Source organism: Parabacteroides sp. PH5-46, assembly GCF_029892785.1.
Lineage (GTDB): Bacteria > Bacteroidota > Bacteroidia > Bacteroidales > Tannerellaceae > DFXE01.
The window spans coordinates 230,087-287,757 of sequence record NZ_JARXXA010000005.1; the positions used below are offsets into that span (position 1 = coordinate 230,087).

General features: G+C 43.1%; 44 protein-coding genes (2 of these 44 running past the window's edge). 22 read left to right on the plus strand and 22 right to left on the minus strand.

Features of this window, described 5'->3' with window-relative positions; genetic code table 11:
• Window positions 1–810 carry the 3' portion of a SpoIIE family protein phosphatase gene (locus M2470_RS07365; RefSeq protein WP_280744394.1) on the plus strand. Its footprint begins 351 nt before the window's first position, so 810 of the gene's 1,161 nt are visible here — the last part of the coding sequence; its start codon lies off the left edge, out of view; its stop codon occupies window positions 808–810.
• Window positions 811–919: 109 nt separating this feature from the next.
• On the opposite strand, the gene M2470_RS07370 is transcribed toward M2470_RS07365, so the two are convergent.
• Both M2470_RS07370 and M2470_RS07375 read right to left on the minus strand, forming a co-directional pair.
• Window positions 920–1,747, minus strand: a complete 828-nt coding sequence (locus M2470_RS07370) for a hypothetical protein (protein WP_280744395.1) — start codon at window positions 1,745–1,747, stop codon at window positions 920–922.
• 26 nt (window positions 1,748–1,773) lie between these two features.
• Window positions 1,774–4,686 (minus strand): ATP-binding cassette domain-containing protein, encoded by a 2,913-nt coding sequence (locus M2470_RS07375; RefSeq protein WP_280744396.1) that lies wholly within the window; start codon window positions 4,684–4,686, stop codon window positions 1,774–1,776.
• A 129-nt stretch (window positions 4,687–4,815) separates the two neighbouring features.
• Between M2470_RS07375 and M2470_RS07380 the strand changes: the two genes are divergently transcribed.
• The 7 genes from M2470_RS07380 to M2470_RS07410 all read left to right on the plus strand — a co-directional run bounded on the left by M2470_RS07380 (window position 4,816) and on the right by M2470_RS07410 (window position 11,653).
• Window positions 4,816–5,892, plus strand: coding sequence for a site-2 protease family protein (locus M2470_RS07380; RefSeq protein ID WP_280744397.1), 1,077 nt, complete (start codon window positions 4,816–4,818; stop codon window positions 5,890–5,892).
• A 271-nt stretch (window positions 5,893–6,163) separates the two neighbouring features.
• Window positions 6,164–7,465: a phenylacetate--CoA ligase gene (locus tag M2470_RS07385; protein WP_280744458.1), complete on the plus strand. Its 1,302-nt coding sequence runs from the start codon at window positions 6,164–6,166 to the stop codon at window positions 7,463–7,465.
• Between the two features lie 18 nt (window positions 7,466–7,483).
• On the plus strand, window positions 7,484–7,909 hold the full coding sequence (locus M2470_RS07390; protein ID WP_280744398.1) for an ACT domain-containing protein: 426 nt from the start codon (window positions 7,484–7,486) through the stop codon (window positions 7,907–7,909).
• A 2-nt stretch (window positions 7,910–7,911) separates the two neighbouring features.
• Window positions 7,912–8,055: a symporter small accessory protein gene (locus M2470_RS07395; RefSeq protein ID WP_280744399.1), complete on the plus strand. Its 144-nt coding sequence runs from the start codon at window positions 7,912–7,914 to the stop codon at window positions 8,053–8,055.
• A complete protein-coding gene (locus tag M2470_RS07400) occupies window positions 8,052–9,611 on the plus strand; it encodes a sodium:solute symporter family protein (RefSeq protein WP_280744400.1) in 1,560 nt (519 codons plus the stop codon). The genes M2470_RS07395 and M2470_RS07400 overlap by 4 nt, the downstream gene beginning before the upstream one ends.
• A gap of 512 nt (window positions 9,612–10,123) precedes the next feature.
• A complete protein-coding gene (locus M2470_RS07405) occupies window positions 10,124–10,681 on the plus strand; it encodes a LemA family protein (RefSeq protein ID WP_280744401.1) in 558 nt (185 codons plus the stop codon).
• Window positions 10,682–10,684: 3 nt separating this feature from the next.
• Window positions 10,685–11,653: a M48 family metallopeptidase gene (locus tag M2470_RS07410; RefSeq protein WP_280744402.1), complete on the plus strand. Its 969-nt coding sequence runs from the start codon at window positions 10,685–10,687 to the stop codon at window positions 11,651–11,653.
• 3 nt (window positions 11,654–11,656) lie between these two features.
• Here the strand turns inward: M2470_RS07410 and M2470_RS07415 are convergent, their stop codons facing one another.
• On the minus strand, window positions 11,657–12,442 hold the full coding sequence (locus M2470_RS07415) for a DUF6599 family protein (RefSeq protein ID WP_280744403.1): 786 nt from the start codon (window positions 12,440–12,442) through the stop codon (window positions 11,657–11,659).
• 17 nt (window positions 12,443–12,459) lie between these two features.
• Complete coding sequence (locus M2470_RS07420) at window positions 12,460–13,614, minus strand: DUF362 domain-containing protein (protein ID WP_280744404.1); 1,155 nt, start codon at window positions 13,612–13,614, stop codon at window positions 12,460–12,462.
• A gap of 204 nt (window positions 13,615–13,818) precedes the next feature.
• Here M2470_RS07420 and M2470_RS07425 point away from each other — a divergent pair, with 204 nt between their 5' ends.
• A complete protein-coding gene (locus M2470_RS07425; RefSeq protein WP_280744405.1) occupies window positions 13,819–15,879 on the plus strand; it encodes a DNA topoisomerase 3 in 2,061 nt (686 codons plus the stop codon).
• Between the two features lie 81 nt (window positions 15,880–15,960).
• Window positions 15,961–16,515 carry a hypothetical protein gene (locus M2470_RS07430; protein WP_280744406.1) on the plus strand — a complete coding sequence of 185 codons (555 nt, stop codon included), beginning with the start codon at window positions 15,961–15,963 and terminating at the stop codon, window positions 16,513–16,515.
• Window positions 16,516–16,703: 188 nt separating this feature from the next.
• On the opposite strand, the gene M2470_RS07435 is transcribed toward M2470_RS07430, so the two are convergent.
• From M2470_RS07435 to M2470_RS07480, 10 genes are all read right to left on the minus strand, one after another.
• The gene (locus M2470_RS07435) at window positions 16,704–17,555 is read right to left on the minus strand and encodes an SDR family NAD(P)-dependent oxidoreductase (protein ID WP_280744407.1); all 852 of its coding nucleotides are present in this window, start codon (window positions 17,553–17,555) and stop codon (window positions 16,704–16,706) included.
• Window positions 17,555–18,778, minus strand: a complete 1,224-nt coding sequence (locus M2470_RS07440; protein WP_280744408.1) for an NADH:flavin oxidoreductase — start codon at window positions 18,776–18,778, stop codon at window positions 17,555–17,557. The genes M2470_RS07435 and M2470_RS07440 overlap by 1 nt, the downstream gene beginning before the upstream one ends.
• A 10-nt stretch (window positions 18,779–18,788) precedes the next feature.
• On the minus strand, window positions 18,789–19,550 hold the full coding sequence (locus M2470_RS07445; RefSeq protein ID WP_280744409.1) for a DUF1295 domain-containing protein: 762 nt from the start codon (window positions 19,548–19,550) through the stop codon (window positions 18,789–18,791).
• Entirely contained in the window at window positions 19,547–20,239 is a 693-nt protein-coding gene (locus tag M2470_RS07450) for a response regulator transcription factor (protein ID WP_280744410.1), read from the minus strand. Before M2470_RS07450 ends, M2470_RS07445 begins: the two co-directional genes overlap by 4 nt.
• Window positions 20,240–20,261: 22 nt before the next feature.
• The gene (locus M2470_RS07455) at window positions 20,262–20,837 is read right to left on the minus strand and encodes an STM3941 family protein (protein ID WP_280744411.1); all 576 of its coding nucleotides are present in this window, start codon (window positions 20,835–20,837) and stop codon (window positions 20,262–20,264) included.
• Window positions 20,818–21,111 (minus strand): PG0541 family transporter-associated protein, encoded by a 294-nt coding sequence (locus tag M2470_RS07460; RefSeq protein ID WP_280744412.1) that lies wholly within the window; start codon window positions 21,109–21,111, stop codon window positions 20,818–20,820. The genes M2470_RS07455 and M2470_RS07460 overlap by 20 nt, the downstream gene beginning before the upstream one ends.
• 121 nt (window positions 21,112–21,232) lie before the next feature.
• The gene (locus tag M2470_RS07465; RefSeq protein ID WP_280744413.1) at window positions 21,233–24,373 is read right to left on the minus strand and encodes an efflux RND transporter permease subunit; all 3,141 of its coding nucleotides are present in this window, start codon (window positions 24,371–24,373) and stop codon (window positions 21,233–21,235) included.
• A gap of 15 nt (window positions 24,374–24,388) precedes the next feature.
• Window positions 24,389–25,405, minus strand: a complete 1,017-nt coding sequence (locus M2470_RS07470) for an efflux RND transporter periplasmic adaptor subunit (protein WP_280744414.1) — start codon at window positions 25,403–25,405, stop codon at window positions 24,389–24,391.
• Window positions 25,406–25,437: 32 nt separating this feature from the next.
• Complete coding sequence (locus M2470_RS07475) at window positions 25,438–26,937, minus strand: TolC family protein (protein ID WP_280744415.1); 1,500 nt, start codon at window positions 26,935–26,937, stop codon at window positions 25,438–25,440.
• 42 nt (window positions 26,938–26,979) lie between these two features.
• Window positions 26,980–27,588: a TetR/AcrR family transcriptional regulator gene (locus M2470_RS07480; protein ID WP_280744416.1), complete on the minus strand. Its 609-nt coding sequence runs from the start codon at window positions 27,586–27,588 to the stop codon at window positions 26,980–26,982.
• Between the two features lie 466 nt (window positions 27,589–28,054).
• On the opposite strand from M2470_RS07480, the gene M2470_RS07485 reads away from it, so the two are divergent.
• Entirely contained in the window at window positions 28,055–28,957 is a 903-nt protein-coding gene (locus M2470_RS07485) for a helix-turn-helix domain-containing protein (protein ID WP_280744417.1), read from the plus strand.
• On the opposite strand, the gene M2470_RS07490 is transcribed toward M2470_RS07485, so the two are convergent.
• The 6 genes from M2470_RS07490 to M2470_RS07515 form a co-directional block, all read right to left on the minus strand.
• Window positions 28,954–30,552, minus strand: a complete 1,599-nt coding sequence (locus M2470_RS07490; protein ID WP_280744418.1) for a SusD/RagB family nutrient-binding outer membrane lipoprotein — start codon at window positions 30,550–30,552, stop codon at window positions 28,954–28,956. The genes M2470_RS07485 and M2470_RS07490 overlap by 4 nt on opposite strands.
• A 14-nt stretch (window positions 30,553–30,566) precedes the next feature.
• The gene (locus M2470_RS07495) at window positions 30,567–33,866 is read right to left on the minus strand and encodes a SusC/RagA family TonB-linked outer membrane protein (RefSeq protein ID WP_280746495.1); all 3,300 of its coding nucleotides are present in this window, start codon (window positions 33,864–33,866) and stop codon (window positions 30,567–30,569) included.
• Between the two features lie 163 nt (window positions 33,867–34,029).
• A complete protein-coding gene (locus M2470_RS07500; RefSeq protein ID WP_280744420.1) occupies window positions 34,030–35,691 on the minus strand; it encodes a SusD/RagB family nutrient-binding outer membrane lipoprotein in 1,662 nt (553 codons plus the stop codon).
• 21 nt (window positions 35,692–35,712) lie between these two features.
• Window positions 35,713–38,910: a TonB-dependent receptor gene (locus M2470_RS07505; RefSeq protein WP_280744421.1), complete on the minus strand. Its 3,198-nt coding sequence runs from the start codon at window positions 38,908–38,910 to the stop codon at window positions 35,713–35,715.
• Window positions 38,911–39,062: 152 nt separating this feature from the next.
• Entirely contained in the window at window positions 39,063–40,091 is a 1,029-nt protein-coding gene (locus tag M2470_RS07510) for a FecR domain-containing protein (protein WP_280744422.1), read from the minus strand.
• 134 nt (window positions 40,092–40,225) lie between these two features.
• On the minus strand, window positions 40,226–41,536 hold the full coding sequence (locus M2470_RS07515; RefSeq protein ID WP_280744423.1) for an alpha-L-fucosidase: 1,311 nt from the start codon (window positions 41,534–41,536) through the stop codon (window positions 40,226–40,228).
• Between the two features lie 134 nt (window positions 41,537–41,670).
• Between M2470_RS07515 and M2470_RS07520 the strand changes: the two genes are divergently transcribed.
• Complete coding sequence (locus M2470_RS07520) at window positions 41,671–42,234, plus strand: RNA polymerase sigma-70 factor (protein ID WP_280744424.1); 564 nt, start codon at window positions 41,671–41,673, stop codon at window positions 42,232–42,234.
• A gap of 6 nt (window positions 42,235–42,240) precedes the next feature.
• On the opposite strand, the gene M2470_RS07525 is transcribed toward M2470_RS07520, so the two are convergent.
• Window positions 42,241–43,200 carry a sugar phosphate isomerase/epimerase gene (locus tag M2470_RS07525; protein ID WP_280746467.1) on the minus strand — a complete coding sequence of 320 codons (960 nt, stop codon included), beginning with the start codon at window positions 43,198–43,200 and terminating at the stop codon, window positions 42,241–42,243.
• 92 nt (window positions 43,201–43,292) lie between these two features.
• Here M2470_RS07525 and M2470_RS07530 point away from each other — a divergent pair, with 92 nt between their 5' ends.
• Complete coding sequence (locus M2470_RS07530) at window positions 43,293–44,321, plus strand: low specificity L-threonine aldolase (protein WP_280744426.1); 1,029 nt, start codon at window positions 43,293–43,295, stop codon at window positions 44,319–44,321.
• Here the strand turns inward: M2470_RS07530 and M2470_RS07535 are convergent.
• Window positions 44,315–45,079 carry a DUF6261 family protein gene (locus M2470_RS07535; protein ID WP_280744427.1) on the minus strand — a complete coding sequence of 255 codons (765 nt, stop codon included), beginning with the start codon at window positions 45,077–45,079 and terminating at the stop codon, window positions 44,315–44,317. The genes M2470_RS07530 and M2470_RS07535 overlap by 7 nt on opposite strands.
• Before the next feature lie 504 nt (window positions 45,080–45,583).
• Here M2470_RS07535 and M2470_RS07540 point away from each other — a divergent pair.
• From M2470_RS07540 to M2470_RS07580, 9 genes are all read left to right on the plus strand, one after another.
• Window positions 45,584–46,129 carry an RNA polymerase sigma-70 factor gene (locus M2470_RS07540; protein WP_280744428.1) on the plus strand — a complete coding sequence of 182 codons (546 nt, stop codon included), beginning with the start codon at window positions 45,584–45,586 and terminating at the stop codon, window positions 46,127–46,129.
• Between the two features lie 117 nt (window positions 46,130–46,246).
• Complete coding sequence (locus tag M2470_RS07545) at window positions 46,247–47,215, plus strand: FecR family protein (protein WP_280744429.1); 969 nt, start codon at window positions 46,247–46,249, stop codon at window positions 47,213–47,215.
• 250 nt (window positions 47,216–47,465) lie between these two features.
• A complete protein-coding gene (locus tag M2470_RS07550) occupies window positions 47,466–50,969 on the plus strand; it encodes a SusC/RagA family TonB-linked outer membrane protein (RefSeq protein ID WP_280744430.1) in 3,504 nt (1,167 codons plus the stop codon).
• A 12-nt stretch (window positions 50,970–50,981) separates the two neighbouring features.
• Window positions 50,982–52,619 (plus strand): SusD/RagB family nutrient-binding outer membrane lipoprotein, encoded by a 1,638-nt coding sequence (locus M2470_RS07555; protein WP_280744431.1) that lies wholly within the window; start codon window positions 50,982–50,984, stop codon window positions 52,617–52,619.
• 55 nt (window positions 52,620–52,674) lie between these two features.
• Complete coding sequence (locus tag M2470_RS07560; protein ID WP_280744432.1) at window positions 52,675–53,607, plus strand: hypothetical protein; 933 nt, start codon at window positions 52,675–52,677, stop codon at window positions 53,605–53,607.
• A 54-nt stretch (window positions 53,608–53,661) separates the two neighbouring features.
• Window positions 53,662–55,149 carry a mandelate racemase/muconate lactonizing enzyme family protein gene (locus tag M2470_RS07565; protein ID WP_280744433.1) on the plus strand — a complete coding sequence of 496 codons (1,488 nt, stop codon included), beginning with the start codon at window positions 53,662–53,664 and terminating at the stop codon, window positions 55,147–55,149.
• Window positions 55,150–55,171: 22 nt separating this feature from the next.
• Window positions 55,172–56,497, plus strand: a complete 1,326-nt coding sequence (locus tag M2470_RS07570) for a bile acid:sodium symporter family protein (protein WP_280744434.1) — start codon at window positions 55,172–55,174, stop codon at window positions 56,495–56,497.
• 10 nt (window positions 56,498–56,507) lie between these two features.
• A complete protein-coding gene (locus M2470_RS07575) occupies window positions 56,508–56,936 on the plus strand; it encodes a nuclear transport factor 2 family protein (protein ID WP_280744435.1) in 429 nt (142 codons plus the stop codon).
• Window positions 56,937–57,102: 166 nt separating this feature from the next.
• Window positions 57,103–57,671: the beginning of a DUF6261 family protein gene (locus M2470_RS07580; RefSeq protein ID WP_280744436.1), read on the plus strand. 619 nt of this gene lie beyond the right edge of the window; 569 of the gene's 1,188 nt are visible here — the first part of the coding sequence; its start codon is at window positions 57,103–57,105; its stop codon lies off the right edge, out of view.

The window sequence follows — 57,671 nt, forward strand, 5'->3', positions numbered from 1 at the left end:
ACCATCGAAAAGGCTATAGAGCAGATCCGGTTTGTAAAGAATGCCCAGCACGAACATACGCAGCTTAAGTCTATCCAGTCCGACCTGAAAGTAGCGAAAGAAATACAGGAGACTATTCTTCCCAAGACGTTTCCTCCTTTCCCCGAATGGAAATCCTTCGACATTTATGCTTCCATGCAAGCTGCAGCCTATGTAGGAGGGGATTTTTATGATTTCTTCAAAATAGACAATGACCGACTGGGATTTGTAGTTGCCGACGTATCCGGAAAGGGTATCCCGGCTGCTATCTTCATGGCCATAAGCCGTACGGTTATACGTGCCATCGCTGTTACAGAAAACTCTGCAGCTCAATGCATGAAGCGCTCCAACAGCATCCTTTGTCAGGAGAGTGTAAATGACATGTTTGTTACCGTATTTTATGGTATTCTGAACATAAACAGTGGCTTGGTTACGTATTGCAATGCCGGGCATAACCCTCCTATTCTGATCAAACAAAACGGAGATACATCCTATATCCCCCTGACAAATGATATGATTCTCGGCGCCATTCCGGAAGCCGAATATCATGAAAAAGAACTAAAACTGGAACCCGGAGACAATCTATTCCTGTATACCGACGGCATTACAGAAGCCATGAACAGAGAACATGAGCTATACGGAGAAGAACGTTTGTTGGAAAATTGTAAACACCTGGCAGGAAGTTCAGCCATGGAAGCAATCAACAAAATAACAGAAACCGTAGGCGACTTCACTATAGGAGCCGTACAATCCGACGACATTACGCTTTTATCATTAGTCTTTAATGGCTAATGTAAAAGAATTGAAAATGGAAAGTTGAAAATTGAAAACGGGTTTGCAACAACTCTTTTTCAATTTTCAACTTTCCATTTTTAATTCTTTTATTAAAGTAAGTCGAGGCTTACTTTAATAAATTATCGCGTACGCTTATGATTTCTGCGTTTGCAGTTCTTGCTGTTTGGATAGAGGTTACTTTTTCTTTCAATGGGTTGATTGTTGCGCCCAGTTCTTTCAGGTCTGGATAATAGGCAGCTAAGTCTGCTGTTACTTCGCTCAGGGTGTCTAAGCGTTTCATCATATTATCGGAAAGACCAGCTGATGTAGCATCTCCTTTAACCACTAATGAGGGGTTGGCATATACACAAGCTGATTCTGCAGCGATACCGCTTAACATTTCAATCTGCACATCAATCTTGTCGTTATTGATCATTTCCTGCAATACTTTGTCTTCCTGAGATTGGATGAATTTGGCAAAGTCTTCTTTGGAAGCATTCTGTGGAGCCGATTCTTTCAGGATATTCATAACGAAAGTAATATTCAGGTCTGAAGTCAGTTTCGCCAATACTCCTTCCAACTCAGCTGTTGGCTGACCCATGGCTTTCTTCACGTTGTAATCGGTAAAATACATACCGCAGGCACGTGCTTTCTGAGAAGCAGAATTCAATTCGGAAGCTTTGGCAACCGGAAGCATATAACCCAGATCACCTACGCTGATTGTTACCTCGCTGGTAGCAACACGATAAGGTATTTCGGAAGATGGCATATCCTTCAACAGGAGAACCGTTTCCGTTTTAACTTCTTCTGTCAATAAGCTCTTAGGCATATTCCCTGCTATAACAGCAGCCTCTTCAGTTTTAGCTTCATCTTCTTTGGCTTTCTTGCCTCCGCAAGAGACCAGACAGAACACAAATGCAGTCAGGGTCATCAGACTGATAATACTTTTTTTCATAATGATCAATTTAATAATGTATGTTTTTAATATTCATTTCTTTGCTTGAAATACCTTCCCGGAAACTCTGCGAATATAGCTATTATAGCCAAAACAGCAAAGAAACCAAGCATCAATATATTAAAATTATAGGTGGAAATCGTGTAGTTACCTATCCTTTTTTTATGACTGTAGAAAGGTGTCCGCCCATATGGATTTTCCGGTTCCAGATAGACAAATCCTACTTTCGGGTAGATGCGATTATTCACTTCCTTGTAGAAACGGTTTGTCTTAGCTCCGAGCACCAAATCTTCTATAGCCTGATTGTGATGGACTTTTTTCTGCTCGTTCAACCATTCGGCTCCTTTTTCTTTGATCACTCCCTGCATCGTCTGCTCCAGGTAAGCCGTAAAATTATGTGCCCTGCGGTTCAGGGCAGAGTCTATCTTTTCCAGACAGCTGCTGTAATGCTCATCCTCCCAGGATAGATTCAGGCGAGCCGCCTTACTCAATACCGGCAGCTCATTCTCTATGGTTTGCTGCAAAGAATTGTCGCCGTCTTCATACCGCTCTACCAGGCTACGAACCCGTTCCAGATGGATATCTTTGTAGTATTGGGCCAGGAACTTCTCCTTTTCCAGAGGAAAAAATGTTTCGTTATACGTATTGTCCCGATATTGCTCTACCATTAAGGCTTCAAATGCCCAACGCGAAGGGATCATCTCCCCAATCAGCGGAACTACATTCCGGTCGGAAGCTCCGGTATTCAAGTCGTCAAACTGGATTACAACTCCACAAAGCAGTATCTGAGGAATAAGCAACAAAGGAATCGTTATATAAATGGAAACAATAGAGTTGAGCGTTTGAGACAGCCATAAGCCTGTAAGATTGGCCAGAAAAGCAGTAGCCCACAAAATGCTCCACCAAATAAAGAACATACCAAATCCCACACCGATTATAGCATTGCCAACCAAGATAAACAAAGCGGTTTGTATGCCCGACAAGACGAATAAATAAAACATCTTTGAGGTTAGATAGCTACTACGATGTAGCCTCAAAAAACGTTCTCGCTTCAGGATGGTCCGGTCTTTTATAATCTCTTCGGCACTGATGCTCAATCCTATGAATATAACAACAATAACAGACATAAATATGTAGGAAACAAAGTTCTTATTCCCCAGCAAAGTATATCCGCCTTCGTCAGCAAATTTTGTCAGTAAGGCAACGATCAACGCCAGCAAAGGAGCTTCCAGTAAGGCTATCGTAAGGTATTGGCGGTTTATTATTTTCGTACGCATATTCCGTTCGAGAAATATAAGGAATTGCTTAAACCAGGAGGGCTTCTGCTGCTTACTTTTAGGCAGGTTGCTCCTCTTTACCTCGCCAAATGCCGGACGCATATCCAGGTATTTCTTATGCCATTCGCGCGGAGTAAATTTGCGGTAGCTGGTTTGATTTCCCGAATCGTCTATCTTCTTGGAATCAATGATATTAAGTATCAGTTCCGGATTTACGTTTCCGCAGGTACTACATACGCTGATATCCTGGTCGGTATATTTTGCGGCATGCTTAAAGTAGGTAATGGCTTCAATCGGGTTGCCGTCGTAGATGGGATAGCCCCCTTTGTCCAGTAGCCAAAGCCTGTCAAACAGTTTGTATATCTCAGAAGAAGGCTGATGGATATTAACAACAATAAGCCGTCCCCGGTGCGTTTGCTCTTTCAGCAACATCATTACCTTTTCCGAATCGGAAGAAGACAGACCCGAAGTAGGTTCGTCCAGATATAGGATTGCCGGTTCACGAAGCAGTTCCAATGCGATGTTCAGACGTTTTCGTTGTCCTCCACTGATTGTTTTCCGGAGAGGTGAACCCACCTGCAAATCACGGATTTCCGTCAGATCCAGATCCATCAACACATCATTGACACGATCTTCCAGCTCTTTTTCCGAGAGTTTATCGAAGCAAAAACGGGCTGTAAAAAGAAGATTCTGATAAACCGTCAGTTCCTCTATAAGTAAGTCGTCCTGAGGCACAAAACCTATTAATTGACGGGCTTGTGGCGAATCTACTTCATATCCGTTTATAGTGATACTCCCTGTGTCGGGATGGATATTTCCGTTCATCAGTCCCAGCAAGGTAGACTTCCCTACCCCACTGCCTCCCATGATGGCAACCAGCTGTCCCGATTCAAGATCGAAGGATAAATTGTGTAAGCCACTCCGGCTGTTTTTGAAGGAAAAATCAATATCCCTTCCGGCAAGACGAACGATTTCCTTTCGCTTATTCTTGTTGAATACCGCCTGCAGGTCGCTGTAATAAACCGGCAGGAAAAGCGGGCCCCGCACAACACTGCTATGCTGCCAGGTATAAAAAATATCGGAAGAGACCGGAATATCGTTCATAAACACCAGTCCAATCCCGTGATAGCTATATATATACCGGTCGAACCGATTGATAAACCATACGCGTATAGAGCCTTCCATTCCCTCGCGGACAATGTGGTTTTCATCTTCTTTTTTCCGGTTGCTGATAGTCAGAACAGCCGGCGAAGGCGCACCGATAATGAAGGCCAGTATATTGTCGAACTCATCCTGGGATACACTGAATATATCAGCCACGATGTGAAACATCTTCAGATGCTTATCCAGCTCATCACTATTGTTGTAGGCAAACTCTACAAAGCGCACCAGGAGCAAGAGTTGTTCCTCTGTTGTCAGCTGAATCTTCATCTGCGTACAGATCGTACGAATCACATTCTCCTTATCAATAAGGAAATCAGGATCATCGTACATGCCCCGCAGTTCGTTGTAAAGCTCTATGTATTCTTCATGCGAACGAACGCCAAAATGACTGGAAAGATAGGAATGAACGGCTCTGACAGCCTGTCTGTTCTCGATCTTCACAATAGATGCAAATACCGCAAACAAGTTCAATAGGCCATTTAAAATACTTTCGTTCATTATCAATTATTGGTAAGATCGTTGCACGTGTATGCAAAAGTAAACCGAAATCAAAAACAAAATACTTTTTGGAGGCATTATTTATGCAATAAGTGATATTTTTGCATCACATCTGTAATCTCAAACCTAATGAAACAAAAAATCTACTCTGCTATTGTATTTCTTTTTTTGTTCGTATTTGCCTTTTGCATAGGGCTTCAGATAGGCCCCAGACTATCCGGTACAGCCTTTATCATATTGCTGCTTGGCATACCTGTATGGCTCATCCTAATTGTAAACCTGCATGAAATCGGACACTTGCTATTCGGGCGCATCAGCGGATATGGCTTTATGGCTTACAAAGTAGGGCCCGTTACCCTTAAACGGGAAAATGACAAATATGTAATACGTAAGGAGAAAATGAGTGGATTTGCCGGATATTGCATGATGACACCCCCAAAAACAGAAGTGGCGCAATGGAAGAACCTATTATACTACGGAGGAGGCATCATCATCAATTTGCTGACCGGAGGTATCGCTATACTGATGGCTCTGTTTATCCCCGGCATGCATGATAATATCTTACTGTTACTCTGGCTCTTTGCCTTTTTATCTCTTGGGCTTGGCCTTATCAACCTGTTACCTGCCGTGTCAGGCAACAACCCCAACGATGGCATGATCATTTTCAGCATCCTGCAAAAGAACAAATTAGCAACTGACTTTATCCGGATAAACCAGCTATCATCCAAACTTTTAGCAGGCATTCGTCCACGCGACATAACAGAATTAGGAGATATGCCCAAGACCTCAGAAGAAATGGAAGGCCTTAGTGTCTACCTCTTACTCTACCATCTATTCAACGCCTACGACTCTGACAATCAAGAGAAAATAGACACTTGCGCACAACTTTTTGAAAACAACCTGCACAAGATACCAACAGCCATCGAACCACCTGTCTTCTACGAACTTTGCTTCATATACAGCCTGAAAGGAAACCCGGAAAAAGCAACCGAATACTACAATCGCGCAAAAAACATATTAGAGAAAGACAACGATCTGAACGGCAACAGAGTAAAAGCCTACTACGCCTGGTACATAAAGAACGACCCCGAAACAGCCCGAATGTACTGTGAGCGCGCCCTCTCAGTAGTAGACAAATACCCCCTCCCCGGCCAGCGCCCCATGGAACTCGACTTCCTGCATAAGCTACAAGCGCAATTACAATAAGAATTGACAGACAGATCATTAGGAGTTCCACTTATTTTTATTGGATGGAACTTAAAGTTTCACTTAGGCTGATCTTCAAGGATCAGCCCAATGATCTTTAAGTGTTACCGCAGTGATCTTTTAAGATCACTCGGGTGAAACTTTTAGTTTCATTACTAAATAAAGAGTGAAACTTGCAATAAATTTGTCAGCAAATAAGGGTGAAATACAAAATAAAAGATACCTTTGTAGCCTAATTCATAGATGTAAACATGCAATAATTCAAAAAATGATGACGTATTGGCAAGAAGAGATTGAGACTTTAAATCGAAAAAAGCTGGAAGAACTACAAGTTGAACGATTGAGAAGTACAGTAAAGCAAGCAGCAAACTCTCCTTTTTACAAAACAGTTTTCAAGGAAAATGGCATTACTCCCGAGGGTATTCAATCGCTGGAAGACCTGCGGAAGATACCTTTTACTACCAAAAATGATCTTCGCAATAATTACCCTTACGGTATGATATCCATACCTTTGAAAGAATGCGTAAGACTTCATTCATCCAGCGGAACGACGGGTAACCCTACTGTTGTATTACATTCGAAGAAAGACCTCGACGAATGGGCCAATCAAGTGGCACGTTGCATGTATATGGTAGGTTTGCGGGATACCGATATATTCCAGAACACCTCCGGGTACGGCATGTTTACCGGGGGACTGGGCTTTCAATATGGGGCCGAAAGACTGGGCGCTCTAACCGTTCCGGCAGCGGCTGGGAATACCAAACGGCAGATCAAATTTATTTGTGATTTCGGCACTACCTGCCTCCACATCATCCCCAGCTATGCTACCCGCCTGGCAGAGGTTATGTATGAAATAGGCACCGACCCACGCAAAGATACCAAATTACACACCATATGTATAGGAGCCGAGCCTCACTCTGAAGAGCAACGTAAGCGTATCGAGCAGTTGCTGGGAGTTAAGGCATACAACTGCTTCGGTATGTCGGAAATGAATGGTCCCGGCGTAGCCTTTGAATGTACGGAGCAGAACGGTCTGCATATATGGGAAGATTACGTAATTGTAGAAATAATTGATCCGGAGACTTTACAGCCTGTTCCGGAGGGCGAAGTAGGCGAATTGGTGCTGACAACAATCAACCGCGAAGCTATGCCTCTACTCCGCTATCGCACGCGCGACCTGACACGGATTATTCCAGGGGACTGTCCTTGCGGACGGACGCACAAACGCATTGCCCGCTTCCAGGGACGTAGCGATGATATGATTATCCTTAAGGGGGTTAACCTCTTCCCGATACAGATAGAAACCATCCTTATGCAGTTTAATGAGCTGGGTAGCAACTATCTGATCACCTTGGAAACCGTAGGAAACAGCGACGAAATGCTTATTGAAGTAGAACTAAGCGACCTCTTTACCGATGATTACGGGGTTCTGCAACGGCTGGCAAAAGACATCACCCGCCAGTTAAGAGACGAGTTACTGCTCACCCCGCGTATCAAACTGGTAGCCAAAGGCTCCCTCCCCGTCCAGGAAGGCAAAGCCGTACGCGTAAAAGACTTGAGAAAACTAATATAATAATTAACCATCCAGCATATGACAGTTCATCAGATTTCTATTTTCCTGGAAAATAAATATGGGAAATTGAGCCAGATATTGGCAGCACTGGCAGAAGAGAATATACGTATCATTGCTGCTACCATCGCTGATACATCAGAGTTTGGTATTATGCGTATGATCGTAAGCGATCCGCAAAAAGCCCACCAGATACTGAAAGAGAACAATGTGAGTGTAAACCTGACTGACGTACTGGCTATTGTAGCCAAGTCTACAGCCGGAAATTTTGCCGAAACATTAGCTCATTTCACCAATGCCGGGATTAGTATAGAATACATGTACTGCTTCTCTATCAACGGAAAAGCAATACTGATCCTCAGAACAAACAACAGGGAAGCCGCGCGCGAAGTAATCCGCCGCCAAAACCTGGAATATTTATGTGAAAGTGACCTTGTAAAAATTTAAGTATGTTTGGAATAGACGACCCGGGTATCTGGATGGCATATTTGCTGTCTTTTTGCTGTGTAGCCTTTGCTATTTGGTTTGGAATCACGCGTTGGAACAAGGAAGACAACGATAGTACTAACAACAATAAAGAGCCGGAAGCATGAGTACTCTTTCACTAGGGGTTATTGTTATAATCTACATGTTTGCCATTGCCTGGCTAGGCTACCTGGGGTATAAACGTACAAAAGATGCCAGCGATTATCTGTTGGGAGGCAGCAAGGCAAACCCCATTATTATGGCACTTTCGTATGGAGCCACGTTTATATCAGCTTCGGCAATCGTTGGTTTCGGAGGATTCTCTGCCACCTTTGGTATGGGTATCCAATGGCTATGTATGCTTAATATGCTGATGGGGGTAATTGTAGCGTTTATCTTCTTTGGGCGCAGAACCCGTAAGTTGGGAGCCGAACACGGAGCGCGTACTTTCGCCCAACTATTAGGACTGCATTATAAATCACGTGCTATTCAGGTATTTATAGCCGCAATTATCTTTATAGGGATGCCGCTATACGCCGCCGTCGTGATGAAAGGGGGAGCTGTATTTATCGAGCAGATATTCCGCATAAACCTTGATTTGGCCTTACTTATATTCACGCTTATTGTAGCTGCCTATGTGATAACGGGAGGTATAAAAGGGGTTATGTATACCGATGCCATGCAGGCTGTAATCATGTTTGTATGTATGCTTTTCCTTTTGTTCTGGTTCTACCACAGCATGGGAATGGGCTTTACGGAAGCCAACCGCGAACTGAGCAACATAGCACACCTCGTCCCCGAACGCTTTAAAGAACTGGGACATCAGGGATGGACAGCTATGCCCGTTACAGGCTCTCCTCAATGGTATACACTGGTTACTTCTCTTGTACTGGGAGTAGGTATCGGATGCTTGGCTCAGCCTCAGCTGGTGGTTCGCTTTATGACAGTTGAAAGCACCAAACAGCTCAATCGTGGAGTGATGATCGGATGTTTATTTATCTTTGTAACAGTAGGCTCTATCTATCATATAGGTCCCTTATCCAACTTATTCTTCCTGAAAACAGAAGGGATTGTAGCCTCCGAAGCTATCAAGGATATGGACAAGATTATCCCGCTATTTATAGACAAGGCAATGCCCGACTGGTTTGGAGCTGTGTTTATGCTCTGTATCCTTTCGGCCAGTATGTCTACACTTAGCGCTCAGTTCCACACGATGGGTGGCGCTTTCGGATCAGACGTATTCCCCAAGTTGGGAAGAAAAAAGAACCCCAATTCTACAATCGGTGTGCGCTTTGGCGTATTATGCTCCATACTGCTCAGCTACATAATATGCTATACCCTTAGTGATAGCATTATAGCAAGGGGAACAGCTTTGTTTATGGGTGTATGTGCCGCTACTTTCCTGCCGGCTTATTTTTCGGTACTCTACTGGAAAAAGGCTACTCGCCAGGGAGCATTAGCCAGTCTGTGGGTAGGAGCGCTGGCGAGCTTGTTTGCCATGACATTCCTACACAAAGCTGAGGCTGCCCCTATCGGGGTATGCAAAGCCCTGTTCGGGAAAGACGTCTTGATCGATGTATACCCCTGGTTTGCTATAGATCCGATCCTTTTTGCGCTTCCGCTATCGATTCTTGCAATTATAATCGTAAGCTTAAGCACTCAGAAGACATTGATAGACAGATAGTTTGAACTTTATTAGCTTTTGTTATGTGTTTTACAACATTCTTTAGCATTTAAATTATTGACAGGTATAAAAAAAGCCATATATTTGCATTGTGGTTTTTTCATAATAGTATTAGATTTAAGGTTAACAAAGTTGGTTAGGGGATGTCGCGATGACATCCTTTAATTTTTTATATCACCCCTGCTCTATAAAAAAGAAACAATATTCCATAATAAGGCATTTATTTTGCACATTAATTGCAAGAATTATCCAAATAGACAATAAATACAACAATATTGTCAACAATATATTAAATATAATGTTATATATTTGCAACACTAGTCATACTAGTTTTAAAAGGAAATATAAAGAGTAAGTAAACAAAAAGAAAATTTTAGTTAGGGTTTTTCACATGAAGGCTGTTCCATAGACTACGGAGCAGCCTTCCTTTGTTTTTTAATACTTTACAAATTTGTCAATAAAACAAAGAAACTTATCTTTGAGGAAAATATTCATTTAAAACCAAGAAAACAATGACATTACTTATCGTCTTAGGAGTAATAGTACTAATCGTTATTCTATTCGCCTCTGTATACAATTCGCTTGTAAAATTAAGAAACAACCGTGAAAATGCTTTTGCGGATATTGACGTACAACTTAAACAACGTCATGACCTGATCCCTCAGTTAGTAGAAACGGTAAAAGGATATGCTGCACACGAAAAAGACACATTGGAAAGACTCGTCAATGCACGTAGCGGAGCCGTCAATGCCAGAACCATCGATGAGAAAATAATGGCTGAAAACGCACTTTCCTCAGCACTTTCAGGACTTAAGGTTACTGTTGAAGCCTACCCTGACCTGAAAGCAAACCAAAACTTCCTGCAACTACAAGAAGAGATCTCCGATCTGGAAAACAAACTATCAGCTGCCAGACGCTACTTCAACTCGGCAACAAAAGAGCTTAATAATGCCGTTCAGACATTCCCATCCAATATCATCGCCGGAATGTTCGGTTTTCATAAAGAAATGATGTTTGATCTGGGAGAACAAAGAGCCAAACTGGAAGAAGCGCCTAAAATACAGTTTTAATACATGAAATACATTGGAATTGAAACGCAAAAGAGCAGGAATAATTTCCGTTCCCTGCTCTTATTATTTCTATTTCCCTGTCTGGTAGTAGGACTGGTATTTCTTTTTTGTTTCCTGTTAGTCAGGTTCGTCGGTCATAACCATCCCGATGTCAACATTATAGACATGACGATAGAGATGTTTATACAACTCGCCCCTTTTGCTTTGGGAGGAGTACTCATCTGGTTTCTGATTGCTTACTTTGCCAACACAAGTATCATCAAGACTGCCACCAGTGCACGTACGTTGGAGCGAAAAAAAAATAAACGCATCTACAATCTAGTAGAGAACCTGTGCATCAGCCAAGGTATGAAAATGCCGAAAATCAATATAATAAATGATAATTCTTTAAACGCTTTTGCCAGTGGGATCAACGATAAGACCTACACTGTCACACTAACCAAAGGCATCATAGAGAAGCTGGATGATGAAGAGCTGGAAGGAGTAATTGCTCATGAACTATCTCATATACAGAATCGCGACGTCAGAGTGTTAATCGTATCAATCGTTTTTGTGGGTATTTTTTCTATGCTCACCCAGTTCTGCCTACGCTTACTGCGTACTATGTCTTATTCTTCACGAAGCAAAAACGATAAAAAAGGAGGTATTCTCATCATTCTGTTTATAACAATAGTTACAGCTGCTATCGGCTATCTATTTTCAACCTTAATGCGTTTTGCCATTTCTCGTAACAGGGAATACCTGGCGGATGCAGGAGCTGCCCAGATGACAAGAAAACCCGACGCATTGGCAAGCGCCCTACGTAAAATTTCCGGAGATCCGAATGTAGAAGCCATTACACGTGAAGATGTAGCCCAACTGTTCATTGAGCATCCCGGCAAACAAGCCAAAGGTTTTTTAAGCAGTCTAAGCGGACTTTTCGCTACTCATCCGCCTATTGAAAAACGTATCCAGGTGTTGGAACAATTCTGAAACTTAAAAGCCGAATCCCCCAAAGTCTTCTTCCGAATCGTCTCCCTCACCGCCTGACAGATAGATATAATCGTTTCCAACCTCCAATACCGATGATGCAGGTATTCGCTCTTTTATCCGTTCGACATCCTGCCGATCCGAGAAATAAACCAAGGCTCGATAGTCTTTCGACGGCTTTTGAGATACAAACCAGACTCCGGTATAAGATAGACCTTCCACTAACTTGGAAAATGAAAAGCTAGCGGCAGAGACAGACAAAGGCCCTTTCAGGTATTTCAGCCTGCCTGAATAGGGAGACTCCAGCTTCAGTAAAGAGGGAATCTGCGGATTATATTCATTACCTAATGGAACATACATCCTAATAAGCTCGTCAACCCGCTCCATAGCTGCCCGGGAGCCGGATGGAAAAACAACAGAAATGTATTTATTAGCGGAAACAGCCTGAAGCTGATAGGGCGATAAGCAGTCGATACAATCTAGCGTATCTGCTCGCTGACACCTGAATGTATGAAGAGAATAGATCCCGAAAGCCTCCTCGGGAGAAGGCATTTCGTAAATCTCAATCGTATATTCCTCTCCTTCATACACAAGATCTCTCGTCACCAATTGTTGCACCCCATACTCCAAAAACTGATCAGCTCCCCCATTCATAAAGCCATAAAGACCTGCTCCTGCAAAAGTTCGCTCACGCTTTAGCTCCACCTGCTGGGCGGAGCAATTGAAAATTGAAAATTGAAAATTGAAAATTAGTATCAATCCGAAAATTAATATCTGGTTTATACGTCTCATTTTCATCGTTTTCAGTCTTATACTTTCAATTCCGTAAGGTCTATCTTGCTGCGATCTGCTACGCCTAATTGCAGTTCTTCGGCCAGTTCCATGAAGCGGCGGCCGGCGAGTTTTTCTTCGGCTTGTACGCCTTCTGCGATGCGCTTGGCAAGGACGATATCGTAGCAGATGCGGTCTACGGCTACAGGGTCGGTTCCGGCCAAAACGGTTTTATACTGACAGATAAACTGCGGATTGGCTGCCGGGCCTCCATCAAAACAGCCTAATATACCGTCTACGATGTTGAGTACCACCTTATCACGCAAGGGTGGGAAAGCACATACGTACGCGCAAGTCTCGTGCCATAAATCTTTGTGCAAACGTCCGGTATTTGTAATGGATCCGTATGCCAGATTCTTCATACACACAGTAATAGATGTTCCGGCGTTCTTCAGGATAGGGACGTTGATTATCTTGGTTACCTTCTCGGTACATATCTTGGTAAAATAAGAGTACTTCCCGCTGTTTACCATATAAGGCAGGGTGTAGGCATCGTAATCTTCCTCTACTTCGGCATAGAAGAACTGTTCTTTTTCGATCCAGTCTTCGCTGTAGAAACGCCCTTCGCTGTTGATATAGCTCTTGTTCTCATCATAACACTCGGTAGACATGAACTGGATACCCGGATAGTTGGCTTCTGTAAAATCGGCATCATCCAACCCTTCTTCCCGTCTGTCCCATATAATCAGCTTGCTACGAGAAATACCAGCCTCTTCAAGCTGTTTAACAATGGATTGAGTGATAGCATGCGAAGTAGACAACAGCTTTCCACCTATCGGGTTCACCTTGATACCGATCACATCTTCCGGACCGACAAATTGCAACCAGGCTTTCTTCAGATCTGTTTCACCCGTCAGATTCAGCATGCACGACTTAACCATCTCATAAGCTGCCTTTTCGGAAGGTTTCCCATCAACAATACAATCCGGAGAATCCGCCTTCACCACCTTACCCGGATACTTCCCGGGCATCGAGTTGGCATTTCTGGGAATAGCCATTGCATCCGCTATATTAGTAGCCGGTTTCACTCTATCCTGTGAAACTAAAGGAGCCGGAGCAGCTTTTATAACCGGAGAAAGCACAGCACCTGCACCTCCTATAGCCAATGAACGGAAAAATTTACGCCTTTGCATGATATCTATTTATTAAGTTAACATATTAGCAAAATACAAATATAAAAAAATCACGTGATATATGTCACGCGATCAAACTACATATGTAAAACGATCGAAACACAATTGTAAATCGATCGCGTGACATATGTGGCGCGATTCTTTTTTCATTTTTATGTTTAAGGGTTTTGTCGTACTTTTGTAAGTGTATTAAGGAATACGTGAATGAAGGTTTGCATTGCTGAAAAGCCCAGTGTGGCGCGTGAAATAGCTGAAATACTCGGGGCAACGAAGAAGATGAACGGGTATATCGAGGGCAACGGGTATCAGGTTACCTGGACGTTCGGCCATCTCTGTACCTTAAAAGAGCCGCACGAATATGCTGCGGAATGGAAGCGATGGAGCCTTTCTTCCCTGCCAATGATTCCTCTGCGTTTCGGTATCAAACTGATTGACAATCCCACATACGAGCAGCAGTTTAAGGTTATTGAAGGACTAATGCAGAATGCCGAAGTGGTGATAAACTGCGGGGATGCCGGGCAGGAAGGAGAGCTGATTCAGCGATGGGTCATGCAAAAAGCAGGGTGCAAGTGCCCGGTATACCGTCTCTGGATATCTTCACTTACGGAAGAGGCTATCCGTGAGGGTTTTCAGAAACTGAAAGACGAAAAAGAATTTTCCAAATTATACGAGGCCGGACTCTCCCGCGCCATTGGCGACTGGCTATTGGGGATGAATGCCACTCGGCTCTACACCTTGCGCTACGGGCAAAACAGGCAGGTATTGTCTATCGGACGGGTGCAAACCCCTACCCTCGCCCTGATCGTCAACCGACAGGCAGAGATAGATAACTTTAAACCAGAGCCTTATTGGGAGTTGAAAACAGTTTACAGAAACACGACCTTTTCGGCTACCAAAGGTAAATTCACCTCCAAAGAAGAGGGAGAGAACTTCCTGGAGATCGTTAAGCAAGAAGACTTTACCGTAACTGACGTATCGGAAAAGAAAGGAAAGGAATATGCCCCCCGCTTGTTCGACCTTACCTCTCTGCAGGTGGAGTGCAACAAGAAATTCGCCTTTTCGGCAGACGACACCCTGAAACTGATACAAGCCCTGTATGAAAAGAAGGTAACTACCTATCCCCGTGTAGATACCACCTATCTGAGCGATGATATGTACCCAAAAGTGCCCAACATACTGAAGGGTCTCACACACTATACCGAACTGACAACTCCCCTGCTCGGTGCCAAGATACCGAAGAGCAAGAAGGTGTTTGACAATTCCAAGGTTACAGACCACCATGCCATCATACCGACAGGCGTTCCGGCCAACAATCTGACGGACACCGAACGGAAGGTGTACGACCTGGTTACCCGCCGCTTCATTGCAGCCTTCTATCCGGATTGCGATATCTCTACAACTACCGTTCTGGGGAAAGTAGGCAAGGTAGAGTTTAAAGTAACCGGAAAACAAATCCTGAAACCGGGATGGCGTGTCGTCTTCGGAGCAGAACAAAAAGACCCGGATGCCGAACCAACCGAAGAAGAAGGGGTACTGCCCGCCTTTGAGAAAGGGGAAAGCGGCCCACACGAACCGAACCTGGGAGAGAAGTGGACACAGCCTCCCAAACCCTACACCGAAGCAACCCTACTACGGGCTATGGAAACAGCCGGAAAGCTGGTAGACAATGACGAACTGCGCGACGCTCTGAAAGAGAACGGCATAGGCCGCCCCTCTACCCGTGCAGCTATTATCGAAACCCTCTTTAAGCGTAACTATATCCGCAAGGAAAAGAAGAACCTCTTCCCCACCCAGACCGGCAAGGAGCTGATCGGTACAATCCACGAAGAGCTATTAAAAAGCGCCGAGCTAACCGGACTTTGGGAAAAGAAATTACGCCAAATCGAAAAAGGCACATACGAAGCCCGCACCTTCCTGGAAGAGCTAAAAAGCATGGTGAGCCAGATAGTAATCAACGTATTATCCGACCAAACGAACCGCACCATCACCATAGAAGAAGCCATTAAAGAAAAAACAGAAACAAAAAAAGAGAACAAAGCACCCAAAGAGCGGAAACCCCGCAAACCACGTGAAAAGAAAGCATCTGCCGCTCCTTTAAAACCCATCTGCCCCATCTGCAAAAAAGGAGACATCCTACGCGGCAAAACAGCCTATGGCTGCTCCGAATACAAAAACGGCTGCACCTTCCGCCTCGACTACGCCACCTACGGCGAAGGCCTCACCGACGAAGAACTTATCATCGTAATCATGAACCTGGGGAAATAAACCAAACCCCTATTTTTATCCGATAAAATAGTTATTTTTGTATAGAACATCACAATGGGCTTACAAGCTAATTTTACGACTATGCAAGATTTTGATTCCCTTCGGTTTACTGTTCCGCCTGAGCTGCGGAAAAAGCGCTTGAAGCAAGTGCAGCAGACCTCTATATTTCTGCGTTTTATCGAGGAAAACACGTATGAGGAACAGAAGTTGTTATTTGCCGAAATTGATAACATCCTGGATAACGGGATGCCTCTTATCGAGTATCTTGAAACAGGCTTTAAAGAAACCAAAATAACCCGTACGGATTACCGGAAGATTGCCACGCTATGCTTTGTGGAAACACTGATGGAGTTTGTGGAGGAGAATCGTGAGAGAACGAAGGATTTGCAGCGAAGTGATGATTATAAACAAGCCTATGAAGCGGCTTTACGGGGAATTACCCATTATGTACATGGAGTGATAGATGAGTTTCCACGAGAAACTGTACGTTGCCTGTTTTTGCTGACAGATGAAGACATTGATCCACACCGGCAAGGAGTCACCATGGCTCAACTGGTATTGCACAGCTTTACATTCTGCAAAACAGATGAGCAGAAAACCGAAATTGAACAGTTAATAAGAGACTGTATGCTGTAAAATAAAAGCCCGGAGTTTGCGTTTTTAGAACATGGTCTTACCTCTTTAAAATGTATAGTGTATGTTTCTGAAACGGATGAATAAAGGGAAATCGCTGCGGATTGTGAACTTGCTTGGCTTGTCGGCCATATTTGCTTGTCTGTTATTATCTTTTGCTTACTCCTGTTAAGTCCTTAAAACGGAATAATTTATAAGGAGAATCCCAACGAACGGAGAAGGGTTTCTGTGTCTTGCCAGAGCTTTGTTTGTGCGGGATGTTCGGTGAAGCGTTTGGAGAGTTTTCGTTCTTTACTGTTGGCATAGCAGCAAGCGCTTTTGCCTCTGGCTTCTTCCGACAATGCCAGATGGATGGCAGTAGCTGCGCCTTGTGCCGGGGTCTTGATGAAAGGACGAAACAAATAGTCGGTCAGGGGGTCGAACCAGGCATCCATCCGGATCATATTGGTATCTACAATCCCCGGGTCTGAGGCATTAACAGTAATACCTTTCTCTTTTACTCTTTGAGCTAATTCCCTTGTAAACAACAAAAGAGCCAGCTTGGTATTGGAATAAACGGAGATACGGTTAAAACGTCCGTCTTTCCCCTTTTCAAAGAAATGATCCTGTATCCGGCCTATCATATAGGTGCATGATACCGTATTGACGATACGGCTGCCGGACTCCATCAAAGGCAACAACAAGCGTGTAAGCAGATAGGGTGCAACATAGTTGACGGAAACAATCGTCTCTAAGCCTTCTTCCGATCTACGATTAGAGGTGGTAAGCACCCCGGCATTGTTGATAAATAGTGATAGTGTGCGCTTCTCTTGTAAAAGCGTCTGGGCAAAGGTTGAAACAGAAGTCAGGGAAGCCAGGTTTATCCCCCTCACCTCTATTTGTTTGTTGTGGGTGTCTTCTTTGATCTGCTCACAAATCTGTCGGGCAGATTCTACATTCCGGCAAGCCATGATTACCTGATATCCGGCCTTGGCTACAGCGGTAGTAATAATGCGCCCCATACCTCCATCAGCACCAGTTATGACAGCCAGTTTAGCGTCCATTATTTGTATTCGTATTTTTCAATTTCCCGGACGATGCGTTTGGGTAGATCTTCCATTTTCTTATGGCAAGCCATTTCTAAGGAATACATCCGCGCAATGCAGTAATTGCTATGCCCGCAATCGCAGCGAGCATCTCCTTCCTGCTTCATGCGATTCACAAAATCCGGTTCATTCAACAGGGCACGCGCCATGCTGACAAACTCAAAACCATGTCCTAATACTTCATCTATCTTTTCCCTTGACACAAGCCCTCCTACATAAACAAGCGGAAGCGTTAAGGCTTTTCTGAACTGTAAAGCATCTTCCAGGAAATAAGCCTCTTTGAAGGGAACAGTAGGAATCACCCACTTCCCAAAATATCGGACAAAGGGAGGAAGCCATCCGAAGGGCATATAGTATGACATCGTAGAAACAGGCATCGCCCCCCGCATCACATACATAGGAGCGCGACTCACAAAGCCTCCGCTCAGTATCAAGGCATGCGCCCCACATTCATCCTGCAAAACACGTCCTACTTCCAAGGTTTCATAAATTCCCATCCCGCTTTTGAAGCCATCCCGCATATTCATTTTCACCAATACAGCCATGTCGGAACCGGCAGCTTTCATTACCTCATCCATACACATCCGCATAAAGCGCATCCTGTTTTGGAGGCTACCTCCATATTCATCTTTTCGATGGTTGGTATAGGGAGAGAGAAACTGGCTGATCAAGTAACCATGTCCCGCATGTATCTCTACAGCATCCATACCAGCTTCACGAGCCATATGTACCGATTGTCCGTAAGCCTTTGCCATAGCTGAAAGTTCGGAAGCTTTCATACCTCGCACAAAGGTGGGTGAATAGAGGTTAAAGCCCGAAGAAGCAGAGATAGGCATGCATCCGCAAATACTTTTGTGTGACATATTTCCGCAATGTCCCATCTGTATAGAGGCGGCTGCCCCTTCTTTATGGATAGCATCTGTTATTCGCTTCAGGCCGGGGATAATCTCAGGACGCAACCATAACTGACGCTCAAAAGACAATCCGCTTTGGGTTACAGCTGCATAAGCTATCGTAGTCATACCAATGCCACCTGCAGCTACAGAAGTATGATAATCATACAACATATCAGAAGGTGCATTACCCGGGCACATACTCTCAAATGCTGCCGCCCGTATGGTGCGGTTTCGGATTGTTAAAGGGCCAATCTTGCCCGGCGAGAATAAAACAGAAGTTTCCATAGCTACAAATCTAATAAATAAATGGAATTACCCGCTTGCGAGCACCCAATTCATTACCAAATTCGGCTTTGTAACGTTTATAAATCGTATTAGCCCGAGGCACCAGATTAGCGATTGTCCACCAGGCAAAAACAGCTCCGCTCAGGCTCCAGGTAAGGATTGCAAAGCCAATCCATTCTATTATTTCCCCGAAATAATTAGCAGATGTAACATAATCAAACATTCCTCCTTTCGGCAGATAATGTGCCGTATCACCCGGCTTTCTTAAGTGCCGTATGATATGATCGGATTGCCAGTTGATAAACATGCCGGCAAAAAACAAAACGCTACCCATGATAAAGGGAATACTGGTTAGCCAGCCTGCAGTGTACATCGTATCCGGTGCCAGATGGAAGATCCATGTACCCTGCATATAACCGTTCAGGATATTGAACACAATCCCCATACACATGATGCTGACCGGCATTTTGCTCTTCCCTTTAATCAATAATGGGAAGATAAAAGCCCGCTGAAGATAATGTAATTCAAAAAACAGAAAAAAAACAAAAGGAGCCACATCAAACCTTCTGTCTGACTGGCTCCACAAATACAACATAATAAAAAAGACAGAGGCTTCCATACATACCCAGGCAATCCTGTTTGGTATGGCTAATCCCCATTTTTTATCAAACAACATACCATAACCTGCTTCCACAAAGTACAGAGTAATGAATACGATTAACGCTATTACACTCATTACACCTAAAAAGATATAAAAATACTCTAGTGTCATATATTTGTCAATAATTTGTATCCCTTCCCGTGTACATTCACAAGAGAAACAGATTCATCATTTTTCAGCAATTTACGAAGTTTGGCAATATAAACATCCATACTCCGGGCATTATATAATGAATTGTTCTTCCAGACATTCCGTAAAACACTCTCCCTTTCTACCAGAACATTCATGTGTTCACATAAATACCTGAGCAAATCAGACTCCTTTGTTGTTATCTTTATTGTAGTATCGCCTATCACAAGTGTTTGCTTGTGCGTATCAAAAGTGTATTTACCAATACGATACACCGGATTTTCCCGCAGGTTAAAACCATAGGCTCGCCTTAAGATGGCAAGAACACGCATATATAACTCTTCCAGGATAAATGGCTTACGTACAAAATCATCAGCCCCTATTTCATAGGCTTTCGTGAGCGTTTCAAGAGAAGGATTAGACCCTAGAAAAATCAGAACAACATCTTTTTCAAGGTCTTTAATTCTTCTTGCTAAAGAAAAGCCTTCATCCGGTACATCCTCAAGGCTAATAAGGCAGATTGCTTGCCGTTCCTTGCTGAAGGATGCGTATGTTTCAGCATAATCCGAAAAGGTACTGGCAGGAACATTTCCCAAATCCATGAATTCCTGTAGCATAGTACCTACCACTTCGTTCTTTTCAAAAAGAAGAATCCTTGTTTGCTCTCTCATTCGTTCTTATTTTGATTTATACTTACACAGGATGCATATCTTTATAGTGATTGTACTTTACGTACACTGCATCTTTTAGCTGATCAAATGTACAATTCAACGCCCTGTTGGAAAAACAGATCGGAGACCCGTAGTACTGAAGCTTCAGCTCCAAAGAACGTCGTTTGCTTAAAGAGATTTCCCGTTGAATATAATCTATAGGATTATGAACTTTCAATACAATATACTTTCTATTGGGGTTTCCTAACTCATCCATAATCTTAACACTTTCAACATCTTGCCAAAGAACACTTCCGTAATTATTCCCGGTAGAGATATCATTTATCCCTTCGTCCGAAATATAAATACCTGTAAAATTCTCCTTCTTCAGCCGGATCAAGCTAGCTACACAAAATATCGCATATATACAAGAAACGATTACAAGGCATAACAATATGAATTTCCCGGCTCCATACTTCAATAAACTAAATAAGTAAAGTTCCAGACTACCAAACACAACTGCCAACAATGCTCCTAAATACAATAGTCGAGTTTTCTTCTTTTTAAGAGTAAATGTAATAACGCTTGGGATCATGAAGTTATATTGTTTGTTCAACATTCCATACAAAAGCACGTAAACCTTGTGCTTCTGTTTGCTTGTCCAATTTATTCAGTAAATCCAAGAAGTTACTAACTTGTCTATCTTCCACAATAGCGAGTATAGCAGAATTCAATGTAGGCCAGGCATGGCTTCCGTAATGAGGTTCTCCGGTTTTGCTTCCACGTCCGTGTACTTCATCCCAATATGTAAATCCCCTTATGTTGTTCCGATCCATTATAGCAATGATCATCTCATAATATGCCTGATTGAATGATATAAATACAGCTTTCATATATATTTAACGATTAATTATTAACGATTAACTATTAACAGCAAACGGTTAACGTTTAATGTTTAACGATCCATATCTTATGTTGGATTAAACGTTAATCATTAAACGTTAATCGTTAAAATTAAAGATTCTCCAAGTGACGTAATTTGGCAAATTTCCTGCGTCTGCGTTTTACACCGTTGGCTGCAAAAATACAGTAAACAACAGGGATCAACACCAGTGTAATCAAAGTAGATACAGAAAGTCCCCAGGCCACTGTCATACCCATAGAACGCCACATTTCAGCACCTTCTCCCGTTCCTAATGCCAGCGGAAGCATACCTAATACGGTAGTTAATGTTGTCATCAATACCGGACGAAGACGTGATTTCCCTGCCGTAACAGCAGCTGTAATAATACTTTGTCCTCTTTCGCGACACAGAATCATATAGTCTATAATCACAATACCATTCTTCACTACAATACCCATCAACATAATAAGCCCGATAAGAGCCATTACACCTAATGGGGTTTGCGTAATGGATAATCCCAGAACTACCCCTGTAATAGCAAACGGTATAGTAAACATAATCACAAAGGGGTCGACAAGTGATTCAAACTGAGCCGCCATCACGATAAATACCAGAATGATGATTAACACCATCAGTATTCCAAGGTCGCGGAATGTATCCTGTTGATCTTCGTAAGTACCTCCGATAGACCAGCCGATTTCCGATGGCATCTCTATACTTCTCATCTCCCTATTAGCTACTGCTACAACATCACTTAAGGCAGCCCCCTGGCCTACAACAGCAGATACGGTGATCACACGTTCACGATTCTTACGCTCAATCGTAGGAGGCGTCATACGTTCAACAACTACTCCAACGTCTCTGATACGAACTCCCTTTCCTTCATTATTATACATTATAATGTTTTCAAGGTCTTCAATGGATTGACGGAATTCCGGTGCATAGCGTACGCGGATGTCATATTCATCTCCGTCTTCACGATACTGAGATGCTAAAGAGCCGTTTATACGATTACGAAGATACATAGAGGCAGTTGTTACATTTAAACCGTTTAAAGCCAACTTTTCACGGTCGAAATCTATCTGATATTCCGGAATATAGTCTTCGCGGCTAATGTTTACCTGTGTCGTAACCTTTGTGTTTCTCATCCGTTCGGCTATCTCTGCAGCTATCCGGTCTGTTTCCGTGAAATCGTAACCATAAATCTCTATATCTACAGTTGTCTCACTACCCATGCCGCCGCCACCTCCGGCCATTACTTCAAACTTCTTGATTTCCGAGTATGCAGCCAAGTCTTTACGCATCAACTCACATATTTCAATCAAGCCTCTGTTGCTTCCACTCTTTTCCAAACGTACACCAACACTATATAAGCTGACATTGAAGTCTATAATATGTGTACCATTCGCGCTTAGCTGGGCAAATGTATTGTCGGTATCTGCCTGCCCTTCACTGAAGTTTATCACTTCAATTTCCGGATATTTATCCATAAATTCCTGATTAATCTGGAGAGCCAGCTCACGAGTAATTTCCTGACGAGTACCTATCGGCAACTGTATATTAATACCGATACGCGCATTATCCTGTGTTGGGAAAAACTCTGTTTTGACTGCCGGAATCAGTAACATACTTCCTGCAAAGATCAAGACTGCTCCAGTTATGATGGTTTTCCTGTGACGGACAGACCAGTCCAGCAAACGCGCATACCCATTATCCAGTTTATCTAATGCTTTCTCTATTGGAGTAAAGAACAAAGTATATAATTTTCCTTTCTTCGGATCCAGGCGAAGCATTTGAGAACAAAGCATCGGGATAAGCGTCAAGGCAGCCAGTGTAGATACAATCATGATGATACTAACGATCCAACCCAACTGTTTGAACAGAATACCGGCAATACCCGTAACCATTGTTAATGGTAGGAACACAGCCAACATCGTTAGCGTAGAAGCAATAACTGAAATAGCCACCTCATTGGTTGCATACACAGCTGCCTGTTTGGGCTTACTTCCTCGTTCGATGTGGGTGGTAACGTTCTCCAAAACTACAATGGCATCATCCACCACCATACCAATTGCGATAGAGAGAGAACTCAACGAAATGATATTCAGCGTATTTCCTGAAGCCAGCAAATAAGCAAATGCGGCAATCAACGAAATAGGAATTGTAAGAATAATAATAAAGGTAGCTCTCCAGCGTCCGAGGAACAGGAATACAACCAACATTACAATAAGGAAGGTCACACTGATTGTTTCCACCAAACTATCTATCGTATTCAAGATGTTTGTAGAAGTATCAACTATAAGTCCTAACTGTACATCCGAAGGTAGATCTTCCTGCAATTCTGGTAATTTTTCCAGTACTTTTTTCGAGATATTTACAGAGTTAGCTCCTGATTGTTTCTGGATAATAATCATACCCCCAGCTTCGCCGTTATTATAGGCTTCCTGCATACGTTCTTCTACGGCATCAACTACACGAGCTACATCGCGTAAGTAGACTGACTTGCCATCCTTAGTTCCGATAACCAAATTCAACATCTGAGAAGCATCAGTAAACTCGCCCTGTACACGCAATGCGTAGGTATTGGAACCTATATCAATGGTACCTCCAGGGGTATTTCTGTTCTCCTGGCCTATGATAGCAGAAACACTTTCCACTGTCTGTCCATACGCTTCTAACTTATACGGATCGCAATATACCTGAATCTCACGAATAGGAGCTCCGGAAACAGATACAGCCCCTACTCCACTGATACGAGCCAATGGATTTGAAACTTTATCATCCAGAATTTTATATAAGGCATCCATACTTTCTTTCGCTGTTACCGAAAGTACCAGAATAGGAATATCTTCTGTTCCGAACTTGAATATAATCGGATTTTCCGCATCATCCGGCAAAGCTGAAGAAACCATGTCCAGTTTGTCACGAACATCATTGGTTGCCACATCTATATCTGTTCCATACTCAAATTCGAGCGTAACAATAGAGATATTCTCTTTGGATTGTGAAGTGATATTCTTTAAGTCACTCACACTATTAAGTACATTCTCTAATGGTTTGGAAAGGTTCGTTTCTATATCGGCTGCACTTGCCCCCGGGTAAGCAGTCATCACCAATATCATATTTGATTCTATCTCGGGTAGCAGGTCAACCGATAATCTGGTCAGGGAAAAAAGCCCCATGATAACTACAGCAACAAACACAAGAGCTGTAGTGATCGGTTTCTTAACCGCACTTGCATATAAACTCATATTCTATTAATTTTCTTAATTAATAACTTCTACAGACATACCGTTTGTCAAACGATTATGACCGGTAATCACCACCTGGTTACCATCCTCTACGCCTGAAATAACCTCATAGCGATTTCCCATACGGCGTCCTAATTCTACTTTCTGGTAGCTTACTGTTCCGTTTTTATAAACATAGATATAACGATCGCCCGATCCAGCTTGCTTCACTATTGCCTGGTCCGGAGCTACTACATGCTGCAGAGAACCAAAATTCATGGTAACACGGGCAAACATACCAGGACGTACCCGTTCGTCGTTATTATTAACTCTGATTTCAACAGGGAATGTACGGGTAGAAGGATCAATAGTAGGATATACCAGGTTTACTTTTCCCTTAAAGACCTCATTTCCATACACATCTAGTTTGACATCAACATCCATTCCTTTCTTTACCTGTGTAAAAAAGCTCTCAGACACATTAACCATTAGCTTTACCGGACGGATTTGCTCTACCACATATACTGGATTTGCACCGCTATACATATCGCCATTATCATAGTTACGAGCTGTAACGATACCTGTTACCGGGCTTAGCAACTTACTGTTTTCTTCCAGGTTTTTGTAAGATGTTCTGCTTACTTCTAAAACTGTTTTCTGAGCATCCCATGCAGACTTGGAAGCACCTCCTACTTTGTAAAGTTCGTCAATACGATTGAACTCTATCTCCTGATTATCCATTTGTATCTTTGCCTGTTTCAAGGAAGTATCATCCATTGTAGCCAATGCTTGTCCGGCTCTTACATGATCTCCAACTTCTACATGCAACCTGGCTATACGAACAGGAGACTGAGGAGCTATCTGATTGGTTACGTGAGCTTCTACAGTAGCGGTAAATTCACTAAGTTGCTCCACATCCTGTTTATTTACAGTTTCCACCTTCACTTTCACCTTCTCTTCAACTGTAGTTGTTTCTTTCTTCTCACCAGCACACGATAAGAGTATCGCAAATGCCGCAACTGGTATGAATTTAAACACGTTACTTGTTTTCATATCTTTGTAATTAATTGTTTTTGTTCTCATTGTTAATTAGCTTGTTTTCCCAATGTTTTTTCCAAATCAGACTTTGCCGTCATATAGTCATAAATAGCCTGGTTGAAGTTCAGCTTCGCTTGTGTCATTGCCAGCTCCGCATCATTCATTTCCAAAAGAGTACCGGCACCGGTATCATAGCGTTTCTGAGAAATCATATACCCGCGCTGTGCCTGTTCAACACCTTTCTGTGCAGCATCAAAGCGTTTCACACAGGTATTCATGTTATCCAGTGATTGTCTCACGGCTAACTGCAGATTCCGCTTCAGATCATCTCTTTGCAGGTCTAATTGCGTCATCATCACCTTTGTCTGATTTACCTTCTGTATCTTACTGCCACCCGAAAAGATTGGGATAGACAGTGATATACCTATCATTGAATAAGGATTCCATTGGTAATCTTTAAATTTGAAATCGTTATTCATCGAGCTCCAGTTATACAATCCGGTAAGCGATAAGGTAGGCAGGAAATCAAACTTTTGCATCTTTAATGTATTGACTAACTGTCCTTGTTGAATATCCAACTGCTTCAGGCTTGTATTATCCGTAAGTGCAGTATCGGTAGTAGTAGTCAGGAAGTCACCAAACAGTTCCGACTGATAGTTCGTTAATTTACCTTCACACTCAAGAGGTAAATCCAGATCTACGCCCAATAAAGCTTTCAACTGCCATTTCACCAATTTGACAGAGTTTTCTGCCTGTAGCATATTCGGTTCGGCATTTCTTACCGCTACATCTGCCCTGATCAAGTCATACTCAGCCACTAATCCTTGTTCATATTTTTGCTTTATATCAACATAGTTCTTCATGGCATTATCGTAGCTTTCTTTAAATACCTGATAAGAATCATTAGCCAACAATACACTATAAAAAGCCTTCGTTACCTGATTGGTCAAATCTATTTTAGATGAACGTGCCTGTTCTACAGCCAATTCTACATCTTGTCCGGTAATAGCAATGCTTTTCCATAGCGAAGCATTGATCAAAGGCATAGCAGCATTGAAGCCCAGACTCCAGTTATTATCACGACCAACAGAAATTCCATCATTTCCTCCGGAAGACTCCGCCGGAGGAGGTGTATTCGCGTTGATATGATCTTGCAATGATCCTGGTTTATAGCCGGGTACTATATCCTGCAATGTTTGGTCGGCCCCTTTAATAATGGGATCCATCACAGGCGTCAACATATCGGCAATATTAAACGCATCGCCATCCATATACATAACCTGCTTCTTCAACGTACGGCTATAATCAAAGCCAAAAGTAACTTGTGGGAACAAGGCAGCATAAGCACCTTTCTTGGCAAATTTCTTTTTTTCAATTTCCTGATTGGCTACTTGTATCGTAGGGCTTTCACTCATCGCAATCTCCAGGGCTTTCTCCAAATCAAGCACCAATGGTTGTTCTTGTGCTCTAATGGTAGTAAAGGCTAGAGAGGGCAGCATCACTAATACTGCCAACATCCTCTTTTTGCTAAATCCTAATCGTTTCATTTATATTTGGTTTATTGATATTTATTACATTAATATACCCTCTCATTGTATATGATAGATTTGTTTTACAGTAATCCATCGTTCCAGAATTTTACGTCCCTTATCTGTACATATCCCTCTCAGAAATGTAATAAGAACTGTATTGTAAACCTCTGAATTCGTATGCTTTGAAAATGTTTTTGAAGGGCGAATCATCTTCATCTGTTCTTTTGCCAATAAGCCTACAATCTCAAAATTCACATCATCCTGGAAAACACCCTCCTTCACTCCTCTGTTAAAAAGCCTTGTGCAAATCGTTGTAAAAGAACTTTTATCACATTCTCTTTTTTCCATAACCCTTGGATACCGCCTCATATCCTCATAATATTTAGGATTATACCAACGTGGGCGCTTCATTAATTCTTCATAAAACAGTATGATAATATCTAAAGCAGTATGAGGCTCCTTTTCCAATTGGCTTAAAAATGTTCCCAGGCGATTATTTGTATATTCTACTCCTTCCATTAATAAAGTTTCTTTGTCTTCAAAGAAACCATATAATGTACGCTTAGATATACTCATATTGCGAGCGATATCATCCATGCTTACATTCTTAATCCCATATTGAGAAAAAAGGTCTAATGCTGTCGTTATTATTTGTTCTTTTATCATTACAATTATTTAAACACAGAATTCTCGGCTACAAAGGTCAAACAAATAAAGGAAACCGAAATGGTTTATTCTGTTACAGGATTAGTCAAAATAGAAATTAGTTGACCTTTATTCAAGTTAAACTCAATTCTATACAACAATAAGATACAGGAAATGAAAAATTGCACACATGCTTTTACTCAAACGCACGCATGCAATTTAAAAAACGCATGTATCTGATTTTCAAAACACACGTATGCGTTTTTTTAACAACACAAATATCTGAAAAACAAAAGAATACAAGACAAAGCAAAAGAAGCGAATTTTAGATAGCAAAATACAATAAGGTCGGAGACATATTCCGCTCATTATTGAATTAAAAGCAAAGAAGCTATCAATTAAATTTGCTTGAATAGAAGATAAAAACGTATATTTGTTCGTCAAAAACGAAACATAATATTTTTACGACATAAAAATACGATCTATTATGTATAAATTACCCCTCATAGAAATTGCAGAAATAAATAATCACATCATACTATCCGACAATTTTCAGGATCTACTTATTATCAAGGAAATAGACACAAGTGCATCTGATAGTGAGTTCATCATTCAGGATCGTACAGAGCCTGTTCGTATAAATGCGCTTTTTATGATTTTAATTTTAAAAGGCACAGTAGAAATCAGCCTGGACTACATACCCTACACCCTTACAGAGAACTCCTTTGCTACTATTATGCCAACACATGTTTTTCAAGTAGGAAGTGTTAGCGAAAGCTTTAAAGCAAAAATATTATTGATAGACAAATCATTTCTGGAAGAGATAAATACCGCCAAGCGAAGTCCCTCAATGACTAATTATATGCTATTACGGAAAAATCCGATCATCGCCTTTGAACCGGAAGAAACCGAGCATGTAAATAAGTCATTCCTGATTCTTCAACAAAAAATCAGGTTGCGGACACACAGTTTCCATAAAGAAGTACTACAAAATGCCTTCGTGGCCTTCTTGCTGGAACTGGCCAATATTATGGTAGGAAAAAAAGAAAACATACGCCCTCCCGTCCTTTCCCGAAAAGAGGAACTATTGAACGATTTCCTGCAGCTACTGTCAACCCATGCACGCGAACAGCATATCGTTACATTTTATGCAGAAAAACTATTCATAACCCCTCAATACCTTTCACTTATATTGAAAGAGCTGACAGGTAAGTCGGCCAACAAATGGATCAACGAGGCCTTGATTATCGAAGCAAAAGTATTATTGAAAGCGCCACAAGCTACAGTACAGCAAGTGGCCGATATGCTCAATTTTTCCGATCAGTCTACCTTCGGTAAATTCTTCAAGAAGCACATGGGTATATCTCCTATGGAGTACAGAAAGAGTTAGAAATTCCGTCCCGTATCCCACCACAAGCGGGTACCGCCATGATCGGCACCTCCCAGTTTCCGGCATAAGCTATCATACTGTGCGGGATTAGCCGTTTTAATGCCTACCGGGAAGTTCAATCGGCGGATCATTATTTCGGAATCTATTGTCCCTTCACTCTTATTTACCAATACGGGGAACAAGCGGGGATAGCCCGTGCGACGCTGCTCTGCCCAGGCTTCACAGCCTTCCGGAAACATAGCAATCCACTTTTGTGTGATAATCCGTTCCAGCTTTTCTTCCTGAGATGCTGCCGGATCCCATCGGGGAGATACCTTACATCTGGCTTTTATGCTATATTCCGGATTAAATGTGTCAATATAATCGGCAGCTATATTCTCATTTTCCAGGTACTCGGAAACGTTTCCTACGCCCCAATGGATGAAGGAAGTTTCTATTCCTCTCTGATAGCAATTCGCTATATCTTCCGACGACCATCCGCGTAAAACCGCCTCTGCTCGCAAGAACCAAACCTCAGCAGCCGTCATTAAAATAGCTTCTGAGCTTTGTCTGACCGTTAATCTGGAGTGGTTGATATACTTCGTATGATTAAAACCAGTTCCCTGCCGTATACCTCTGTATTCACCGGCATATCCATCACCCGTTGCCAGTTCAAAATATTTAGAAATCCGGGGATCTTTATATCCACCTAGAATAGACTCCATATTAGCATTCATGGAAGCTTCTTTCCATGACTTATTGATCTCTCCCAACGGATTGGAATAGCCTGTCCCAATGGTAGAAACAGCCACCATATCATTATCTTCCTCCAGAAAACCGCCATTAGCCGGATCAAAAGATTTGAGAGCTTCCATACGTGCTTTATCCGGTTCTACCATTGATATACGCATAGCCAAACGCAAACGCAGGGAATTGGCAAACTTCATCCACTGACGGTAATTGCGTTTATCATCATTCATCAATATATCAAACTTGGCAAAACCACTCTCTGTTTCATAATCTTGCAAGATATGGATAGCTTCCTCCAAATCATTAAAAAAAGCATAATAGGCCTCTTGCTGAGAGTCGGGCTCCGAACCTGTAATAGATTCTCCGAAAGTAGTATAAATGATTGGTCCGTAATAATCGGAGATACGGTGCATAAGCTCTACTTTCAATATTTTTGTCACAGCATAAAACGCCGGAAGTTCTTCTTTGTTAAGATCTTCTGCTTTCTTTATTTCTGTCATAATATAGCCATAGGTGTTTTCCCAGGCTGTACCATTCCATCCGTCATTCAGATTATATACCGTATTACTTAAGCCGGCTACAAAGGGATTGTAGCTATGCATATAGCCCGAAAACATATCAGCACTCAGATTCTGCATCACCTGAAAAGGCCAGTTCTTCCCCCCTCCCCAATCATGATTAAAGTAAATCCCCTGTTGCACAACCTGTAAGGGAATACCGTATTTATTGAAATCATACTCCTGTTGCTCATCCGTAAAGCCGGTCTTGTCGGTATTATACTCCTCAAACTTACCGATACACGATTGAAAAATAGCCACATAGGATATCAGCAACATAGCGTATATAACAGTATATATATGTTTCATTTTCTATCCATATTTTAGAGAGTAACTTTCAGATTAAAACCAAAACTCCGGGTAGAGGGCATACCAAAAACCTCAATGCCTTGATTATTATTACCTGTGGAGAGGACTACATCCGGATCAAAAGGTGCATCATTATACAGGAAGAAAAGGTTACGTCCTACCAGGGAGAGCTGTACCTGTTGCAGGTATTTCGTTTTCTCCATCCACTTTTTAGGTAATGTGTAGCCTATGGATAGCTCTCTTAAGCGGATATTGGTAGCATCATACATGTAATATTCTGTAGCTCCGCTACGTCCTCCTATTTGCTCAAAGAAATCCTTTACATTCTCTATCTTATGTCCTTCAAGCTCTACATATCCCTTCAGGCGGGCATCCCCTGTTCTTTTAGACGTACCATTCTGGTCAAGAATGGCTTGCGTTTGCGACAATACGCTACCGCCAAAACGTCCGTCTAGCAGAAAAGTAAACGTTAGGTCTTTATACGAAAACACATTATTCCAGCCCAATAAGAAGTCAGGGTTACAATTCCCTACTTTTATTGTATTGCCATCGCCCACAACAATAGGTATTCCATCGTTTCCATACTTTATCTCTTTTGTTACAGGGTCACGATCAAAGGCTTTCCCATAGATATCTCCGAATGATCCTCCTTCTACCAAACGCATGGAATAGCTGGAAGAAAAGCCTTCATCGCCATATACAAAAGTGGGGAGGTCTTTATGTAATTCCTTTACCAGGTTTTCGTTTCTTGAATAGTTAAGAGCTGACTTCCAGACAAAACGATTGGTAACAACCGGACTCCCACTCAAGGATATTTCGATACCTCTGTTCTGTATATTACCGGCATTTACAGCATAATACTTATGTGTGGCACCGGCCGATGAAGGTAGTGTAAACAACTGGTTTTTCGTATTTGTCTGATAAAAAGTAAAATCAAAGGATAGTTTGTTACTGAACAATCGCCACTCCGTACCTATTTCTATGGAAGTACTCATTTCCGGTTTCAAATCACCAAAAGGAGCTATATCACTGGGAAGCAAAGATCCTCCGGCTCCAATGTGTGACACAGTAGTACTCACAAACATAGGGATATCATTACCTACCTTACTCCACGAAGTCCTCAGTTTTCCAAAGGAAACCCATTCGGGCAGTTTAAAGGTGTTATTAATAATCCATGCCAGTCCTACAGAAGGATAAAAATATCCCGACTCATGGCTTTTGGTGAAGGCCAAAGTAGACGACCAGTCATTCCTGGCACTGACATCCAGATAAAGCCTTTCCTTATAACCCGCCAATACAGTAGCAAAAACAGACTGAAGCTGTCTCCTATCGTCATTCCGTTCATCAATGAAAGCACTGCTGGACATGTTGATATTGGCTATCGTAAAGACATTCGGATAGAACAAAGAAGCTGTCTTTGAGTCCAGACGAAGCGAGGTAACCCTGTTGTCTGATATGGTAGATCCAACAACCGCCTGAAAGTCAAAATCACTCCAAGTCTTATTAAAGGTTGCCATGATATCGCCATACATCAATCTTTCTTCATAATCATAATCAATATAACGCCCGTTCATTCCTGCAATACCAGGAGATGTACTAGCATATATTTTCTGTTGAAATTTATCACTTATATGATCGATATTACCTCTTCCCTGAATGGTTAAGTAGTCAGTAATTGTAAAGGTAGCTGTTACAGAACTGATCACACGAAAACGTTTATCCGTACTTTGCATACGATTTATCAGCCAATACGGATTCTGGTCATAGTCTGTAATCTCCGTAAACCAGTTCTGGACATACATATTACGATCCGGATTAAATACCTCGTACGTATCTTTGTAAGGCGACATATCAACTCCTCGGGGAAACGAGTAGAGCCCATACAAAGGATTCATGTATATACCTCCCGATGTTGGTTTATTCTTCGCATCCTGAATAATCAAGTTTACATTACCATCCAGTGCCAGACGATCGTCAAACAAAGTGGTTTTCTCACGAAGGGTTATATTATGTTTCTTGATATTACTATCTTCTATAATACCAAATGTTGTATTGTTGGCATATGAAAAATAAGATTGCATTTTCTCATTACCGGAAGAAAAAGATATGGAATTATTGACACTTACACCTGTATTGAAAAAGTCTTTCAGATTATCATATTTGGGAAGATTGCCATACGCTCCCCAGCTACTGGTCGATCCGTCTGAACGGGCATAATTATTTTGAAATTCAGGCAAATTAGTTACTTTATCTATTGCCAGATTTGACGAAAACTCTACCCGTTTCACACCAGCCTTCCCACTCTTCGTGGTAATCAGTATTACCCCATTTGCCGCCTGCGAACCATAGAGTGCCGAAGCTGAAGCTCCTTTTAGTATATTAATACTTTCAATGTCATCCTGGTTTAAGTTCGAGATACCGTCTCCCCCGTCTCTATTAGCGGCATTGGCTGTTCCTCCGATAGCCGAAACGGCCTGCTCATTCGTTGTATTGATAGTAGGCACTCCGTCTATCACATATAAAGGTTGATTATTTCCACTGATAGAACGGCTCCCTCTGATAACCACACGGGCAGAACCACCCAATCCGGCTGAACTACGATTTATTTGTATTCCGGTAGTCTTACCATTCAACGTATTCATTAAATGTTGGGATCTGACTCTTGTAATATCAACCCCAGCTAAGGATTGTGAGGAGTATGTAAGGGAAGCTTCCCGCTTTTTGATACCTAATGCTGTAACCACGATCTCTTCCAGGTTCCAGATATCCTCAATGAGTGTTATTTTCAGTACCTGCTGTCCGGTATAAACGATCTGCTGTTGATGATAGCCTATATAAGATACCTGCAAAGTAGAATCCAGAGGTACTCTCATTTTAAAATTGCCCAATACATCCGTAACAGTCCCTTGGTTTGTTTCTTTTACGAAGATATTCGCTCCGATAACAGGTATCCCCTTATCATCAACTACCGTTCCTGTAACAAGCTGCTGCCGATTCGGCACTACATTCTCTTTCTTGCTGAGAATAATCTGTTTATTAATAACAGTAAAAGCAATATCTGTATCTGAAAATATATAATTCAAGACATCAAATAAGCTCTTATCCTGAACATGCAAAGTAAAACGGAAACTGACATCTACCATCCTGGCATCATAAACAAATGAGAAGGAAGTCTGCTTTTCAATCCTATCTAAAATCTCCGAAACCGGTCGATTATAAACACTGATAGACAGCGATGTATTTTGTGCATAAATATGATTAAATACAAAGGATAAACAAAATATAAGTATAAATGTGACAGCGTTTTTTCTCATCGACAAAAATTATCGTCTTTTTTGAAATATAATCCTGCCAAAGATATTAAAATAACTATTCAGATAAAAATACAACACAAAAAAAGAGGCGACCCATCAAGGGCAGCCTCTTCCAATCTGTCATTTTTCAGACATGTTTTCTAAAAGGGAATGTAATTTATAATTATTTTGAGGATGTGCAATAATTAGCATTCTTATCCCACCAAATAGGCGTAGATACAACATCTTTTCCACCTAATAGCTCTACACCTTTGTTGTATTCGGCAGTGTTGTTTGCTATTTCAGCTTGCGGATATTGAATACGTTTGATGAAATTCTTAGGATCTTTAATATCTGTATTGCTCAAATTGTACTGTGCCTCATCACGATGGATAGCAACATCCAGACGCGGAAGATTCAAGCGGCGTTTGTCATTCCATGATTCAAATGATACATCAGGAAATGCTGCCAGATATTTCTGGGTAATGATCTTTTCCAGTTGTGTATTACCATCACCGGCTATATCATCATAGTTGGCACTTGTTCCGGCATTATTCTTAGCCGTAGAAGCCAGATAGTCATCAATTCCCTGAGCACCCCAGGTTTCAAAGGACGCGCGAACACCCTTTTCATACTCACTCTTAGCATCTCCGCCAACAAATCCGCGAAGCATAGCTTCTGCCTTCAGGAAACACACTTCTTCATACAGGAACACATCATATGGACGGCTTTTATAAGGCGCTCCATCACGGATGATATATCCAAATTCAGCATATAATACAGTTTTATATTCTTCTGTTCCATAGACTGTAGAAGATAATCCGTAAGGCATTCCTTTCCAATCGCCTGATTCATAAGCCGGGTCAAACATAATCGTAGCACGAGGGTCTACCTTTTCAGGATGAACACCTGATAGAGGAGTAGGAGCATCTGTCAAGCCTTTTCTCTTATTTACAATATTTGTCGGGAAGTCAACCCCACCAATATTGGTTACCAACTTTTCAAAAGAAGAGGTCATAAGCAGCGGACCACCCCAGGTAATCTGGAACATCGTATAGTTATAGTCAGCACCCCAATCGCCATTAGCCTTAGGAGGTAATTTGGCTGCATCAGCTTTTTCTTCCATTACGCCTGAAGCTAATGCTTTAGCAGCTTCCGATGCACAAGTGGCAGGATCTACTTCCGACAAACGCATTGCATAACGTAAACGCAAAGAATTGGCAAACTTACGCCATTTTTCAACGCTATTTTTAAACACAATATCCGATGCTGCATCTGCAAAGATATTATTCCCGCTACTTTGATCCAACATACTGACAGCCTCGTCCAGTTCACGGAAGAACTCTGCATAAGCATCTTTTACTGTCATATAAGGAGGATTCGCTTCTACTTCTGTATACTTTGGCAATGGAATTGGGCCGAAATAGTCAAATCCGCTGGCAGCTGTAAAAATACGCCAGATCTTAGCAACAGCAATAGAGTGTTTGTATTCGTCGCCTTTTTCCGTCAAGTCGCGGATAACGATATTCAAACCTGCGATATTAGACTGAACCCGTTTGTACATACGGTTGTTCCAGTCATCATTCATAAAATAGTTTTTCAAATTCCAATTGCCACCATCAGCTACCTGGGCATAAAAGTCAAGCATTAATGATTTTACACGTTGCTCATCGTCGCCTTCCATAGCAATCCCCTTGCGTAGTGCGGCTGCCAGCTGAGCGTCATTCATATTGTAATCCACGTCCGCTGTAGGATTGTTCGGATTTTCATTCAGATCTGTCAAATCACAAGCTGAAAAGGCGAACAAGAATATTGAACATGCGGCTAATATTTTTATTGTCTTCATATATTTCCTCTATTTATGTTTTTAAAATGATGCACTGATGTTAAAACCAAGACTTCTCATAGTAGGCATAGAAGCAAATTCCACACCCTGTACAGCGCTTGAATTACTAAATCCGGCTTCAGGATCAAAACCTTTTGTTTTATGATGGATCATAAACAAGTTACGGGCAACAAAGCTAGCTTTAAGATTGGTGAAAGGAGTCTTCGCCAATAGATTCTTTGGCAATGAATAGCCGAAGCTAACTTCACGCAAACGTATGTTTGTTGCATCATAGATATAGGCCTCGGCAATACCATTGATTTCGGTATAATATTCCTGAGCTGTTACCTGTTTTGTATTTACTGCGCCACTTTGAGTTACTCCGGGAACTACCATTCCTTCACGTCCTTCCAGTGTCATTTTTAAGTTACCATATCTGGCTCCCTGTTGGATAGAGCCCATAAAGATATCACCTCCATAGTTCATGTCAAACAAGAATCCTAAAGAGAAGTTCTTATATCTGAAATCATTAGACCATCCTAACATCCATTTCGGCTGATTATTACCTAATTTGATATAGTCACTCGTACGAAGAGGAAGACCACTTTCTCCTACTACGATATTGCCGGCATCATCCCGTTGGAATCCATAGCCATACATATCACCATACGAGCCACCTACTTCAGCAACAATCTGCATAAAGTTCAAACCTGCATCAGCACTTAATATCTGACGTTCAGTTCCTTCAGTCAATTCCACAACTTTGTTTTTGTTCATTGACCAGTTAACTAATGTTTCCCATGTAAAACCGTTGGATGTTTTAATAGGTGTAGCATTCAGGGCAACTTCCCATCCTTTATTCTGGATGTTACCTGCATTGATCATCTTGTATTCATATCCGGTAGCCGAAGGAACGGAGATTTTCAAGATCTGATCTTTTGCATTCTTCTTATAGTAAGATACATCCAGACCAACACGATTGTCAAATCCTCTTAATTCCAGACCAAGTTCCCATGATTCAATCGTTTCATTCTTCAAGTCAGGGTTAGCAATCCAGTTACGTTTGTTGGCATTAAAACTGCTTCCTTTGATGTCATAATTGATATCATAATAATCACGCAACATATAAGGATCGGTGTCATTACCCACCTGTGCCCAGGATACGCGAACTTTACCAAAAGTAAGAGGTGAAGTTTCAATATCCATATTATGAAGCATTTGTGAGAACACCCAGCTACCGCCTACGGATGGGTAAAAATAAGAGTTATTGTCTTTGGGTAGTGTAGAAGACCAGTCATTGCGTCCTGTCAAATCTAAGTATAGGTAGTTGTCCCATGACATAGAAGCTGTAGCGTATATTGAATTGATTTGCTTGCGTGAACGGCTAAATTCGCCATTGTGGCTCTTACCATTTGAGATGGCATAGAAATCAGGTATTACAAGCTCACCGGAGAAGTCATTATTCAGAGAAGTAGAACGATACATGATGTTACCACCTACTGTACCTACTATACCGAATTTATCCCAGTTTTTCTGAGCTGTAAACAAGAAGTCAGAATTTAATTCTTTGAATCTTTCAGTCTGCACACGGTAGCTACCATTGGTTTCCCAGTAAGGGTTACCGGTGGCACGTGTCCAGTCATACAAGAATGTATAATTATCCATACCGGTACGGAGCTTCAAGCTCAACCAGTCTGTAATTGTAAAGTCAAATGCTGCGAATCCGATATAGCGATCTCTCTTGTCGGTATTGCCGTTGCGTTCTGTAGACCAGTAAGGGTTACGAGGAGCGGAGCTATGGTCTGTCTTCCAGGAAGCCGGTTTGCCATCTGCTCTTTTCCAGTTATTGTCTTTGTAAGCATCCCAGTCTGAGAAGCCAACGCTACGAGGCATCAATAAATAATCGTAGAAAATATTGTTAGGGTCGGCAGCAACAGCAATACGGTTCTTTGATTGCTGATTTACATAGTTAATCTTGAAGTCTGCAGATAACCAACTGGCAATCTTAGCTGTAGTACGAAGATTGATAGAGGTACGTTCGATACCACTGTTCGGAACAACCGATTGGTTGTCTAAGCGTGATACAGAGGCACGGAAAGTCATATCTTCAGAAGATTTGCTGATATCCAAACTGTTTGTCCAGCTTGTACCTGTGCGCAGGAAGTCACTGTAAAGGTCATTGTTACGGGCTGAATAAGCAAATGAACCCAAAGCCATTTCCTTTGTAGAACCATCCAGCTTAGATCCCCAGCTACCAATTGTATTGGCATCGAATGCACCGTTAGAACCCTGTCCGTAAACATTCTGGAAGTCAGGAGTCATCATCGGGCTTTCAAACGTAAGGTTGGTATTGAAGTTGATACCTAAGCCTTTGCCTGAAGCACCTGTTTTGGTGGTGATCATCACAACACCATTACCTGCACGGCTACCATAAAGCGCAGCAGCAGCAGGACCTTTCAATACAGACATGCTTTCGATATCATCGGGAGAAATATCCGAGATACCCGAACCTTTGTCTATTTTACCATTTCCCCAATAGTCGCCTGTATCACTGCTGAAGTTGTCAATAGGCACACCGTCTACAACGATCAGCGGTTGGTTGTTACCAGAGATAGAGTTGTTACCACGAATGATGATCCGGGTTCCACCACCTACACCAGTACCGCTTTGGTTGATCTGTACACCGGCAATTTTACCTGCTAAAGCATTGGCTACGTTTGCGTCACGGGTTTCCGTAAGCTGGTCGCCTTTTACTTCCTGCATAGCATATCCTAAAGCTCTTCTTTCGCGTTTGATACCTAAAGCAGTAACTACTACTTCGTCCAATGCTTGTGTATCATCCACCAAAATAATAGTCAGAGTAGTTTGTCCGGTATAAGTTACTTCCTGAGGGATATATCCGATGTAAGAAATGCTCAAAACAGCATCCATCGGAACTTCCAGGCTGAAGTTTCCATCATAATCGGTAATCGTACCGTTTGTTGTACCTTTTACAATCACGTTCGCTCCGATAATCGGTTCGCCGGAAGGGTCTGTTACAGTACCTGTTACACTTTTTGTTTGCTGCTGAGTTTCGGTATATGTTGATAGCGCTAAGTTTTGAGATAAATGATTGTCAGCATGAGAAATTGTAATTTGCAAAAACGAAAAAAGTGTAATTACACACATGGTAATAGCTTTTTCTCTGAAAAGCCTGAAACTTTTCGCACGAAATAATTTCAAGGTTACATTATTATTCATATTTTTGTATCGCAATTAATTTATAATAAAGTTATTTATGAGCTGTAAGAGAGCTCTTTAGGTTGGTACGGGAGAGTATGTGAATATTCTTCCGTATTGTTTTTCAGGTCTTTTGTTTCATTGGCATTAGCTTTTTAAAAAAGTTTAACATTCTATCTATATATTTCTATCACTGGCATTTTCGTTATTTCATTTTCATTTTCCAACTGTTTATACTTAAACTTAATTCCGGATGCAACTTTCAGATATTCCATCACTTGTGTCAATTCTTCATCCTTAAAGCGGGCTGTTATCACAGCATCCATAACTTCAGGATCTTTTACCTCGAATTGCACATTGTAATGGCGGCCAAGGGTTTTAAGCACTTTGGTCATAGGCTCTTGTCTGAAAACAATCTCGCCATTAACCCATCCTATTCCGGCATCAGTATTTACTTTTTTAACGTCTAAGCGTTTATCGCTCTTTTGAAATTCAGCTCTTTCACTCGGCTTTAATTGGCAAATGGTATTCTTTCCGTTTTCCGACTGAATTTCGATATTGACAGATCCTTCTATCAAGGTAGTTTCAATAATATCATCTTCCTCATAGGCAGACACATTGAAAGAAGTACCTAGTACTTTAACCTTATACGAAGGATTTACACTTACAATGAAAGGCTTATTGGCATCTTTTGCTACCTTAAAATAGCTCTCGCCACTTAATTCCACAAAACGATTTTCCTTTCCGAAATTACTTGCATACTTCAAAGAACTCCCACCATTGAGCCACACCTTGGATCCATCGGGCAGATTGAAGGTTGAAACAACCCCGGGACTCGTGGTCATTTCAACCATCTGCATCCTTTCTCCATCAGTTCGCAACAATAAATATCCCGTCAAAACCAGCAACGGGATTATTAATATTGCTGCAATCCTTTGTAAACCTAACCTTAAAGCACCTAAACTAAACTTTCCTTTTTGCCTTTCGTCGTCCTTTTTCTTTTTGAATTGAGCAAAAGCCTTGTCAACGTCTACAGCTTTCATTACCTTTAATCGTTCGGTAAGCTGCATTGTGAAGTACATCTGCTCCAATATTTTTCTATTCTCCGGGGAAGTAGCTAACCAAGCCTCTACACTTGCCTTTTCTTCCACCGAAAGGGTATTGTCTATATATTTTATTAATATGTCTTCACTTATAGTCATTGTCCTTAATTGGGCTTTCTATAACTAATACAATTCAGAAACAAAATGTACTAAACAAAAAAGCTATTTTTTTTCAAAAAAAATAGCTTTTTATTATTAATTACTTAAAATACAATCCTTTAAATATATGTAATTTATTTTACTTTTACCTCTATTATCGAATCTATATCATCTAGCGGACCATCCAGTATGAACATTACATAGCCGGTTTCCTTATCTTTCTTCCAGCGAAGCTTTGAATCTACGTTTACCCACTTGGCCGACTGAATATCAGGAATATTCAACACAACTGTCTTTGTCTCCTTATTTAATATATGCAGATAATATGTTTTATCGTTCCGGGTAGAGGCTCCCCAGGGTTGCGGTTTAACAAATCCCTGTTGCGTACCATATATTGTATAACCGTAGGTATCCATCCACTCCCCTATTCCGCTAAGGCGTTCTACACATTCAGGTTGTATTCTGCCGTCGGGCATTGGGCCTACATTGAGTAATAGATTGGCTCCTGTGCCGGCTGTACGGATCAATAGATGAAGCAGGTCTTTGGTAGATTTATACCGGTCGTCGGTGATATTGAAACCCCATGCTCCATTGATAGTCTGGCAGGTTTCCAACGGCAGTTTAGACACTGCTTGTCCACTGTATCCGGCACTATTCTCGCCCGGTACATCCCGCTCAAAGATCTGATAATCTTCGCCCGGGAAGGGAGGTAAGTGATGGTTATTAGCTACTAGACAGTTGGGCTGCAAACGATGTATCAGGTCGTATATCTCCGGATAATGCCAGTCTACGTGCGTAGAATGGTCTGTGCGGTTCTCGTCTTCCGTCTGATCCCAATGTCCGTCAAACCAGATACCGGCTATTGGTCCGTAGTTGGTGAGCAGTTCGGTTAGCTGAGCTTTCATGAAGTTCAGATAGGAGTTCCAGTCGCTTTTTTCCGTGCGTCCGGCGCGTTGTCCGGTGCGTCCTGTTTCGTATTGGTAATCTGTTCGCATCCAGTCGAGAAGCGAATAGTAAAAGACCAGTTTAATACCCTCTTTGTGGCATTCGTCGGCCAGTTGTTTCACCATATCTTTGCCATAGGGAGTGTTCATGATGTTCCAGTCAGATTGCTTGGTATCCCAGTTGCTGAAACCATCATGATGTCGTGAAGTAAACGTAATATACTTCATACCTGCATTCTTGGCGATCTTCACCCATTCTTTCGCGTCAAAAGACTGTGGATTGAAAAAGTTCTGCAGGCGCATATAGTCGCTTCCTTTTATTGGGCGGCTGTTCATCACCCATTCGCCTGCTCCCAGCACACTGTATGGCCCGTAGTGGATAAACATACCAAAGCGGGCATCTTCAAACCATTTTGTATCCGGTTTTTGTACTGTTGTCTGTGCCACAGTTAGTAAGCTGGCACACATTAATAATGATAAGATAATTAGTTTTTCCTTCATGTGAATGAATTTGCGTTTATTTACCGGCAAAGGTACAAAAAATTACCAAAAACAGAATCGCTATACTACTGTACAGTTGTGGATTTTAAAAAAAGAATGTAGCTTTGCAAAACTTGAAACCAAGCTAGCAAAGGGTGATAAACAATGAACTACTAATACGTTTACTGAAAGAAGGGAATGAACAGGCTTTCGAGAACGTATACAAAGAATATTATAGGGGATTATGCGCTTTTGCTTCACAATATGTAGACGATACAAGTGAATGTGAAGAAATTGTGCAGGATGTCATGATGTGGCTTTGGGAAAATCGTTTATCGCTCGTGCCGGAAATGTCGGTTAAATCCTTACTCTTTACTATCGTAAAAAACAAATGCCTGAACAGCATATCGCACAAGCAGATCAAACAGCGGGTACACGAAAGTTTATTCCTCAAATTTGAAGAGCAGTTTGAAGATCCTGACCTATACATCGAAAGTGAAATGATGGCTTGTCTTGACAAAGCGATTCAAAATCTACCCACCGATTACCGGGAAGCCTTCACATTGAACCGCTTTGAGAATATGACCTATAATGAGATAGCCGAACGGATGGACGTTTCCTCCAAAACCATCGCCTACCGGATTGGACAGGCTCTTAAAATCCTACGCGAGGATATGAAAGAGTACCTGCCCTTGCTCCTGTTTCTAATGAAGTTATAAGGTCCTTTACTTCACGAATTTGGCTTTCAACAGATAATCTGCGCAGCCTTTTACGCCTTCAAACTGAGTTCCGCCTGAATACTTTTCTAGTTCTACGAAATAATCGCTGATACGGTTGGCGTATGCCTGCTTGAAGATCATCTCGAAGTTCATCATACCTGATTGTCCCAATACGGCTCTGTCTTTGATGTGGAGCACGCGGATTCTGTCGGCATATTTCTGCATATACTCTACCGGGTCCTGACGGCCCATGACAGTCCAATATACGTCCATTTCAAAGAAAACAAGGCTGGGATCGGTATGTCTCAGCATGCCGTCGTAGATAATTTCGATACCTTCGGGTGGCTTTTGTCCCCAAGGCAAGCGTTCCATTGCTTCTTTTCCGCCGGGGATTACGCGGGCAAACTCGCCATCATGATTGTGGTATCCAAAAGATAGTCCGGCAGCTTTAGCAATCTTTCCGGCTTCTGTAAAAATCTCTCCTACATAGGCCACTTCCTCGGTGCTGCGGGTAGCCGGTTGGCCGGGCTGGATCAGGTACTTTACACCAATCTTCGCATGATCGTCGGCGGCCTTCTTCCAGAAGTCCATGATCTGCTGTTTGTTTGCTTTCGTGTACTCGCGAACCGAAGGATTCACGTGGGTACTTGTGATTTTCAGTCCGGCATCGTCAGACATTTTCTTGAAGTCTGCCATAGATACATTACCGATCTTTCCATCGTTGTATCCGGCTAGTTCGATGGTAGAATAGCCCATTTTGGCGACTTTCTTCAAGCCACCGGCAACGTCTTCATGTAGCTCGCGACCCAACGAGTAGATCTGCAAACCAATAACTTTGGACACTTTCTTCTGAACCATTGAAGGAGCTGCTACTTCTGCAGCTGATACGATGCCGCTCTTTCCGGCTAACAAACCTCCTGCAGCCAGCAGCGAGGTGGTTTTTAAGAATTCTCTTCTGTTTTTCATCATAAAATTGTTTAATAGTTACCTTGGTCTAAAACGCTCACAAGATAGCAAGAATTAAAATAATATTTACCTTTGCCGCAAAAAATAATAGGATGAGAAGCTTTGCCAGTGACAACAATTCGGGTGTACATCCGGCCATTATAGATGCCGTAGTAAGAGCCAACAGTGACCACGCCGTAGGCTATGGAGACGATCCTTGGACAGCCACCGCCATTCAATCGGTAAAAAAGATTTTCGGAGAAGAAGCCGAACCCTTCTTTGTATTCAACGGCACAGGAGCTAACACCGTAGCTTTGCAGGCGGTAACCCGCTCCTTCAACAGCATCCTATGTACACAGACTGCCCATATCTATGTGGATGAGTGCGGAGCTCCGGCTCGTATGACAGGCTGCACTGTGACAGCCATTCCTACGTCCGACGGCAAACTCACACCGGATCTGATCCGTCCTCACCTGCATAACTTCGGCGTCTGTCATCATCCGCAGCCCAAGGTAGCTTACATCTCGCAGGTATCCGAGCTCGGAACGGTCTATACCATTGAAGAAGTAAAAGCCATTGCCGACCTGCTCCACGCTCATGATATGTACCTTCACATGGATGGTGCCCGCCTTGCCAATGCTTGCGAGTATCTAGGCTGTAGTATGAAGGCCCTCACCGTAGATGCCGGGGTAGACATCCTCAGCTTCGGAGGCACCAAAAACGGTATGATGATGGGAGAAGCCGTCATTTCCTTCCGCCCCGAGATCAGCGAGAACCTGCAATACTTCCGCAAGCAATCGGCTCAGTTAGCCTCTAAGATGCGCTACCTGTCCGCCCAGTTTGTCCCCTATCTTGAAGAAGGCATCTGGCTCGAGAACGCCCGCAAGGCAAACCATCAGGCTCGTCGCCTCGAGGCTGTCTTAAAGCAGTATCCCGCTATCCAATTTACGCAGAAAATGGAATCAAACCAGCTCTTCTTTATCATGCCCAAAGAAGCTGCCCGGAAATTATCCGAACAATACTTCTTTTATTACTGGAATGAAGAGATCTGCGAAGTCCGTTTGGTCACCTCCTGGGATACTACCGACGAAGACATTGAGCATCTGGAAAGCAGCCTGAAAGAACTACTATCCTGTTATTGAAAAAGCTTTTCTTCTTTTTCTTTCCTTTTCTTTGCCTGATTGGCTATAATTAATTTATATTGATCAATATATGAATTAATAGCAACCGTTACGGTATCCATTTTTTCTTCCGGAAAACCGGTTTCTATTTTTGCGCGGGCAGAAACAACCACCGAGTTAAGCAAATCTATTATCTGTGTATAGAGTTTATCTACCACCTTGCGCTGTTCAATGGTAGTAATCCCATTTCCCGGAAGCGTTCCGCGTTCTATAGCACGTGTTGTATATTTCTTTCTAAATGCTATATTTTCATGTTTTAATTTGAGTACTACTGTTTCAAGATATAATGCTCTGAGCCATTCTTCACACTCATCTGCCAGAATGAGTTTCACCAGATTATTAATCTGATCGGTTTCATCCGTCATAAAGTTTGTATAAACCTTGCGAAAGGGTTTCACGATAATCCATAATTTTTCGGCAGCATCCTTCATGGCAGGTATATTTCCTTTACGTGCGCTATTAATGGTACCGATAAGTTGCTTTAGAAGTCCGCCACGAATACTATCACTACCTTGAACATCCTGTGTATATATAGATGCACGCGGGCGGGAAATTATTTGCTTTTCAAGTGTAATACTCTCCAGATAAAGAGGTAATAATGCAGCCATTTCTACATTTGTAAATGCAGCTTCTTTTACTGCAAGATAAACATTCTCATTAAATTCGGCATGAGAATCTACATGTAATCTACTTTTTGAAATACTTTTAATTTTTTCCATGTTGTAAGCTGGTTTTTAAATTAATACTAAACACCCACATCTTCGTAGGCCTTCAATGAGTCTAAAATTATTTTTTTGCATCGTCGTAGGCCTTCAATTACTTTAAATATTTGTAAGTATGTCTTCGTAGCCCTTCAATTACTTCAAACATCTGTAAACATGTCTTCGTAGCCCTTCCATTACTTCAAATATTTGTAAGTACGTCTTCGTACTACTTCTTTTATATATTTTAACTCATGGGGTGCAAATATAGGATAATTAATTAATATGACAGTATAAATACATTATTTTACCTTATATATATTAATTAATTTGTCATTTTGTATAATATTTTGCGATAAATGAAACGATTTAAAACGTTAGTTTCTTTTTAAATTACTCCGCATATGTATATACAGGATGTATCTCTACAGGTATCTTGATGCTCCGGAGGCATTCATTTTATTTGAAAACCGATAAATACATTTGCATCTCAGCTTATTTACTATATTTACCGGATAATTTATGAGTAACTCTTTTAAACTAAACAATAATACCACATTCAGAGAGATGTACCTTAGTTATTTCCCGAAATTGGTACATTTCTCGAAAGCACATATTTTGTCGCAAATTGATGCGGAAAATATTGTTCAGGATGTATTTGTATATCTTTGGGAAAATAAAGAGGTGCTTAACTCTGTAAAAAACCTGAACGCTTTTCTGTTTACGATGGTAAAGAACCGCTGCATCGATTACCTGAGGAGTAAAACGCAGGCTTCCGGCCGCAAATATTCAATCACAGACGTACAGGAAAAAGAATTCGAACTCAAGCTATATGCTTTGCAAAGGTTTGACGAAAACAGCTTTTCCCACGAAGAAATAGAATCTATCATATCCAATGCTTTGGAAACATTGCCTCCCCGCTGTCGCGAAATATTTATATTAAGCCGCATGGAAGGACTTAAGCATAAAGACATTGCCCAGCGTCTTAATATCTCTACCAATACCATTGAGGGACATATCAGTACGGCACTGAAAAAACTAAGAGAAGTGCTGAAAGAGTACATTTAAAAAGGAATTGAAAGAGGCTCCGATTGTTTCTAAATGTTAAAAAATAAATTTTCTTCACTTTCGGGGGGTGGCAAAGCCATTCTTTTTCGTCATACAAATGAACCACAATGGAATCTTATGGATAAACTTTTGCTTAAATATTTTACAGACTCTCTTTCTGATGAAGAAAAAGCCATCTTGTTTCAGGAGTTGGAATCAAATCCATCTTTAAGGGAAGAATTTATAAAATGGCAAAATGTTACCACCTTATCCGATGTAACAATCAAAAAAAGCGACAGTCAGTGGGTTTCAGGCAAGATAGATGAACTGGAAAATATCGTGCAAAAACGGAAGATAAACCGCCTCTTCATTTCGCTGGCAAAATATGCTGCCGTTGCAATACTAGTCAGCTGCGTTTGGTTCGTAGGCAATCTATATATCGGGAAACACAAAGAAATAGCCCAGGAATTTACCATGATAGAAGTTCCTAAAGGACAAACTGTTTACATCACCCTTCCCGATGAAACCAAAGTTTGGCTAAGTTCCCGTTCCAAATTAAAATTCTCCAACCAGTTTAATAAAAGCGAACGCATCATCGAGTTGGATGGCGAAGGGTTCTTCTCTGTAAGCAAGAACACCGATATGCCTTTCATCGTAGATACAAAAACGTACGACATAAAAGTAACCGGTACCCAGTTCAATGTATTTGCGTATTCGGAAAGCTCTCACTTTGAGACAGATTTGGTAGAAGGTTCTGTTTCTGTATACAACAATGGGCTTCCGGAAGACAAAGCCATCAGGCTACAACCCAATGAGGGTGTATCCTTTGATGGGGAAAAGCTGATAAAATCACGCTCTACTTTCGTATCCACACATCTTATAGACGGTATTTATTCTTTTGAGAATATGCCTTTCAGAGACTTGCAAAAACGCTTGGAGCTATGGTATAATATTCGGTTTAATATAGAAAAGGAAGAAATTCTGGCCTATAAGTTTTCCGGAAAGTTCAATAAAAGTGACGATATCGAACGCATACTGAACGCTATAAAAGAAACAGGAAAGTTTAATTTCAGGATAGAAGAAGATGCTACAATAGATATTTATTAAACGATTACTAAAAAATGAATTGCTAACAAATAAATAATTACTAACGAACTTAATGTTAACTGCCTATGAATCAAATCTGATCTTACGTATTGGATAGTAAAAAGGGAGTGTTGGCCCACCCCCTTTCATACAAATACTATCATTTTGTGACAAAAATAACAGTATTCACCATTAATCATGCAAAGTTATGAAAAAAAGCTTAGCGGAAATATTTTATGTAGAACATTCTTTAAGAAAAATATTTCGCATTATGAAGTTGACCACATTTTTAATGTTTTTATTTGTACTCCAGTTGTATGCTGAGAACTCTTTTTCGCAATCGGCAACTGTTCGTATAAATAATGAGCCCCAACCACTAAAAAACCTGATTGCTGATATAGAAGAGCAAACAGGCTATCTTTTCGTATTCAGCGAAGAGGATATCAATACTAAAAGCATCATCTCGGTAGAAACCCGTAGCGAAGAGGTGTCGGATATTCTGAATGATGTTTTCAGCGATACCAATATCACCTACTACTTCGATGGGAAGTATATCTCGCTGAAAGTAAAAGATGACAAAACAACTAATCAGGAAACGGCTACTGTGCAACAGCAGACAATCTCCATCAAAGGAACTGTTCAAGACGAACTAGGGCCCGTTATCGGAGCAAACGTAATAGTGAAGGGAACTACCAACGGAACGGTAACCGACCGGGATGGAGCCTTTGCGCTGGAGGTAGCCCCCAATGCCGTTTTGGTCGTATCCTATATCGGATATGTAGAGCAGGAAATCCAGGTAAATTCGCGTACAAACATCAATGTACTGCTAGTTGAAGACAGACAACAACTAGAGGAAGTAGTAGTAACAGCCCTGGGTATCAAAAGAGCCGCCAAAACGCTTAGCTATGCAACAGCAGAAGTAAAAGGCGACGACCTACAGAACAAGCCCGAACTGAATATCATGAATTCGTTGCAAGGTACAATTGCCGGTGTAGATATTAACATCGGAAATGCAGGTCCTACAGCGGCTTCATCGGTGAAAATACGTGGTAATACCTCTATCAACAGAGACAACAACCCACTGTACGTAATAGATGGTATCCCTATCACCCGCGCCAACGTAACCAGCGGATCACGCGATATGGGAGACGCCCTCTCCAGTATTAACCAACGCGATATCGAAAGCATCAGTGTACTGAAAGGAGCTGCAGCTACAGCCCTTTACGGCTCACGCGCTGCCAACGGTGTTATCATCATCTCTACCAAAAACGGAAGCCAGCAGAAAGGCATCGGCGTACAGTATAGCGGAAGCTTCGGCTTTGAAAACTTTGACAATCCCTTCAAAGGACGCCAGAAGCTATACGGACCTTCGGGAGCCAACGGAGACAACTCCGACCTCTATCCCCGTACCTGGAACGAAGAAGTACACCGCAACTGGGGCCCGCTTTATGACGGCCGAGACCTGGGCCTTTACTTTGATAACGACCAAAGTAAACCCATCTATTATGACTATAAGGAGGATCACTGGAAACAATTCATGCGTACAGGATCGAGCATTAATAACAGCCTCTCCTTAACGGGAGGAGGAGAAGACCACAAGTTCCGTGTATCTGCTTCGGACTTGCGCTATACCTCTCCTGTGCCTAACTCCAAGATGAACCGCCAGACGGCAAATATCTCGACAAACAGTAAGATTGCCAAGATTATAACGTTCAACGCCCGTCTGAACTACTCAACGGCCAAAACAGAGAATCGTCCGAACACCGACCGTTACGCTCGTATTCTCACCTTGATTCCTACCAATTGGGACATCAACTGGCTTAAAGGTTCTACAGATAAATGGGGTGCAAAACCCGACGGATGGATGCTTCCATTCAGTACAAACGACTATTACCAGAATCCCTATTGGTCTGCTTATCAAGATCATCAGGAAGACCAACGTGATCGTATCTCTGCCAATGCAGATATTCGTATCGACGTAACTCCCTGGCTGGCAGTGACCGGACGTATTGGTAACGAAACGACCACCTTGAAGATGACGAACATTGACGCTTACGGATTCCTTCGTGGAAACATTGCCGGAACAGGCGCCGTAGCAGAGTCTACATCCTTATACAATCAATTTAATGCGGATTATTCGCTGATATTCAACAAATCCTTTAAGGACTTCGGCGTTGTTGCCACTTTCGGAGGAAGCATCACGCGTGACAAGTATAACAGGGACGGTATTTATGGAAACAATCTGCTCATACCTTTCTATCACGTAGTAACGAATGCCGGACAATTATCATCCACCTCTAATAACGTAAATCAATACACCAAGTCGGGGATCAACTCTCTGTACGGAAGCGTTGAACTGTCCTATAAGGATTGGATTTACCTGACGGCTACAGGACGTAATGACTGGTTCTCGTCACTGGCTCCTGAGAATAATAGCATCTTCTATCCAAGTGTTGGTTTAAGCTATCTGCCTTCAAGTCAGTTTACATTACCTACTTGGTGGTCGTTTGCCAAACTACGTGCCTCATACGCCGAAGTAGGTGGTGGTGCAAGTCCTTACGACACTAAGATTGCGTACGACTTTGATGCAATCGGTTACCTTGGCACGCCTACATTGGGGCTTCCCAATACGATAGCCAATGCCAATCTGCAGCCATACAATACGCGTGAGTACGAACTAGGTTTTGATTTCCGCTTCTTCAACAATCGCATCGGCATCGACTACGCCTGGTACGATAAGAAGACTACTAACGACATCGTATCCGTTACACTGCCTCAAAGTGCCGGTTATACCGGAGCACGCGTAAACCTGGGAACCATCACTAACAAAGGGCATGAAGTAATGCTAACTTTAGTACCCGTACGCACCCGCGACTTCGATTGGACGCTGAATATGATGTACTCCTACAATCGCGGTAAGATACTAGACCTGGGTGGAGTAAGCGAAGTAAATGCCACAACAGAATCCGGCATTGGCGGCGGTGTAGACGTAAAACACATCGTAGGCAAGCAGCCTTTTGCCATTTATGGTTACAAACAAAAGGAAGTTGACGGTAAAAAAGTATGGGAGCAGAACTCCTTCACCTACGGCGGACAAAGTCATAAGACATGGCGTCCGGCTCGCGATGCAGACAAGGAATTACTGGGCTATGGTATCAATCCGCACGCGGCAAGCATCTCATCTACATTAAGCTGGAAGGGCGTATCGCTCTCCTTCATGATAGATGGCAAATTCGGTGGCAAGATCGTACACCGCGTAGAGCAGGAAATGATCGAGCGCGGAACCAGTAAGCAGACCTTACCGGGACGTAATGGCGGACTCCTGATAGAGGGCCTCTACGAAACAGGAAAGGATGGCAACGGCAATCCGATTTATGCAGACGTGAGCACAGTTGAAGGCTACACCATCAACGCCAATCCTTCTGCCAATCTGCCGAATGATATACAGGTACCGGGGAATGTGATCCCTTATCACGTAAAGCATTTTGAAATGTATTACCGCGAAGGGTTCACCAAGCGCGTAGCAGACATGGTTGTCTTCGACGGATCGTACGTTAAGTTCAGACAGATATCATTGGGATACAGCATTCCTAAGTCGTTCTATGCCAATATACCGATTCAGCGGATTGACCTTTCGCTTGTAGGATACAACCTGTTCGACATTTACAATGATCTTCCGAACGGCGATCCCAGCACCGGACGTGGCAATGGCATTAACAACAGCGCGATGCCCTCCACACGCTCCTTCACGCTCAATCTGAATGTTAATTTCTAATACAGCGAACTTATGAAAACAAATAGAATTATAGTCATATTACTTTCAATCATTGTTCTTGTTGGTTACTCTTCCTGCGATACGGAGAGCCTCACCAATCTTGACGATCCTAAATACATGCTTACTCCGGATAACTCCGATATGTCTATGATGTTCAGCAAACTATTGGTGCAGCACGGACGAAACTCCACCGGCGCCAATGCTATCATGATAGACGCTGCCTATGCCAAGTATTATTCTTCTATGGGATTACTGCGCGGAGCTCTGTACCGCTTTGATCAGGGCCATAATGACGAGCAATGGACCAACGGATACCAGCACACCCTCAAACTAGCCATCACGCTGGAGGATTACTTGCTGAAGCTGGACAACCCCTTGCAGGCAAACAATATAGCCTTCACTCGCATTATGAAAGTAGCCGTGCTGCAGCGTCTCACGGACTACTACGGCGACATACCGGCTCTGGAGGCAGGATTAGCCTACATCAATGATATCCTCAAACCTAAGTACAATACGCAAGAGGAGGTATATGATTACATGCTACGCACCCTCGACGAGGAAGCGAAAGCATTGACAGACAATTCAGAAGTGATGGCTTTCACCTGGACAAGCAACAGCGACGCAAAGAAATCGCGCGACATCGTATACGGAGGCGACATCACCAAGTGGCGCAAGTATGCCTACTCCATGATGCTTCGCCTGGCCATGCGTATCTCGAATGTAGATCCGGCCAAGGCTAAGACCTACGCCGAGAAAGCAATTGCCGGAGGCGTCATCCTAGACAATGCCGACAACTGGACACTCAAGACGCTCGACGGACTCAACACCGAGAAAAACCCCTACAGCGCATGGTTCGAAGGAACTCCCTACGGAGACCCCGAGCGCTATTGCAAAATGGGCGAGTTCTTCGTCGACTTCTTAAAAGACAACAACGACCCACGCATGAAGATCATCTTCGGAGGACGCTTGAAAACAGACATCACCGACGTAACAGCCTCCGATATGCAGAGCTATTGGCGCGACGAGTCGAAGTGGGACTGGGATTTCTCCCAGGCCAAGGGGATTCCTCACGGTCTCACCGCCAATCCCTTCCTCTCGCTGCAGGAATACATGCATGCGTTCACCAGTCCGAACCCCTTCCTCTTTACGATGGATCAGCCACTTGTAACGATCACGGCCTCTGAAATGTATTTCTGGTTGGCCGAGGCCTCGCTCAATGGCTGGACGACCGGTACCACAGCCGACGCCGCCTATCAGAATGCCATCCGTATGAACATGAAGCAGCTCAACTCCTATAGCGGCTTGCTCGAGCGTCAGCACATTGACGACAGCGACATCGACGCTTACATCAAAGCCCGTCCGCTGGGTAGCGGGAAGGCAGCTCGCGAGCGTCTCGCCGAGGAGGTATGGGTATCGCTTTACCTCAACCCGTCTGAGTCTTGGTTCAACATGCGCAGGATGGATCTAATGTGGCCCGACAACATCGCCGACCTTCATATGCCGGTGCGTCATACCTATCCGGAGAATGAACGGGCTAATAACCTCGACAACATGAACGAAGCCTTGTCGCGTCTGGGCCTCGGCCTCAATCTCACACGAGAAGAAGAATGGGCCGTTTGTGTATGGTGGGATGTCAACGACAATTTCTAAGCTCATTAAGTTAATATTAATATAAATAATTACGTACCATTAAATTATATGTATTATGAAGAAGGTTGTGATATCGTTTAGTCTTTACTTCTTTTCTCTCTTGTTAGTTGCCGGACAGAATGTTGGTTCTTCCCCCGAGTACATCAAAGCAATTACCTCCGAATGGAAGGGAGAACGCTTCCCCGACGGAAGGCCTAAGGTGTCCGACAACGTTTTGGAGCGAGTAAAGAAGCTGGGAATCGAAACCCTTTGGGGAGCCCTGCGGAATAAGGGGTATCACAACCAGTTCGAAGGAGACTGGCACCTGATCCACCCCGATGAACCCATGACGGGAAGAGTCGTCACAGCTCAGTACATGCCCTTACGTCCCGACCTTAACCAGTACATCAAAGAGCAGGGCGCAAGAGAGGGGCGCGCTCAGCAAGGCGGAACAAACTCCTGGCCGATTGACATCCTGGTAGACGGCGACATATATGTTGCCGACGGATACGGCAAGATCGTAGACGGTACCTTGATTGGCGACAACCTGGGCAACTCCATCTACTCCAAATCCAAGAGGGGCGTTATCTTCTACGGCTCCGTCAGAGACGAAGAGGGCCTTAGCAAGATACAGGGCTTCAACGGCTGGATCAAGGGCTCGGATCCCTCCTACATCATGCAGATGATGCTTACGTCTATCAATACACCTATTCGCATAGGCAGGGCCATTGTCCTTCCCGGCGACGTAGTCTTGGCCAAAAAATACGGCACCTTGTTCATACCCGCGCATCTGGTGGAGGAATTACTCCTCACGGCAGAGATGACCGAGCTGCGCGACGAGTTCGGACACCAGCGCCTGCGCGAAGGCATCTACAAACCGGGAGAGATAGACAGCGCCTGGTCCGACCAGATCAAGAAAGACTTCATGAACTGGTTAGACAACTACCCCGGCAAGCTCCCCATGTCCAAAAAAGAGTTGGACAATTACTTCAAGGAGCGTAACTGGTAGTCCGTCCCCTTCATTATCAATCATTAATCACAAACTGATTAGGTATTTTATATCATGAAAACAGAATTAAAGAAAATCATAGAGACAGAAAAGAACAGAGAGCAGGCAGAGTTAGCAACCACCTATCATGAAAAGGCCGCTGCTCCGGAAAACGGACGCAGAACCTTCTTCAAAAGGATGGCGCTGGGGGGAATCACCCTTGGCGGGATGATGCAGGCCTCCATCGAGGACACCGTCGCACAGACCACCTCGAAGGTAAACCGTCTCTCCAGTCCTTCGGAGCTTAAAATCACCGATATGCGCTACGCTGTTGTTGGCAACGTAGGTCGCACCCCCATCATCCGCATCGATACAAACCAGGGCATCTATGGCTTGGGCGAAGTAAGAGACGGCGGAGACGAGCGCTTTGCCCTCATGCTGAAAAGCAGGCTGATCGGACAGAACCCCTGCAATGTAGAGATGCTCTTTAAGATCATCCGTCAGTTCGGCCATCATGGCAGGCAGGGTGGAGGCGTCTGTGCAGTCGAGATGGCGCTTTGGGACCTCTGCGGAAAAGCTTATGGCGTCCCCGCCTGGCAGCTCCTCGGTGGCAGATATCGCGACAAGATCAGGCTCTACGCCGACACACCCGATGCCGGCAACCCGGCAGAGTTCGCCAAGGTGGTCAAGGCCAGAATGCAGGAGCAAGGCTTCACCTGGTTGAAGATGGACCTCGGCATTCACCTCGCCAAAGACATCGAGAACACAATCGTGAACAATAAATTCTGGAACGGAGCCAAGGGCCAGTATGATTTGCGCGAATACATGGGCTACGGCAATACCCTCCACCCTTTCACCCAGATACAAATCACCGACAAGGCACTGGAAAGCCTTCAGGAGTACGTAGAAGCCGTCCGCAATGCCATAGGCTACGAGGTTCCTCTCTGCGCCGATCACTTCGGACACTTCGACGTGAATAATTCCATCCGCTTTGCCAAGGCGATGGATAAATACAGGCTTGCCTGGGTAGAGGATATGGTGCCCTGGATGTACACTGAGCAGTGGAAGACCGTAACAGATGCCGTAGAGACTCCCACCTGCACGGGCGAGGACATCTACTGCCTCAAAGACGGCTTCAAGCCGCTCATCGACGCTCATGCCGTTGACATCATCCACCCCGACTTGGCTACTTCCGGAGGATTATTGGAGACCAAGCGCATCGGCGACTATGCCGAGGAGCACGGAATCCCCATGGCGATGCACATGGCGGGTACTCCTATCTGCTTCATGGCCAACGTACACTGTGCGGCGGCTACCCAGAACTTCTTATCCCTGGAACATCACAGCGTAGACACTCCCTGGTGGGAAGGATTGGTGAAGATGACAGGTGCCCAGCCAATGGTGACCAAAGGTTTCGCTAACGTACCGCTGGATTCCCCAGGCTTAGGCATCGAGCTGAACGAAGACGTAGTGAAGGAGCACCTTCACCGCAGCGATAAGAGCTTCTTCAAGCCCACACCCGAATGGAATGATAAACGTTCGCACGACAGACTTTGGAGTTGAGATACCCTAGTACCTATCCGGAATGAAAAAGAACAATTTCCATAAAGTATTGTTGGGAGGCGCCCTGCTTTGTCTGATAATCTTCCTGATTATCACCCTGACGGCAGGGCTGCCGAGTGCGGGCCCTTTTCTCATTGCCTTCTTCCTCTTGCTGGCCATTGGCGTGCGGGGGTTCGAGGCCACTAAGTCTTTCTCCTATACTATCGCCATCTTTACCGCCGTTACGGCATCCATGTTTTACCCCCAGTATTTCACCCATCTTGGCAGCTTCAAGCTCAGCTTGCTTATTGTGCCGCTGCTACAGATCATTATGTTTGGGATGGGCTCGCAGATGAGCCTGGACGACTTCACGGGAGTAATCAAGATGCCCAAGGGAGTCTTGATTGGCGTCAGTGCGCAATTCACCATCATGCCGCTTACCGCATTGGCTATCTCTAAGTTGCTTCATTTCCCGCCTGAGATTGCGGCCGGAATCATCCTGATAGGCTGCGCGCCCAGTGGTCTGGCTTCTAACGTGATGTCGTACATCGCGCGGGCCAACCTGCCGCTGGCTGTCACCATCGGAGCTGTTGCTACGATTCTGGCGCCCTTCCTTACGCCGCTATTGATGAAGCTGCTGGGCGGTCAGTTCATAGAGGTCAACTTCTGGAGCATGATGCTCGACATCCTCAACATGATTATCCTCCCCATCGTAGCCGGTTTCATCTTCAATATGTTCTATAATAAGAAGGAGAACAACCGCAAGTCCATGCTCATCCAGCTACTGGTCTATGCCGTTATTATCCTGGGGACAAACCTAATCTACCTCACTTCGGACACAGCTACGTCGGAGCAGTTCTTCACGGCGCTCATGCAGTCGGTCTTTTGGTTCTTCCTCTTGCCTATCGTGGGAGCTATCGCCTTGAAGCACATCCTGAAGGGCAACCGCAAGGTCATCGAAGAGTGCCTCTCTTTTCTCTCCATGGCGGGCATTGCCGTTATCATTGTAATCATCACGGCTGCCGGACGCGACAGTCTATTGGAGGTAGGAGCCTTGTTATTGCTCTCTAGCTTGCTGCACAACCTGATCGGCTATACGCTGGGATACAATTTTGCACGTCTCTTTAAGTTGCCCGAGAAGGACAGGCGCACCATCGCCCTCGAAGTGGGCATGCAGAACGGGGGACTAGCCTCCGGACTAGCCATGCAGATGGGTAAGATAGCCACCGTAGGACTGGCACCCGCCGTCTTCGGCCCCTTGATGAACATCACAGGCTCGGTGTTAGCCAGCTGGTGGCGCGGCAAGATACCCGCAGAAGATTTACAGACAGAACAGACAGATAAACAAGAAGACTTACATGACAATTAACAGGTTTTTCATGCTAATTTCTTTTTTCGTGCTGATTGCCTTCGCCTGTCACGGCGGGCAATCAGCCAACGAGAAAGAAGTTTCTCAAAGAGTTGCCCAGCTGATGGACGCCATGGTGTCCCGCAGCCACAGGCAGCTAAGTGATCTTACCGCCGAACAGCTCATTTACGGACACTCCGGCGGCAAAGTACAAGACAAAGAAGCATTTATTGCCGAAATTCTGAGCGGAGAGCCCCTTCAGTACCTTAGCATAGAGTTACTCGATCAAAGCATTAGCGTAGTAGATAATATAGCTATCGTACGCCATATCTTTACGGCCCAAACATCGGCCAATGGCAAGAGCGGCGCCCTCAGGATAGGCAATGTCCTGGTATGGCAACTTCAGGAAGGCAGTTGGAAGCTCCTCCTCAGACAGGCATACAAGCTGCCCGAACCCTGATTCTCCCCTTCCTAATTTACCAAATTTTACAACGGCTGCTCCCCGCAGCCGTTATTTCTTTCAATAAATAGTCATTTTGTATTAATATTTGTATATATTTGCAATAACCGAGCCATATTTGTCCCCCATTGCTTGGACGAAGTGTAAATATATACATATATCCAATATGAAAAAGACTAGAAAAAAACTCTCTTCAGTCCCCTTCGCCCCCATAAGACACGAGCCGCACAGAGCAGGCACCCCTCCGACGACCGTCCGAGGCAAGAATCTGGCTTGCGACATGCTTCCGGAGGCCTACGGAGGGGGTAAAATGGCAAAAAAGATCCCTCCGGAGGCCTTCCGAGGCATAAATTTCACTCATTTCTTACTTCCGGAGGCCTACGGAGGCATGAATTCTGACAAAAACACCCTTCCGGAGACCTTCCGAAGCAAGAATCCAGCTCGATTCTCGATTCCGGAGGCCTACGGAGGGGCCAACTCCTTTCAAAATGATATCCCCAAGCTCTCCCCTGAGCTTCCTTCTTACGATCCCGGACACGATCCGGTGATGATGTTTTATGAAAATTACTCTGGTTTAAAAACTAAAATTATGATTCAAATTAAATCGATGAATCTAACAAGACTGTTAGTAGCATCACATTACGAATTTCATAGATCGGCCGAAGGCTTGATGAGAGCCGCTAAGCCAAGTGTGTTACACATTGAATCGCTATTGCCTGAATACCAAGAAGCTAT

Coding starts and splice junctions, on each gene's coding strand:
- M2470_RS07370 (WP_280744395.1), bottom strand. CDS start 1,747: ATGAAAAAAAGTATTATCAGTCTGATGACCCTGACTGCATTTGTGTTC.
- M2470_RS07375 (WP_280744396.1), bottom strand. CDS start 4,686: ATGAACGAAAGTATTTTAAATGGCCTATTGAACTTGTTTGCGGTATTT.
- M2470_RS07380 (WP_280744397.1), top strand. CDS start 4,816: ATGAAACAAAAAATCTACTCTGCTATTGTATTTCTTTTTTTGTTCGTA.
- M2470_RS07385 (WP_280744458.1), top strand. CDS start 6,164: ATGACGTATTGGCAAGAAGAGATTGAGACTTTAAATCGAAAAAAGCTG.
- M2470_RS07390 (WP_280744398.1), top strand. CDS start 7,484: ATGACAGTTCATCAGATTTCTATTTTCCTGGAAAATAAATATGGGAAA.
- M2470_RS07395 (WP_280744399.1), top strand. CDS start 7,912: ATGTTTGGAATAGACGACCCGGGTATCTGGATGGCATATTTGCTGTCT.
- M2470_RS07400 (WP_280744400.1), top strand. CDS start 8,052: ATGAGTACTCTTTCACTAGGGGTTATTGTTATAATCTACATGTTTGCC.
- M2470_RS07405 (WP_280744401.1), top strand. CDS start 10,124: ATGACATTACTTATCGTCTTAGGAGTAATAGTACTAATCGTTATTCTA.
- M2470_RS07410 (WP_280744402.1), top strand. CDS start 10,685: ATGAAATACATTGGAATTGAAACGCAAAAGAGCAGGAATAATTTCCGT.
- M2470_RS07415 (WP_280744403.1), bottom strand. CDS start 12,442: ATGAGACGTATAAACCAGATATTAATTTTCGGATTGATACTAATTTTC.
- M2470_RS07420 (WP_280744404.1), bottom strand. CDS start 13,614: ATGCAAAGGCGTAAATTTTTCCGTTCATTGGCTATAGGAGGTGCAGGT.
- M2470_RS07425 (WP_280744405.1), top strand. CDS start 13,819: ATGAAGGTTTGCATTGCTGAAAAGCCCAGTGTGGCGCGTGAAATAGCT.
- M2470_RS07430 (WP_280744406.1), top strand. CDS start 15,961: ATGCAAGATTTTGATTCCCTTCGGTTTACTGTTCCGCCTGAGCTGCGG.
- M2470_RS07435 (WP_280744407.1), bottom strand. CDS start 17,555: ATGGACGCTAAACTGGCTGTCATAACTGGTGCTGATGGAGGTATGGGG.
- M2470_RS07440 (WP_280744408.1), bottom strand. CDS start 18,778: ATGGAAACTTCTGTTTTATTCTCGCCGGGCAAGATTGGCCCTTTAACA.
- M2470_RS07445 (WP_280744409.1), bottom strand. CDS start 19,550: ATGACACTAGAGTATTTTTATATCTTTTTAGGTGTAATGAGTGTAATA.
- M2470_RS07450 (WP_280744410.1), bottom strand. CDS start 20,239: ATGAGAGAGCAAACAAGGATTCTTCTTTTTGAAAAGAACGAAGTGGTA.
- M2470_RS07455 (WP_280744411.1), bottom strand. CDS start 20,837: ATGTTGAACAAACAATATAACTTCATGATCCCAAGCGTTATTACATTT.
- M2470_RS07460 (WP_280744412.1), bottom strand. CDS start 21,111: ATGAAAGCTGTATTTATATCATTCAATCAGGCATATTATGAGATGATC.
- M2470_RS07465 (WP_280744413.1), bottom strand. CDS start 24,373: ATGAGTTTATATGCAAGTGCGGTTAAGAAACCGATCACTACAGCTCTT.
- M2470_RS07470 (WP_280744414.1), bottom strand. CDS start 25,405: ATGAAAACAAGTAACGTGTTTAAATTCATACCAGTTGCGGCATTTGCG.
- M2470_RS07475 (WP_280744415.1), bottom strand. CDS start 26,937: ATGAAACGATTAGGATTTAGCAAAAAGAGGATGTTGGCAGTATTAGTG.
- M2470_RS07480 (WP_280744416.1), bottom strand. CDS start 27,588: ATGATAAAAGAACAAATAATAACGACAGCATTAGACCTTTTTTCTCAA.
- M2470_RS07485 (WP_280744417.1), top strand. CDS start 28,055: ATGTATAAATTACCCCTCATAGAAATTGCAGAAATAAATAATCACATC.
- M2470_RS07490 (WP_280744418.1), bottom strand. CDS start 30,552: ATGAAACATATATATACTGTTATATACGCTATGTTGCTGATATCCTAT.
- M2470_RS07495 (WP_280746495.1), bottom strand. CDS start 33,866: ATGAGAAAAAACGCTGTCACATTTATACTTATATTTTGTTTATCCTTT.
- M2470_RS07500 (WP_280744420.1), bottom strand. CDS start 35,691: ATGAAGACAATAAAAATATTAGCCGCATGTTCAATATTCTTGTTCGCC.
- M2470_RS07505 (WP_280744421.1), bottom strand. CDS start 38,910: ATGAATAATAATGTAACCTTGAAATTATTTCGTGCGAAAAGTTTCAGG.
- M2470_RS07510 (WP_280744422.1), bottom strand. CDS start 40,091: ATGACTATAAGTGAAGACATATTAATAAAATATATAGACAATACCCTT.
- M2470_RS07515 (WP_280744423.1), bottom strand. CDS start 41,536: ATGAAGGAAAAACTAATTATCTTATCATTATTAATGTGTGCCAGCTTA.
- M2470_RS07525 (WP_280746467.1), bottom strand. CDS start 43,200: ATGAAAAACAGAAGAGAATTCTTAAAAACCACCTCGCTGCTGGCTGCA.
- M2470_RS07530 (WP_280744426.1), top strand. CDS start 43,293: ATGAGAAGCTTTGCCAGTGACAACAATTCGGGTGTACATCCGGCCATT.
- M2470_RS07535 (WP_280744427.1), bottom strand. CDS start 45,079: ATGGAAAAAATTAAAAGTATTTCAAAAAGTAGATTACATGTAGATTCT.
- M2470_RS07540 (WP_280744428.1), top strand. CDS start 45,584: ATGAGTAACTCTTTTAAACTAAACAATAATACCACATTCAGAGAGATG.
- M2470_RS07545 (WP_280744429.1), top strand. CDS start 46,247: ATGGATAAACTTTTGCTTAAATATTTTACAGACTCTCTTTCTGATGAA.
- M2470_RS07550 (WP_280744430.1), top strand. CDS start 47,466: ATGAAGTTGACCACATTTTTAATGTTTTTATTTGTACTCCAGTTGTAT.
- M2470_RS07555 (WP_280744431.1), top strand. CDS start 50,982: ATGAAAACAAATAGAATTATAGTCATATTACTTTCAATCATTGTTCTT.
- M2470_RS07560 (WP_280744432.1), top strand. CDS start 52,675: ATGAAGAAGGTTGTGATATCGTTTAGTCTTTACTTCTTTTCTCTCTTG.
- M2470_RS07565 (WP_280744433.1), top strand. CDS start 53,662: ATGAAAACAGAATTAAAGAAAATCATAGAGACAGAAAAGAACAGAGAG.
- M2470_RS07570 (WP_280744434.1), top strand. CDS start 55,172: ATGAAAAAGAACAATTTCCATAAAGTATTGTTGGGAGGCGCCCTGCTT.
- M2470_RS07575 (WP_280744435.1), top strand. CDS start 56,508: ATGCTAATTTCTTTTTTCGTGCTGATTGCCTTCGCCTGTCACGGCGGG.